The organism is Streptomyces albiaxialis (assembly GCF_039530985.1).
Lineage (GTDB): Bacteria > Actinomycetota > Actinomycetes > Streptomycetales > Streptomycetaceae > Streptomyces > Streptomyces albiaxialis.
Genome location: NZ_BAAAPE010000030.1, coordinates 30,528 through 88,198 on the forward strand (window position 1 = coordinate 30,528; position 57,671 = coordinate 88,198).

General features: G+C 72.2%; 44 protein-coding genes and 3 pseudogenes (1 of these 47 only partly in view). 18 read left to right on the forward strand and 29 right to left on the reverse strand.

The window, feature by feature from the left end:
• Positions 1 to 214 precede the first annotated feature (214 nt).
• Together ABD343_RS39785 and ABD343_RS39790 are read left to right on the forward strand one after the other, a co-directional pair.
• Positions 215 to 817 (forward strand): hypothetical protein, encoded by a 603-nt coding sequence (locus ABD343_RS39785; protein WP_344535671.1) that lies wholly within the window; start codon positions 215 to 217, stop codon positions 815 to 817.
• A 208-nt stretch (positions 818 to 1,025) separates the two neighbouring features.
• Positions 1,026 to 1,157: a hypothetical protein gene (locus tag ABD343_RS39790; RefSeq protein ID WP_344535672.1), complete on the forward strand. Its 132-nt coding sequence runs from the start codon at positions 1,026 to 1,028 to the stop codon at positions 1,155 to 1,157.
• Between the two features lie 237 nt (positions 1,158 to 1,394).
• On the opposite strand, the gene ABD343_RS39795 is transcribed toward ABD343_RS39790, so the two are convergent.
• Positions 1,395 to 2,369 carry a helix-turn-helix domain-containing protein gene (locus ABD343_RS39795; RefSeq protein WP_344535673.1) on the reverse strand — a complete coding sequence of 325 codons (975 nt, stop codon included), beginning with the start codon at positions 2,367 to 2,369 and terminating at the stop codon, positions 1,395 to 1,397.
• Between the two features lie 136 nt (positions 2,370 to 2,505).
• Here ABD343_RS39795 and ABD343_RS39800 point away from each other — a divergent pair, with 136 nt between their 5' ends.
• Both ABD343_RS39800 and ABD343_RS39805 read left to right on the forward strand, forming a co-directional pair.
• Positions 2,506 to 3,480, forward strand: coding sequence for an MBL fold metallo-hydrolase (locus ABD343_RS39800; RefSeq protein ID WP_344535674.1), 975 nt, complete (start codon positions 2,506 to 2,508; stop codon positions 3,478 to 3,480).
• An 11-nt stretch (positions 3,481 to 3,491) separates the two neighbouring features.
• Positions 3,492 to 3,929, forward strand: a pseudogene (locus ABD343_RS39805) (dienelactone hydrolase family protein); the annotation flags it as partial.
• A 118-nt stretch (positions 3,930 to 4,047) separates the two neighbouring features.
• Here the strand turns inward: ABD343_RS39805 and ABD343_RS39810 are convergent.
• From ABD343_RS39810 to ABD343_RS39860, 11 genes and pseudogenes are all read right to left on the reverse strand, one after another.
• Positions 4,048 to 5,007 (reverse strand): annotated as a pseudogene (locus ABD343_RS39810) (UDP-N-acetylglucosamine--N-acetylmuramyl-(pentapeptide) pyrophosphoryl-undecaprenol N-acetylglucosamine transferase); the annotation flags it as partial.
• 79 nt (positions 5,008 to 5,086) lie between these two features.
• A complete protein-coding gene (yicI, locus tag ABD343_RS39815; RefSeq protein WP_344535676.1) occupies positions 5,087 to 7,429 on the reverse strand; it encodes an alpha-xylosidase in 2,343 nt (780 codons plus the stop codon).
• Positions 7,426 to 8,883, reverse strand: coding sequence for a GH1 family beta-glucosidase (locus ABD343_RS39820; protein WP_344535677.1), 1,458 nt, complete (start codon positions 8,881 to 8,883; stop codon positions 7,426 to 7,428). Before ABD343_RS39820 ends, yicI begins: the two co-directional genes overlap by 4 nt.
• Positions 8,884 to 8,894: 11 nt before the next feature.
• Positions 8,895 to 9,623 (reverse strand): carbohydrate ABC transporter permease, encoded by a 729-nt coding sequence (locus tag ABD343_RS39825; RefSeq protein ID WP_344535748.1) that lies wholly within the window; start codon positions 9,621 to 9,623, stop codon positions 8,895 to 8,897.
• A 245-nt stretch (positions 9,624 to 9,868) separates the two neighbouring features.
• Entirely contained in the window at positions 9,869 to 10,789 is a 921-nt protein-coding gene (locus ABD343_RS39830) for a carbohydrate ABC transporter permease (RefSeq protein ID WP_344535678.1), read from the reverse strand.
• 44 nt (positions 10,790 to 10,833) lie between these two features.
• Positions 10,834 to 12,069, reverse strand: a complete 1,236-nt coding sequence (locus ABD343_RS39835; RefSeq protein WP_344535679.1) for a sugar ABC transporter substrate-binding protein — start codon at positions 12,067 to 12,069, stop codon at positions 10,834 to 10,836.
• Positions 12,070 to 12,126: 57 nt separating this feature from the next.
• On the reverse strand, positions 12,127 to 15,168 hold the full coding sequence (locus ABD343_RS39840; protein ID WP_344535680.1) for a glycoside hydrolase family 3 protein: 3,042 nt from the start codon (positions 15,166 to 15,168) through the stop codon (positions 12,127 to 12,129).
• Between the two features lie 116 nt (positions 15,169 to 15,284).
• Positions 15,285 to 16,319: a LacI family DNA-binding transcriptional regulator gene (locus tag ABD343_RS39845; RefSeq protein WP_344535682.1), complete on the reverse strand. Its 1,035-nt coding sequence runs from the start codon at positions 16,317 to 16,319 to the stop codon at positions 15,285 to 15,287.
• 198 nt (positions 16,320 to 16,517) lie between these two features.
• Positions 16,518 to 16,901 carry a hypothetical protein gene (locus ABD343_RS39850; protein WP_344535683.1) on the reverse strand — a complete coding sequence of 128 codons (384 nt, stop codon included), beginning with the start codon at positions 16,899 to 16,901 and terminating at the stop codon, positions 16,518 to 16,520.
• A 91-nt stretch (positions 16,902 to 16,992) separates the two neighbouring features.
• A pseudogene (locus ABD343_RS39855) lies at positions 16,993 to 17,286 on the reverse strand (carbonic anhydrase); the annotation flags it as partial.
• Between the two features lie 62 nt (positions 17,287 to 17,348).
• Entirely contained in the window at positions 17,349 to 18,317 is a 969-nt protein-coding gene (locus ABD343_RS39860; protein ID WP_344535685.1) for a helix-turn-helix transcriptional regulator, read from the reverse strand.
• A gap of 63 nt (positions 18,318 to 18,380) precedes the next feature.
• Between ABD343_RS39860 and ABD343_RS39865 the strand changes: the two genes are divergently transcribed.
• Positions 18,381 to 19,892, forward strand: a complete 1,512-nt coding sequence (locus ABD343_RS39865; protein ID WP_344535686.1) for an MFS transporter — start codon at positions 18,381 to 18,383, stop codon at positions 19,890 to 19,892.
• Between the two features lie 77 nt (positions 19,893 to 19,969).
• Positions 19,970 to 20,914 carry a Gfo/Idh/MocA family protein gene (locus ABD343_RS39870; RefSeq protein ID WP_344535688.1) on the forward strand — a complete coding sequence of 315 codons (945 nt, stop codon included), beginning with the start codon at positions 19,970 to 19,972 and terminating at the stop codon, positions 20,912 to 20,914.
• Positions 20,915 to 21,047: 133 nt separating this feature from the next.
• On the opposite strand, the gene ABD343_RS39875 is transcribed toward ABD343_RS39870, so the two are convergent.
• Positions 21,048 to 21,398, reverse strand: a complete 351-nt coding sequence (locus ABD343_RS39875) for an EF-hand domain-containing protein (RefSeq protein WP_344535689.1) — start codon at positions 21,396 to 21,398, stop codon at positions 21,048 to 21,050.
• The gene (locus ABD343_RS41105) at positions 21,364 to 21,570 is read right to left on the reverse strand and encodes an arginine deiminase family protein (RefSeq protein WP_425578385.1); all 207 of its coding nucleotides are present in this window, start codon (positions 21,568 to 21,570) and stop codon (positions 21,364 to 21,366) included. The genes ABD343_RS39875 and ABD343_RS41105 overlap by 35 nt, the downstream gene beginning before the upstream one ends.
• Between ABD343_RS41105 and ABD343_RS39880 the strand changes: the two genes are divergently transcribed.
• From ABD343_RS39880 to ABD343_RS39920, 9 genes are all read left to right on the forward strand, one after another.
• Entirely contained in the window at positions 21,503 to 21,664 is a 162-nt protein-coding gene (locus ABD343_RS39880; protein ID WP_344535691.1) for a hypothetical protein, read from the forward strand. The genes ABD343_RS41105 and ABD343_RS39880 overlap by 68 nt on opposite strands.
• 602 nt (positions 21,665 to 22,266) lie before the next feature.
• Positions 22,267 to 23,691: an extracellular solute-binding protein gene (locus tag ABD343_RS39885; protein ID WP_344535693.1), complete on the forward strand. Its 1,425-nt coding sequence runs from the start codon at positions 22,267 to 22,269 to the stop codon at positions 23,689 to 23,691.
• On the forward strand, positions 23,688 to 24,602 hold the full coding sequence (locus ABD343_RS39890; protein WP_344535694.1) for a carbohydrate ABC transporter permease: 915 nt from the start codon (positions 23,688 to 23,690) through the stop codon (positions 24,600 to 24,602). The genes ABD343_RS39885 and ABD343_RS39890 overlap by 4 nt, the downstream gene beginning before the upstream one ends.
• Positions 24,599 to 25,423 (forward strand): carbohydrate ABC transporter permease, encoded by an 825-nt coding sequence (locus tag ABD343_RS39895; protein ID WP_344535696.1) that lies wholly within the window; start codon positions 24,599 to 24,601, stop codon positions 25,421 to 25,423. Before ABD343_RS39890 ends, ABD343_RS39895 begins: the two co-directional genes overlap by 4 nt.
• 380 nt (positions 25,424 to 25,803) lie before the next feature.
• A complete protein-coding gene (locus ABD343_RS39900; protein ID WP_344535698.1) occupies positions 25,804 to 26,274 on the forward strand; it encodes a response regulator transcription factor in 471 nt (156 codons plus the stop codon).
• The gene (locus ABD343_RS39905; RefSeq protein ID WP_344535699.1) at positions 26,271 to 27,359 is read left to right on the forward strand and encodes a sensor histidine kinase; all 1,089 of its coding nucleotides are present in this window, start codon (positions 26,271 to 26,273) and stop codon (positions 27,357 to 27,359) included. The genes ABD343_RS39900 and ABD343_RS39905 overlap by 4 nt, the downstream gene beginning before the upstream one ends.
• 115 nt (positions 27,360 to 27,474) lie before the next feature.
• Positions 27,475 to 27,999 (forward strand): hypothetical protein, encoded by a 525-nt coding sequence (locus tag ABD343_RS39910; RefSeq protein ID WP_344535701.1) that lies wholly within the window; start codon positions 27,475 to 27,477, stop codon positions 27,997 to 27,999.
• A 151-nt stretch (positions 28,000 to 28,150) separates the two neighbouring features.
• A complete protein-coding gene (locus ABD343_RS39915) occupies positions 28,151 to 28,561 on the forward strand; it encodes a peptidase inhibitor family I36 protein (RefSeq protein ID WP_344535703.1) in 411 nt (136 codons plus the stop codon).
• A gap of 19 nt (positions 28,562 to 28,580) precedes the next feature.
• On the forward strand, positions 28,581 to 28,985 hold the full coding sequence (locus ABD343_RS39920; protein ID WP_344535704.1) for a hypothetical protein: 405 nt from the start codon (positions 28,581 to 28,583) through the stop codon (positions 28,983 to 28,985).
• A gap of 188 nt (positions 28,986 to 29,173) precedes the next feature.
• Here the strand turns inward: ABD343_RS39920 and ABD343_RS39925 are convergent, their stop codons facing one another.
• From ABD343_RS39925 to ABD343_RS39945, 5 genes are all read right to left on the reverse strand, one after another.
• A complete protein-coding gene (locus ABD343_RS39925; protein WP_425578386.1) occupies positions 29,174 to 30,868 on the reverse strand; it encodes a phytoene desaturase family protein in 1,695 nt (564 codons plus the stop codon).
• Positions 30,869 to 30,907: 39 nt separating this feature from the next.
• Complete coding sequence (locus tag ABD343_RS39930) at positions 30,908 to 31,585, reverse strand: response regulator (RefSeq protein ID WP_344535705.1); 678 nt, start codon at positions 31,583 to 31,585, stop codon at positions 30,908 to 30,910.
• The gene (locus tag ABD343_RS39935; protein ID WP_344535707.1) at positions 31,582 to 32,814 is read right to left on the reverse strand and encodes a sensor histidine kinase; all 1,233 of its coding nucleotides are present in this window, start codon (positions 32,812 to 32,814) and stop codon (positions 31,582 to 31,584) included. The genes ABD343_RS39930 and ABD343_RS39935 overlap by 4 nt, the downstream gene beginning before the upstream one ends.
• 101 nt (positions 32,815 to 32,915) lie before the next feature.
• Complete coding sequence (locus ABD343_RS39940; protein WP_344535708.1) at positions 32,916 to 34,580, reverse strand: MMPL family transporter; 1,665 nt, start codon at positions 34,578 to 34,580, stop codon at positions 32,916 to 32,918.
• 201 nt (positions 34,581 to 34,781) lie between these two features.
• Positions 34,782 to 36,059, reverse strand: coding sequence for an FAD-dependent monooxygenase (locus tag ABD343_RS39945; RefSeq protein WP_344535709.1), 1,278 nt, complete (start codon positions 36,057 to 36,059; stop codon positions 34,782 to 34,784).
• Between the two features lie 70 nt (positions 36,060 to 36,129).
• On the opposite strand from ABD343_RS39945, the gene ABD343_RS39950 reads away from it, so the two are divergent.
• The 3 genes from ABD343_RS39950 (at position 36,130) to ABD343_RS39960 (ending at position 37,929) form a co-directional block, all read left to right on the forward strand.
• The gene (locus tag ABD343_RS39950; RefSeq protein WP_344535711.1) at positions 36,130 to 36,729 is read left to right on the forward strand and encodes a TetR/AcrR family transcriptional regulator C-terminal domain-containing protein; all 600 of its coding nucleotides are present in this window, start codon (positions 36,130 to 36,132) and stop codon (positions 36,727 to 36,729) included.
• 58 nt (positions 36,730 to 36,787) lie between these two features.
• Complete coding sequence (locus ABD343_RS39955) at positions 36,788 to 37,354, forward strand: isochorismatase family protein (protein ID WP_344535712.1); 567 nt, start codon at positions 36,788 to 36,790, stop codon at positions 37,352 to 37,354.
• A gap of 164 nt (positions 37,355 to 37,518) precedes the next feature.
• A complete protein-coding gene (locus tag ABD343_RS39960; protein ID WP_344535713.1) occupies positions 37,519 to 37,929 on the forward strand; it encodes a four-helix bundle copper-binding protein in 411 nt (136 codons plus the stop codon).
• Between the two features lie 114 nt (positions 37,930 to 38,043).
• Here ABD343_RS39960 and ABD343_RS39965 read toward each other — a convergent pair whose 3' ends face one another.
• From ABD343_RS39965 to ABD343_RS40010, 10 genes are all read right to left on the reverse strand, one after another.
• Positions 38,044 to 39,375: a condensation domain-containing protein gene (locus tag ABD343_RS39965; RefSeq protein WP_344535715.1), complete on the reverse strand. Its 1,332-nt coding sequence runs from the start codon at positions 39,373 to 39,375 to the stop codon at positions 38,044 to 38,046.
• A 66-nt stretch (positions 39,376 to 39,441) separates the two neighbouring features.
• Complete coding sequence (locus ABD343_RS39970; protein ID WP_344535716.1) at positions 39,442 to 40,803, reverse strand: cytochrome P450; 1,362 nt, start codon at positions 40,801 to 40,803, stop codon at positions 39,442 to 39,444.
• Positions 40,804 to 40,833: 30 nt separating this feature from the next.
• The gene (locus tag ABD343_RS39975) at positions 40,834 to 41,586 is read right to left on the reverse strand and encodes a phytanoyl-CoA dioxygenase family protein (RefSeq protein ID WP_344535717.1); all 753 of its coding nucleotides are present in this window, start codon (positions 41,584 to 41,586) and stop codon (positions 40,834 to 40,836) included.
• A 77-nt stretch (positions 41,587 to 41,663) separates the two neighbouring features.
• Positions 41,664 to 42,491 (reverse strand): helix-turn-helix domain-containing protein, encoded by an 828-nt coding sequence (locus tag ABD343_RS39980; protein WP_344535719.1) that lies wholly within the window; start codon positions 42,489 to 42,491, stop codon positions 41,664 to 41,666.
• A gap of 10 nt (positions 42,492 to 42,501) precedes the next feature.
• The gene (locus tag ABD343_RS39985; protein ID WP_344535721.1) at positions 42,502 to 48,867 is read right to left on the reverse strand and encodes an amino acid adenylation domain-containing protein; all 6,366 of its coding nucleotides are present in this window, start codon (positions 48,865 to 48,867) and stop codon (positions 42,502 to 42,504) included.
• Positions 48,854 to 49,729 carry a 3-hydroxyacyl-CoA dehydrogenase family protein gene (locus ABD343_RS39990; RefSeq protein ID WP_344535722.1) on the reverse strand — a complete coding sequence of 292 codons (876 nt, stop codon included), beginning with the start codon at positions 49,727 to 49,729 and terminating at the stop codon, positions 48,854 to 48,856. The genes ABD343_RS39985 and ABD343_RS39990 overlap by 14 nt, the downstream gene beginning before the upstream one ends.
• Positions 49,726 to 53,709, reverse strand: a complete 3,984-nt coding sequence (locus ABD343_RS39995) for a condensation domain-containing protein (protein WP_344535723.1) — start codon at positions 53,707 to 53,709, stop codon at positions 49,726 to 49,728. The genes ABD343_RS39990 and ABD343_RS39995 overlap by 4 nt, the downstream gene beginning before the upstream one ends.
• A complete protein-coding gene (locus ABD343_RS40000; protein ID WP_344535724.1) occupies positions 53,706 to 56,633 on the reverse strand; it encodes an amino acid adenylation domain-containing protein in 2,928 nt (975 codons plus the stop codon). Before ABD343_RS40000 ends, ABD343_RS39995 begins: the two co-directional genes overlap by 4 nt.
• Positions 56,630 to 57,664, reverse strand: coding sequence for a 3-oxoacyl-ACP synthase (locus tag ABD343_RS40005; protein ID WP_344535725.1), 1,035 nt, complete (start codon positions 57,662 to 57,664; stop codon positions 56,630 to 56,632). The genes ABD343_RS40000 and ABD343_RS40005 overlap by 4 nt, the downstream gene beginning before the upstream one ends.
• Positions 57,661 to 57,671, reverse strand: partial view of an acyl-CoA dehydrogenase family protein gene (locus tag ABD343_RS40010; protein WP_344535727.1) — the final stretch only. 1,117 nt of this gene lie beyond the right edge of the window; 11 of the gene's 1,128 nt are visible here — the last part of the coding sequence; the start codon falls outside the window, past its right edge; it ends in the stop codon at positions 57,661 to 57,663. Before ABD343_RS40010 ends, ABD343_RS40005 begins: the two co-directional genes overlap by 4 nt.

Consider the following 57,671-nt stretch of genomic DNA (forward strand, 5'->3'; position numbering starts at 1 on the left):
CGCGAGGTAGCCGTGGCCGCCCGGGGCGGCCACGGCTACCTGCCGCAGGACCTCCAGACTGCGTGCTTGATACGTCAAGAGGTCTACGGCCGAGGTGCGTCGGCATATACGGCGTCGCACGAAGGCGCGGAACGTCGTCGGGCTGGAACCGGCTGTGTGCGTGTGGCGTCCCCGTGACAGACCTCTCAGTGTCGAGTGTGCAAGGGGACGGATCGTGGGGATTCGCAGGGCGCCGCGCGCAGCACTTATCGGGATAGCGACGGTCGGGGTGCTGGTAGCCGGGTATGGCAGCGCTGTGGGCGCGGGGGAATCGTCCGGTGACGAGCACCGGGCCCCGTTGGCCGGGCAGGGCACCGCGGCGAAGGCCGGTGCCTCGGACGAAGACGCCTACCAGTCGACGCTGAAGCTCAGTGACGGCCGCACGGTCCACGTACGTCTGGTGAAGGGCACCGGCGTTCAGGAGCGTCATCAGGCGGCGGGTGCCACGACATGGAGCAAGTGGCACACGCTCTACCGGACCACGACCGACCGCTGTCAGGGCGTTGATCTCGCCGAGGTCAACGGCACCGTCTCACTGATCGCCGACTTCGGCCGTTACTGTTCGGACGGCGAGCCCCCGACCGAATCCATCGCAGGCGTGGCCCAGGGCAAGCTGAGCGACTGGGACATCAACGTCACGAAGGATTTCGACGGCTGGGAGGACACCAGCATCAACGACGACGGCAGCCGTGTCCTGTTCCTCTACAACAGCGACGCCGGCCTGTACTACCTGCGCTGGGAGCAGAGCGAGGGCTTCGAGAAGGTTGTGACCCCGTGATGCCGACGGCATGATCGCCGGGAGGGGGCCTCGGGCTTCACCCGGCTGTTCGGCGATCCGGCCGCCCGCACGGCGGAGAATGCGGGCCTGTCCGGAACGCTCGACGCACACGACGGCCCCGACATCGCCGCGCTGCGCCATCGCCTCCTGCCATCTCATCCGGCAGACCACCGAGCGCGCCCAGCAGGCCGGCAGGCTCCGGGATGACGTGGACTGGCATGACATCCCGTTCCCGGCCCAGGCCACGGTCACGCCCGGCTGCTTCTTGGGCCTGCCCGCGGACCCCGCCCGGGGCTCCCGCACGCTCCGCGTCATCCTCGACGGGTTGCGCGGCGCCTGAGACAGTCCCGGTCTCCGCCAGTCGGGCGGCGGCCTGTGGAGTGTCCGGAGCGCGTGGTCGCCGTCCCCGCCCGGGTCCGTGTCCGTGTCCGCGTCCGCGTCCGTGTCCGCCTCCGCGTCCGCGTCCGCGTCCGCAGCGGCCCGTACACCTCGTCCGTGGAGGCGTGCACGAAACGTTCGAGGGCGTCGGGTACCGGGGAGGGGCGCTGCCGCCCGACGGGGACCCGGGGCGGGGACCTCACTCATGCGGGACTTCTCCGTCCGCGAGATCAGCAGGCCCAGCCTTGAGGGTAGGTTCGACCGCTTCGGCGGCTTCGACCACTTCGGCCGCTCCACGGATCCGGCGCCCCGGGCGAACGGGCGGTGACACCCGTGAGCCCGACCGGTCCCCGGCGAGCACCTCCCGCAGTCGTCCCGGCGGCAGTCCGGCCACCTCGCGGACCGTACGGGTCATGTGCGCCTGATCGCTGAAGCCCAGCTCGCTCGCGAGCAGCCGCAGATCGCGCTCGCCCTCGCACAGCCGATCCAGGACGCGGGCGAGCCGGAGCCGGTTGCGGTAGCGGGTGAGGGAGAGGCCGGTGGTTGCGGAGAAGACCCGGCTCAGATGGTGCGGTGAGCAGTTGACGGCACGTCCCAGTGCCTCCAGCCCGAGCGTCGGCTCGGCGTCGAGAGCCGCACGCGCGTCGTCCACCAGCCGGCGTCGCGCCGCAACCGTGCGCGGGCGCCCGCTCGCGGCGCGCGCGGGCGCGGTCCGCGCGAGGATCCGCCCCGCGAGCACAGCCGTCCGCTCACCGGTCTCGAACGGGTCGGCGGCACCCCCGCCCCTACGGGCCCGGGTGAGCAACAGCCTGTGTTCCAGGGCGAGTTCGCGGCTCACGAACACCAGGCCCTCCGCGACGTCCGGCACCGTCGGGTCGCCGCCCAGCATCGCGGCGACCCGGGGTTCGGACAGCACGATCTCGGTGTAGTCGTCACCGCCGCACGGGTGCGCGAAGCGCTGTTCGCTGCCGGGCCGTTCGACGTAGACGCTCGCCGCGTCCAGCAGCCGTTCCGTCCCGTCGATCCGCGCTCGCACCAGCCCGCGCCGGACGAGCACGAGCCCGAATACCGCCGCCGCACGCGGCTCGGTCCAGCCGGGCGGCGCATGTCGGCACCGTACGTCGGCGAGGTGGACGTCGTCCTCGCGCAGCAGCGCGCGCCGCTCCACGGCCATGCGGGCACCATAGCCCGCCCGCACGCCGTACGCCCGTACGCCCGTACGCCCGTACAAGTCTTCTCTTGTGCCGGGGGCGGCGAACCGGGCACATGGATTCAAGTGCCGGGCTCTGCCCACCCGCCAGCATCGCCCCATGAACCCGAACCCTCATACACCTGCGCACACCCGTCGGCACGCCCTGCTCGGCGCGGCGGCGCTGGGCGTCGTGGGCTGGTCCGCCGCGGCACGGAACGCGGTCGCCGCAGACCGACGCCCCGCCCCCGACCCCGGCCCCGACCTCGACCCCGACGCCGACGCCGTCGCGGACCGCGGCCGGATCACCGTGCGCCGCTCGGGCCGCTACGAGGTGCTGGCGCTGCTCGACGCGCACGGGCCCTTCCCCGGGCGGCGGCAGGACGAGTTCCCGGCAGCCGACGAACGGGACTGGGCACGGGCCCGGCGGCTGGACCCCGCGGCGTTCGGCCCCGGCGACACCTGGGAACTCGACTTCCGCTGCTACGCGATCCGCCGCCCCGGCGGCCGGGTCACCCTCGTCGACACCGGCGTGGGCCCGGCGGGCAGTCCCGCCTCCGACTGGGCCCCGGTCCCGGGGCACCTGCCGGAGGTGCTGCGCGCGGCGGGCATCGCGCGTACCGACGTCGAAGCCGTGGTCCTCACCCACCTCCACGAGGACCACTACGGCTGGGCCGTCACCCCCGACGGCACGCCCCTCTTCCCCGACGCGCGCTACGTCATCCAGCGCGCCGAGGTCGCCGCGCTGTCCGACGACGACAGCGCGACGACGTACGTCCTCGCGCCGCTGCGGCGCGCGGGCCTCCTCCACCAGATCGACGGCCGTACCCGCCTGCTGCGCGGCGTCACCGCCGTCCCGGCCCCCGGCCACACACCGGGTCACCAGTCCGTCCTGGTCGACGGCGGGCGCGAGATCCTCATCACCGGCGACGCCCTGGTCCACGCGGTCCAACTGGCAGACCCCGCCGTCCCCTACCGCCGCGAGAAGGACCAGACCACGGCCCGTACCACCCGCGAGAACCTGCTCGCCCGGGCCTCGGCCCACCGCGCCCTACTGGCCACAGCTCACCTCAACCACCCGTTCGTACGGGCCTGAAGCCCTGCCCCTTGCGTGCCGAGCCACGGGCAGACCCCGACCGGACCGCAGCCGTCGGCCACGGCACCGGTGGCGCGATCGCACTGGAACTCGGTCGTGAGGGCGTCGGCCTGCGCGCCATCGGGACAGTCAACGCGCTGACCACGGGCCGACCGGGTGAGGCGGCACGCATTCGCTGCCCGGTATGGGCAGGGGTCGGGTCGGAAGACCCGATCATGCCGCCCGCCCAACGGGACGCGTTCACCGCGGAGATGCAGGCCGCGGGCGTCGACTGGCGCCTCGTGGTCTACGGAGGGGCCCTTCACGCCTTCCACCACCCACCGGTCGGCCACACCGTGCGTCCCGGCGTCGGCTACCACCCACAGCACGCACAGCGAGCCTGGCGTGACATCGTCGCTCTGCTCGCGGAATGCCTGCCCGTCACGGACGGATCTCCGATCGGCTCCTGATACTCACTCCTGCCCGCCGTCCAGGCCGAGCGCGCCGAGCTGGCCCTCCATCCCGGCGCGGTACGCCTGGTGGATGGCCGGGTTGACCTGACCTGCCGGCCAGGTTCCTCCCCTGGGCTCAGCCGGACGCGGCGGACAGCAGCACCTCCACGAGGCTGTCCGCCGCGTCCGGCCTCCCGTGCGTACGCGCCGCCTTCCCCATCGCCTCACGCCGTGCCGGGTCCTCCAGCAGCGGCGCGAGGGCCGCTTGCAGGCATTCCGCGGTGACCTCGCCTTCCAGCGCCACGGCCGCGCCCGCCTGTTGCAGGTGGCGGGCGTTGTGCGCCTGCTCGTTCCCGGCCGAGGACGCCAAGGGCACGAAGACGGCGGGCTTCCCCAAGGCGGTGAGTTCGGCGAGCGTGCCCGCCCCGCTGCGCGAGAGCACCACATCGGCGAGCGCCAGGACGTCCGGCAGCTCCGGGCCGACGAAACCCGCCACGTAGTAGCGTCCCGCGTGCGCGGCCGGAAGCGGCGCCGCGTGCGCGCGCATCGCGGCCTCATGGTCCGGCCCGCACTGGTGCACGACGTTGGCGCGCTCCAGCAGCCACGGCAGCGCGGCACGGACCGCCGCGTTGATCTGCTCGGACCCCTGCGCGCCCCCGGTGACGTACAGCGTCGGGAGACGGCGGTCGAACCCCGTCAGACCGAGCGCGGCGACAGCCTTGTCCGCGTGTCCATCCAGCACCTGCGCCCGCACAGGATTCCCGGTCACCACCGCCACAGACCGTACGGCCTCCGGGAGCAGCGGCAGCGTCGACTCCGAGGAGACCGCGATCCGCGCCGCCGAGGACGCCAACTTGCGGTTGGCCAGGCCCAGCCGGACGGTCTGCTCGTGCAGGACCAGCGGGCGCTTGCACAGACGGGCCGCCAGCCCGGCCGGGACCGCGACGTACCCACCCGTGGCCAGGACCACGTCCGGCCGGAACCCGGCCACGAGCTTCCGCGCCTGCAACACCCCCAGCGGCACCCGGAGCATGTCGCGCACGTTCGCCGGGCTGAGCATCTTCAACGGATTCGAGGAACGGCGGATCTTGCCGGGCGGAGTTCGGCCGGCGGCGATTCCGGCTCCGGCGCCTCGCAGCCCGGTTCTTCGCGAAGCGGCCGTGGTTGATGTCTCCTCAGCTCGGGGAGTCGGCTTCCGGGAGTGCCCCGGTCACCCGTGTCTCCCCCGGCGACGCCGGCACCCGGATGTCGCCGTCCAAGTGGACGTGCCACGGCCCGGGGAGCGGTGCCGCCGTCTCGACCGTGATCCGGCGGCCCTGCCGCCTCGTGTGGAAGACCGCACCTGGGGTCGTCGGATCCGGCCCCGGAATCCGGGTCGTCACCGACTGGCCGTCGGCGAGACCGTGCACGCGGAGCGTGACCCCGTGTGCCCAGTCGTAGACGGCGGTGTCGTCCCGTGCTCCGAGAGGGAGGACCGCGCCGGGGCGGATCAGGAGGGGCAGGCTGTCGAAGCCGTACCGCTCGTGGCGCCAGCCGGGGCCACGGACCCGTTCGCCCGACAGCAGGTGGGTCCATTCGCCGTCCGGCACGTAGTACTCGACGGTGCCGTCAGCGCTGAAGACGGGGGCGACGAGGAGATCGTCGCCGAGCATGTACTGCCGGTCGAGGGTGTGGCAGGCGGGGTCGTCGGAGAAGTCGAGCAGCATCGCGCGCAGCACAGGTGTGCCGTGCTCGGCCGCCTGCTGGGCCGCGCGGTAGAGGTACGGCATCAGCCGGTGCTTGAGGCGGGTGAAGGCGCGGGTGACCGCCACCGCTTCCCCGTCCCGGTGCTCGTCCCCGCTCCCGTTCGCGTTGTCGTCGAACGCCCACGGCACCCGGTACGACGTACTCCCGTGCAGCCGGCTGTGCGAGGACAGCAGCCCGAAGGGAACCCAGCGCTTGAAGACCTCCGGGCTCGGCGTGCCCTCGAAGCCGCCGATGTCGTGGCTCCAGAAGCCGAAGCCGGACAGGCCGAGGGAGAGACCGCCGCGCAGCGACTCGGCCATCGCGCCGAACGTGGACTCGCAGTCGCCGCCCCAGTGCACGGGGAACTGCTGGCCCCCGGCCGTCGCCGAGCGGGCGAAGAGGACCGCCTCGCCCTCGCCCCGTTCTTCCGTGAGCGTCTCGAAGACGGTGCGGTTGTAGAGGTGGGTGTAGTAGTTGTGCATACGCTCCGGGTCGGAGCCGTCGTGCCAGACGACGTCGGTGGGGACGCGCTCGCCGAAGTCGGTCTTGAAGCAGTCCACGCCCTGGCCGAGCAGCCCGCGCAGCTTGTCCGCGTACCAGGCGCGCGCGGCCGGGCTGGTGAAGTCGACCAGGCCCATGCCGGCCTGCCACATGTCCCACTGCCACACGCTGCCGTCCGGCCTGCGCACCAGATGGCCCAGCGCGGCGGCCTCGGCGAACAGCGGGGACTTCTGGGCGATATAGGGGTTGATCCATACGCAGATCCGCAGCCCCTGCTCGTCCTTGAGACGGCGCAGCATGCCCTCCGGGTCGGGGAAGACCTCGGGGTCCCAGGTGAAGTCGCACCACTGGTAGGCGCGCATCCAGAAGCAGTCGAAGTGGAAGACGCCGAGCGGGATGCCCCGGTCGGCCATGCCGCGTACGAAGCGGGCGACGGTCTCCTCGTCGTAGGACGTGGTGAAGGAGGTGGAGAGCCACAGGCCGAACGACCAGGCGGGGGGCAGGGCCGGGCGGCCGGTGAGCGCGGTGTAGCGGTCGAGGATCGCCTTGGGGGTGGGGCCGTGGATGACGTAGTACTCCAGCGTCTGGTCCTCGACGCTGAACTGCACCTGGCCGACCGCCTCGGAGCCGACCTCGTAGGACACCTGCCCCGGGTGGTTGACGAAGACGCCGTAGCCGCGGTTGGTGAGGTGGAACGGGACGTTCTTGTATGCCTGTTCGCTCGCGGTGCCGCCGTCGGCCTGCCATATGTCGACGCTCTGCCCGTTGCGGGTGAACGGGGTGAAGCGCTCGCCCAGGCCGTAGACCAGCTCGCCGACGCCGAGGGAGAGCTGGGCGAGGGAGTGGTGGGCGCCGTCCGGTGTCCTCGCGTAGCCGGTGCCGCGCGCCTCGGCGGAGGTGAGGGTGCGGCCGTCGGCGGTGAAGTCCAGCCGGTACGGGGCGGCGGTGTCGACACGCACCGCGAGGGCGCCGCTGGCCAGTTCGAGCGCGGCGCCGTCGCGGGTCACCTTGCCGGCCGTCTCCTGACCTTCGCGGGCCCGCAGGGCGAAGTGGGGTCCTCGGTCCGTGGTTCCCGCGTGGTGGGTGGCGCGGACACCGATCACCCCCTCGGCGGGAGAGAAGCACTCGACGGTGAGCAGGGGGCCGTTGAGGGTGTCGCCCCGGTGCCGGAGGTGGCGCACGGGGGCGTAGAGGGTGAAGCGGTCGTCCTCGACGCGGCTGTCGGCGATCTCGGTGGCGTACGACGCCTCGACGCCGTCGCGCATCATCCAGTAGCCGTCGGTGAACTTCATCGGGCGGCCTTTCGGTGGGCGTTGATCAGGTCGCGGAACCAGTGGTAGCTGTCCTTCGGGATGCGCCGCTGGGTGGCGTAGTCGACGCGCACCAGGCCGAAGCGCTGTCCGTAGCCCCGCGCCCATTCGAAGTTGTCGAGCAGCGACCACACGTAGTAGCCGCGTACGTCCACGCCCGCGCGGACCGCCTCGGCCACCGCGGCCAGGTGATCGCGCAGATAGCCGATCCGGTCGGCGTCGTGCACCCGTCCGCGCGGTCCGTCCTCGGTGACGGTGTCGGCCTCGGCGGAGCCGTTCTCGGTGATCAGCAGCGGTGGCAGCGCCGGGTAGCGCGCCGACAGGTCGACCAGGAGGTCGGTGAAGGCGTGCGGGACCACGGGCCAGCCCATGGTGGTGTGGCGGACATCGTCGCGGGGGCGCTCGGCGACGCGGATGTCGGTGGCCGTACGGGTCACGGGATCCGGGTCCCGGTAGGGCGCGTCGGCGAGGGTGAGCGGGCGGTAGTAATTGATGCCGAGGAAGTCCAGCGGGGCGCCGATCAGGGCGAGGTCGTCCGGCCGGCGGTGCGTGGCGCCCTCGGCCGCCGGGCCCCAGGTCTCCGCCTCGCCGCGCGGATAGCGCCCGGCGAACAGCGGGTCGAACCAGGTCTCGTTGTGCAGGGTCTCGGCGCGGCGCACGGCCGCCTGGTCGGCCGGTGAGCCGGTGGCGGGCAGCAGCCGGTCGGGGTTGAGGGTGATGCCGATCTCCCCTGCGACGTCCGCCGCGCGCAGGGCCCGGACGGCGAGGCCGTGCCCGACGAGCAGATGGTGCGCGGCGGCCAGCGCGCCGCGTCCCTCGCGCGCTCCGGGGGCGTGCCGTCCGGTGGCGTAGCCGAGGAAGGCGCTGCAGAAGGGCTCGTTGAGGGTGATCCAGCGGTGCACCCGGTCCCCGAGCCGCTCGGCGACCAGGGCCGTGTACGCCGCGAACCGCTCCGCCGTCTCCCGGACCCGCCAGCCGCCCCGGTCCTCCAGGGCCTGCGGCAGGTCCCAGTGGTAGAGGGTGACCGCGGGGCGGATGCCCGCGGCGAGCAGTTCGTCGGTGAGCCTGTCGTAGAAGTCCAGCCCAGGTGCGTTGGCGGGTCCTGTTCCGGTGGGCTGGACGCGGGGCCAGGAGACGGAGAAGCGGTAGCTGTCCACGCCCAGCTCGCGCAGCAGGGCGACGTCCTCGCGGTACCGGTGGTAGTGGTCGCAGGCGACGTCGCCGGTGGCGGCGCCCTCGATACGGCCGGGCTCGCGGCAGTAGGTGTCCCAGATGGAGGGGCCCCGGCCGTCCTCGTCGTGGGCGCCCTCGATCTGGTAGGCGGCGGTGGCCGTCCCGAAGGTGAAGTCCGGCGGGAGGCCGGTGAGCGCGGGAAAGCGGCCGGCGGAATCGGCGGAGTCAGCGGAGTCGCCGGAGGCGGAATTCGACGAATGCAACAAGGTGAGCCTTACTTGAGGGAGCCGCCGGTGATCCCGGCGGCGATGTACTTCTGCGCGACGACCAGCAGCACCGCCGCCGGTACGGCGGACAGCACGGCGGTGGCCATGACGGCGCCCCAGTCGCTGACATGGGCGCCCACGAACTGGTAGATGCCGAGGGTGACCGGCTTGACGTCGTCGGTGGTGTTGAGCGTGAGCGCGAACATGAAGTCGGACCAGGCGAAGAGGAACGTGAACAGGCCCGCCGTGATCAGGGCGTTCCTGCTCATCGGCAGCACGATGCGCACGAAAGCGGTGAACCGGTTCGCGCCGTCCACCAGCGCCGCCTCCACCACCTCGCCCGGGATGGACACCATGAACGCGCGCAGCAGCACGATGGAGAACGGCAGGCCGAGGGAGGCGTCGGCGAGGATCAGCCCGAGGTAGGAGTTGACCAGCCGCAGCTCCGCGTAGGCGCTGTAGAGGGCGTTGGCGATGACGATGCCCGGCACCATCTGGGTGATCAGGGTGGTGAAGACGACGGCCCTGCTGCCGCGCAGCCCGAACCTCGCCAGCCCGTATGCGGCGGGCGCGGCCAGCGCCAGACAGACGGCGACGGCACCCAGCGCGACGGTGAGGCTGGTCAACAGCGAGCGCCCCTGGGTGTCGAAGGCGGAGCGGAAGCTGTCGAGGCCGGGGTCCGTGGGGAACCAGTCCACGTCGATGCCGGAGGACGGCTGGAGGGCCGTGACCAGCATCCAGTAGAGCGGGAAGAGCAGCACCGCGAGGATGAGGAGCGCGGCGGCGGTGTTCCGGGTGCTTCCGGTCCAGGCTCTTCTGGTCCGGGCGTTTCCGGTCCGGGCGCTTCCGGTCCGGGCGCTTCCGGTCCGGGCGCTTCCGGTCCGGGCGCTTCCGGTCCGGGCGCTTCCGGTCCGGGCGCTTCCGGTCCGGGCGCTTCCGGTCCGGGCGTTTCTGGTCCGGGCGTTTCTGGCGGGCATCGTGATCACTTCCCGTTCGCGGTGCCGAAGTCGGCGCGGTTGGCGCGCAGATAGAGCACGGCGAAGACCGCGCTGATCAGGATGAGGACGTTGCCGACGACGGCGCCCTGCCCGAAGTCGAGGTTCAGGAACGACAGTTGATAGGTGACGGTGCCCAGCGTCTGGGTGGAGTCGGCGGGGCCGCCCGAGGTGAGCGCGAGGATCAGGTCGAGGATCTTCACCGTCGACATGAAGCCGAGGACGAGCACGACGGTGATCACCGGGCGCAGCATCGGCAGCGTGATCGAGCGGAACGTCCGCCAGGGCCCGGCGCCGTCCAGCGACGCCGCCTCGTACAGCTCGCGGGGAATCTCCTGGAGACCGCCGTAGAGGATGACCATGTTGAACGGGATGCCGATCCAGATGTTGACCAGCACCGCCGACAGCAGGGCCACGCTGGGGCTGGACAGCCAGGGCACACCACCGTCGGACAGCCCGACGGCTTCCAGCGCCGCGTTGAGCACACCGTGCTCCTGGTCGAGAATGCGCCGCCACACCACGGCAGCCACCACCATCGGCACCAGCCAGGGCAGCAGCAGCACGGCGCGGACGAAGGCGGAGAGCCGGAAGCGGCGGGAGAAGAACACGGCCAGTGCGAGGCCGAGGGTGAACTGGCCCAGCAGCGAGCCCGCCGTGAACAGCGCCGTGTGCCACAGCGCGTCGGTGAACAGCGGGTCGCCGAAGACCGCCCGCCAGTTCTCCAGGCCGTTGAAGGGCGCCTCGCCGGTGAAGTAGGTGGTGGGCGTGTAGCGCTGGAAACTCATCAGCAGATTGCGCACCAGCGGATAGCCGAAGAACGCGGCCATGTACAGCAGTGCGGGCGCGATGAACGCCCAGCGCAGCAGCCTCGCCGAACTCGCCGAACTCGCCGAACTCGTCGGTCTCATCGATCTCACCGGTCTCATCGAACTCACTCTGCTCATCCGGCCGTTCACTCCCCTGACTCCGCTCTCTCCGCCCGCTGCTGGGCGCGGCGCAGCGCGGCCTCGGGGCTGCTGCCGCCGGTCAGTACGGACTGGAAGGCGCCGGCCAGCGCGTCGCTCACGGCGGGCCAGTGGGTGCCGACCTTGCCGGTACGCGACCGCGCGGTGGTCACCAGTTCGGCGAAGGGCAGGAGCTTGGGGTTCTGCTTCGCATAGCCGCGGGCCACCGCGGTGCGGGTGGGTACGTTGTTCGATGCCTCGCCCCAGTCGAGCTGGTTGCGAGGGGTGTTGAGGCAGTTGAGGATCCGGGCCGCGTCCCGCTCCCGCGCCTCGTCCTCGTTCTTGGGTACGGTCATCACGGTGCCGCCGATCGGCGAGACGGCCTTGCCGCCCGCGCGCGGTACGGGGATGCCGGAGACGGACCAGTCCACCTTCTTCTGGGCGGCGAGGACCGGCACCTGCCACGGCCCGTTGATCATCATGGCGGCGCGGCCCGCGAGGAACTGGTCGTTGACGTCCTGCTGGTTCCAGTTCACGACGGCCTTGGAGACGGAGCCGTCCGTCACCAGGTCCTTCCACAGCCGCAGCGCGTCGGCGCCCTTGCCGCCGTCCAGCCGCGACTCGTCACCCCCGCCCGACCAGAAGAACGGCAGGAACTGATAGACCCCGTCCGCGTTCGGGCTGGCACTGAAGGCCAGCCCGTAGGTGCCGCCGCGCGTCAGCTTCCGGGCGGCGGCGCGCAGCTCGTCCCAGGTACGGGGCGGCTCGACGCCCGCCTTCCGCAGCAGGTCCGGGTTGTAGTAGAGGGCGAGGGAGTTGGCGGAGCGGGCGATGCCGTACGGGGTGCCGTCGTACGAGCCCAGCTTGACGGCGCTGCGGGAGAAGCCCGAGGTGCGCACGCCCAGGTGCTCGAGGCTCCGCAGGCCGCTGGTCTCGGCGAACTGGGGCAGTTCGGATCCGTCCAGCTCCAGGATGTCGGGCAGCGACTTCGAGGAGGCCATCCGCAGCGCCTTGGAGGCCACTTGGTCGGCGGGCACGCTGAGCTGCTCCACGCGCAGCCCGAGCTTTCGCGCGCAGCGGTCGAAGAACTTCTGGTTCCTCGTGTGCTCGGCGGTGTCGGTCGCCGAGTTCAGCACGGTCACGGTGCCGGGCTCCGGCGCCGGGGCGCACCCGGCGAGCCCGAGCGCGACGAGAGCGCCGGCCGTGACGGCGGCGAGCACCGCGGGTGCGGGGCGGGATGGCATGAGGATCTCCGTTCGAGCGAGGGGGGCCGGGCGGGACGGCGGCGTTCCGCCGAGCGGCTACCGCAGCGAAAAGGAACTCAGCCGCAGCTCACCGGAGAAGACGAGGTGGACGTCCTGCCGCCCGCGCGCGCCGCGCACCCGCGCGGAGACGTTCCGGTACGCGTACCGGTCGCCGGTGCTCGGTACCTCCGCGGTCGCGACGACCGCCCCCTTCGGCGACCCGAGCCGCACCGTGAGCGTCCCGCTCCCGCGTGCCTCGCGGGCAACGCGAGCCGTGAACTCCCGTACACCGTCCCCCAGCTCCACGTCGCGGAAGACGATCCAGGAACGGTCCGCGTCCGACCCGACCGCGTCACCGCGGACCTTGCTCTCGTCGACGAGCCGGACGCCCCGGTAGCCGTCGAACGAGGCGGCCCGTGTCGTGGCGGACAGGTCGCGCGGCGGGATCGTCTCGCCGCGTACCCGCAGCCTCGTACGCCCCCGGATATCGCTCGCGGAGGCCCCCACCCGCACCTCGTACTCGCCGCTCTCGACCACCCACCGTCCCCGGGTCACATCCCAGTGCGCGAGATCGGCCGCGCGCAGCGTCAGCCGTACGGTGCGGCTGCGGCCCGCCTTCACCGGGACCCGCTGGAAGCCGCGCAGTTGCTGGAGCGGCTGCTTGTCACGCGAGGTGAGCTGCCGCGTATAGAGCTGGACGACCTCCTCGCCGTCGCGCTCGCCGGTGTTGGTGACCCGCACCGAGACGGTGACGGAGCCCTCGCGCCCGAGCGTGTCCTCGGGCAGCTTCGGGGCGCCGTAGCGGAACGCGGTGTAGGACAGGCCGTGGCCGAACGCGTAGAGGGGGTCGCCGCGGAAGTAGAGGTAGGTGCGCCCGGAGGTGATGATGTCGTAGTCGAGGAGGCCCGGCAGGTCGTCCTCGGAGCGGTACCAGGTCTGGGTGAGCCGCCCGGCGGGGTTGCGGTCGCCGAACAGCACGTCGGCGAGGGCGTTGCCGGTCTCCTGGCCCGCGTGTGTGGTCCAGACGAGCGCGGGGACGTGCCGCTGCTCCCAGGTGACGGTGTCGGGGTAGCTGGTCACCAGGACGACGACCGTGCGCGGGTTCGCCCGGTGGACGGCCCTGACCAGCGCGGCCTGCTCCTCGGCGAGGGCCATGGACGTGCGGTCGTGGTCCTCGCGGCCGTTGATGTGCGGCATGCTGCCGACCACGACGACCGCGGCGTCGGCGTCCCGCGCCGCCTCGACCGCCTCGGCCAGGCCGTCCCGGACGGTCGTGACGCGGTAGCGGGTGGCGTCGGCCTTGGTGGTCAGGACCGCGGTGCGGCCGTCGTCGCCGCCGGTGCCGAGGTAGCGCTCGGGGCCGTAGTCGTCCCTGAGGGTCTCGTACCCGGCGTAACGGACCAGCCGCGTACCGTCGTCGTCCTGCTGCTCCGGCCGCTCCGGCCGCCCCGGCTTCTCCAGCACGAACTGCTGCTGCGCGAACCAGCCGTCCGGCTGCTTCTTGTCGTTGCGGAAGACCTTGCCGTCGAGGCCGACGTACCGGCGGTTGGCGGCGCTGCGCAGGGTGACGACGCCCTGGCCCCAGCCGAAGACGTCGAACTGCCCGGTGCGGCCCGGGTCCTCGGCGGTGACGCTGAGCACGGCGCCGTCCTCGCCGCGCCCCGCGGTCAGGTACCTCCCCGAGTCCGCGTCCCGGAGCACGATCCGGTCCACGCCCTCGCCCCCGGTGACCTCCCCGGCCGCGCCGAGCCGCTCGGCGATGCCCTTGCGCGGGGTGACCTCGTACGGCAGTGAGCCGGAGTACCAGTCGGTGTAGAGGGTGTCGGCGAGCGGGCCGAGCACGGCGAGCTTCGTCAGCTTCTCGGCGTCGAGCGGCAGCGTCCCGCGCTCGTTCTTCAGCAGGACGATCGCCTCGCCGGCCGTCTCGCGGGCCAGGGAGCGGTGGGCGGGGCTGTCGATGACGGACTTGTCGATCTTGCCGTACGGACCGCCGCCGGGGTCGAACTCGCCGAGCCGGACGCGGATGCCGAGGAGGTGCCCGACCGCGGTATCGAGGTCGGACTCGTCGATCAGCCCCTTGTCGAAGGCCGTGGTGAGCGCCTTGACGGTCTTGCTGGAGTCCTCGCTGTCGTTGGTGAAGCTGTCGATGCCCGCCTTGAGCGCCGCGGCGCCCGCCTCGGCGAGCGTGGGGTAGTAGTCCTGGAGACCGACGAGGTTGTTGGGCCCGTCCGCGTCGGTGACGTTGAGCAGCTCCTTGCGCGCCCACTCGCGCACGCGTGCGCCCAGGTCCGGATCGACGGTCGCGGGGCGCCCGTTGACCAGGTTGTACGCGGACATCACGCCCGTGACGGCGTCGGCGGTCAGGGCCGGGCGGAACGCCGCCTCGTAGTACTCCCTGCGCACCCGCTCGGGCAGCACCGAGTCGGAGGTGACGCGGTCCTTCTCGGTGTTGTTGGCGAGGTAGTGCTTGAGGGTGGGCGCGGTCCTGAGACGGCGGGGGTCCTCGCCCTGGAGTCCGGTGCCGTAGGCGGTGGAGATGACGCCGGTCAGATACGGGTCCTCCGCGTACCCCTCCTCGTTCCGTCCCCAGCGCGGGTCGCGCAGCAGATTCACCACGGGCGCCCACAGGTTGAAGCTCCAGCCCTCGGGCCGCTCGTGCTGAAAGCCGCGCGCCTCGTCGCCGACGGCCGCGCCGACACGCCGGATCAGCTCCGGGTTCCAGGTGCTGGCCAGGCCGACCGCCTGCGGGAAGACGGTGGCCTCGCCGAGCCAGGCGACGCCGTGCAGGCCCTCGCCACCGGTGCGGAAGGACCGGATGCCGAGGCGGGGTATCGCGGGCTGGTACTGATGGAGGAGCGAGATCTTCTCCTCCCGCGTCAGCCTGCCGAGCAGATCCGCGACGCGGTCCTCGACGGAGAGCAACGGGTCGCGGAAGGGGTGCCCGGCGCGGGCGGCGCGGGCGGCCGCTGCGGCAGGCCCGGTGCCGGGCCCGGCCAGGGCCGCCGCGCCCGCCGAGAGCGGCACGGCGAGGCCGAGGGCGAGGGCGTGACGTCGTGAGGTGGCCAGTCTCTGGCTCTCGGATGCTGCCTGTCTCTTCACGTGACTCTCCCCGAGTCGAAGCGCTTCGACGATCTGCGCAAGGCTGGGTAGGGCGGGGGCGGTGCGGGGTTCAGCAGAGTGGTGGGTTCGGGTTGAGCAGAGTGGTGGGTTCGGGTTCAGGAGGCGGTCGGCAGCGAGTCGGGGCGGCGTGGCGCGGTGCTCGCACGCGGGGTCAGCCGTGGCGGCAGCAGGGTGGCGTCCGGCACGGATTCCGGCCCTCGCGCCAGCTTGGACATGAGCAGTTCCACGGACCGCTCCCCCACCTCGGCGGCCGGGATGGCGATGGACGAGACGGGCACCACGGCGTTCTCCGCCAGCTCGTCCGGGCACAGCGCGACGACGGACAGGTCCTCGGGCACCCGCATCCCGGCCCGCTGGAACGCCTCCAGCAGGGGGCCCAGCGCGGGCTCGTTGTGCACCACCACCGCGCTCAGCCCCGGGTACCTGTGCAGCAGCCGTTCCACCGTCTCCTGGGCCGCGGCCCTGCCGGGGGCGACGGGGACCACCGTCGCGTTGATGCCGTGCCGCCGGGCGGCGGAGGTGAAGCCCGCCGCCGTACGCCGCGCGAAGCCGGTGCCCCGCGCGTACACCTCCGGCGGCGAGCCCAGCAGCGCGACGCACCGGTGGCCGAGCTGCGCGAGATGGTCGACACAGGCCTCGCCCGTCGCCGTGAAGTCGAGGTCGATGCAGGTGAGTCCGGCCGCTTCGGCGGGGAACCCGATGAGCACCGAGGGCAGATGGAGCGAGCGGAGCAGCGGGATCCGGGCGTCCTGCATCTGGATGTCCATGACGACGAGCCCGTCCACCAGCGCACTGTCCGTCACCCGCCGCAGTCCGTCTTCGCCCTCCTCCTGGGTGACGAGCAGCACGTCGTGGTCGTAGGTGCGCGCCGCCGTCACCACCGAGGCGGCGAACTGCATCTGCACGGGCAGATGGATACCACTGCGCAGCGGCATCACCAGCGCGAGCACGTTGGACCGGCTGCTGGCCAGCGCACGGGCGCCGGCGTGCGGGCGGTAGCCCAGCGTGCGGATGCTCTGCTCGACCCGCTGCCGGGTCTCCGCGGAGATGGACCGCTTGCCGCTCAGCACGTACGACACGGTGCTGGGCGAGACTCCGGCGTGTCGCGCCACATCGGTGATCTTGACCAACGCAGACTCCTCCATCCCGTGCCCCGTCCGGTCCGTCCGTCCGGACGTGCTGTCGAATCGATTCGACAGCGCCCGCGGTAGCGAGTGCGCGGAGACCGTAAGGAGGGGGGTCCGGCATGTCAACGGTTCGGACGCCCTCGTCATCGTCGGTCAGCGATGGGGCAGCCCGGCACACCTCACCAGCCGTGCACGCCGGGCTCACCGAGCGCGGCACCGGCGCAGCCTCCCCGGCGGCCTGGAAGATCCGTACTGGTCGGGCAGGGGCCGGATCTCCGTCTGTTCCACGGACAGCAGTGGTTCCGGGTCGGCCTCGACGACCTGCGCGAGGGCTACCGCAGCTATGACTTCCTCGCCAAGTGCCCCCACCGGCCGGCCTGCGCACGCTGCCCGTTCTACGTCCCTAAACAGTCCGCTCAAGGTCAGCTCCTGGCCGTCAGGGACGGCATCAACCAGATGCTCGAACAGGTCGACCTGACCGACGACGAACGCGAAGCCCTTGAAGGAGACCGCGAGGCGGTCACCGCTCTCGCCGAGCGCCTCACGGACACACCCACTCCCGCCGGCCCCCAGGGAGCTCGCCAACGCTCTTGTTGAGCAGATCGAACACCGCGCAAGTCGCTCGCGGCGCTGGCGCTCCCATTCTCCAAGGCCACACCGAGTATCGGTCAGCGCATCAATTCCTCGGCCCAGGCTTCTCGGCCCTTACCCACAGGCCCACCACGGCCGCCTGGCCCGCGGCGACCTTGTCCGCGAGTCCCCAGGAGCGGTCCAGCAGCAGGTCGACGGTGTGCCGTACGTGCTCGGCGAGGATCTCCTGCGGCTCGACCCGTCCGGCGGCCCGTGCTGCCAGCACGCTGGGGGTCACCCGCTCGACGACGTCCCGTACGTAGCCGCCCGGCGCTATGCCGTCCTCCAGCGCCGCGCACGCCGCGCCCACAGCGCCGCACGAGTCGTGACCGAGCACTACGGGACCGCCAGGCCCGCCCGAACCGGTCCGGTAGGTACGGCATCGGAGTCGCGGGGTCGGCTTCACGACTGGGTGGCGGTCGCGTGGTGGAGCCGTTCGGCTGTGCGTCGGAGGTGGGCGGTGACTTCGGGGTCGGCGTCGAGGTCGTAGTCGGTGTCGAGGGCGGCGAGGGTCTGGACGATGGCGGGCAGGTGGTTGCCGGAGCAGTCGACCGTGCAGGTGCGCTCGTCGAGGGGCTTGATACGGGCGGGCAGGGCCCAGGAGCGGCAGCGGAGGGTGTCGGCGGGGGCGTGGACGGTGGCGACGGCGCGGTAGCGGGTGGGGGCGGTGGCGATCTTCTCCGCGACGTAGGCGGCGGGGTCGCCGCCGGGGACCGGGCGGGGCGTGAAGTGGTGACGGGTGGGCGCGGGACCGGCGATGCGGTCGAGGCGGTAGACGCGCCAGTCGTCTCTGCCGGTGTCGTGGGCGAGGAGGTACCACAGGCCGCCGGAGGAGATGAGGTGGTGGGGCTCGACTCGGCGCGGGGCGGCGGTTCCGTGGCGGGTGGTGTAGTCGAAGGTGAGGGTCTCGTGGTCGCGGCAGGCGGCGGCGAGCGTGGCGAGCAGCTCGGGGGCGAGACGCGGGCCGCCGGTCTCCCAGCCGATGGCGGCGGTGGTCTGCTGGAGGGCGGCGACCTGGGTGCGCAGCCGTGCGGGGAGGACCTGTTCGAGCTTGGCCAGGGCGCGTAGCGAGGTCTCCTCCATCCCGGTGAGGTGACCGGCGGCGGTGCGCAGCGCGACGGCTGTGGCGGTGGCCTCGTCGTCGTCCAGGAGGAGGGGCGGCATGGCGGTGCCGGAGGCGAGGCGGTATCCGCCGGCGTGGCCGGTGGTGCCCTCGACGGGGTAGTCCAGCTCGCGCAGGCGGTCGATGTCGCGACGGACGGTGCGGGTGGTCACGCCGAGGCGGTCGGCGAGCTCGGTGCCGGACCACTCGCGGCGGGTCTGGAGCAGGGAGAGCAGGCGGAGCATCCGGGCGGGGAGGTCGCTGGTCATGCCTTCCAGATTGCCCTGCTCTACGGACGTGAGGTGTCCTAAAGGGCTTCTAGCGTGAAGGGCATGTCCGAGAACAAACCCCTTCAAAACCCTATGAACGCGGTGAACCCTCGTCGGTGGGCGGCGCTCGCCGTGGTGCTGGTCGCCTCGTTCATGGACGCGGTCGATGTGACCGTCGTGAACATGGCCCTGCCCAGCATCGAGCGGGAGGTCGGCGCGTCGACGTCCGAGTTGCAGTGGATCACGGGCGGGTACGCGCTGGCGTTCGCGCTCGGTCTGATCACCGGCGGGCGGCTGGGCGATCTGTTCGGCCGCAGGCGGATCTTCCTGCTGGGGATGGCGGGCTTCACGCTCACCTCGCTGATCTGCGGCGTCTCCCACAGCCCCGAACTGCTGCTCGGCGGCCGCGTCGCGCAGGGCGCCATGGCCGCGCTGATGGTGCCGCAGGTGCTCTCCCTCATCCACGTCACCTTCCCCGAGCGGGAGCGCGGCAAGGTCTTCGGGATCTACGGCGCGGTCATGGCCCTGGGCACGGTCACCGGACCGCTGATCGGCGCGCTGATCGTGGAAGGCGACCTGATGGGCTGGGGCTGGCGGCCGATCTTCCTGGTCAACATCCCGCTGGGCGTCGCCGGGCTTCTCGCGGGCGCGCTGGTGATCAGCGAGTCGAAGGCCGAGCGCGCCGCCCGGCTCGACATCGTGGGCGTGGTGCTGGCCGCCGCCGGTCTGCTGGCGCTGGTCCTGCCGCTGACGCAGGGCCGTGAGCTGGGCTGGCCCGCCTGGACGTACGTCTCGATGGCCGCCTCGGCGCCGCTGCTGGCCCTCTTCGTCGCCTGGGAGCGGCGGCTGACGCGGCGGGGCGGTTCGCCGCTGGTGGTGCTCTCGCTCTTCTCGCGGCGCAGCTTCGCGGGCGGCCAGGGCGTGCAGTTGATGTTCGGCCTGGCCTCGGGGGTGTTCTTCCTGGCCTGGACCCTGTACCTCCAACTCGGCCTGGGCTGGTCGCCGTTGCGGGCCGGGCTGTCGGGGCTGCCGCTGTCGGCGGCGATGATGGCGGGGGCCGGGGTGTCGATGCAGGTGCTGGTGCCCCGCTTCGGACGCGTGGTGCTGCAGGCGGGAGCGCTGCTGGCCACAGCGGGCATGCTGCTGTACTTGTACCTCGCCCAGCACTACGGCGCCGGGATCGCGCCGTGGCAGGCGATCGTGCCGCTGATCCCCGTGGGCCTGGGCATGGGACTGATCGTCGCGCCGCTGACCGACCTGATCCTCTCCGAGGTCCCTCATGAGCACGCCGGTTCCGCCTCCGGGCTGACGAACACCACCATCCAGCTCGGCCAGGCCGTCGGCGTGGCCCTGTCCTCGGTCGCCTTCTTCGGCCGCCTCGGCCACGGCGGCCCGGCCGAGCAGGCGCAGCGGATGCCGCACGCCTTCGCGGACTCCCTCTGGTACGTGGCCGGGGTGTTCGCCGCGGCCTTCGTGCTGCTGTTCGCCGTGCCGCGTCTCGCGGGGCGGAAGCCGGGCGGCGCCGGTGAGCAGCGGCGGCCCGAGGAGCATCAGGAACGGGTCCCGGTGTCCTGAGGCGACGCCCGCCCCTTCCCCCCTTCCCCTCTCGCTTTATCCCGAGATACGACCGCACACCTCATGAGGAGAGAGCAATGAAGATCGCACTGCTGGGCACCGGCTTCGGGCAGGCACACGCCGCCGTCTACGCCGCCCGCGGCGACGTCGAGGTGGTGATGTTCGGCCGCGACGCGGAGAAGGCCGCCACGGTGGCCGACCGGTTCGGCTTCGCCTCGTCCACCGACATGGACGCGGCGTTCGAGGACGACTCCTTCGATCTGGTGGACCTCTGCCTGCCGATCCCCCTGCACGCCCCGTACGTGCTGCGCGCCCTTGAGGCGGACAAGCACGTGCTGGTCGAACTGCCGCTGGCCGACAGCATGGTGGACGCCCACCGGGTCGCCGAGGCCGCGGCGCGCAGCGACAAGCAGGTGTTCGTGGACATGTTCGAGCGGTTCATCCCGGCCGACCAGGTCCTGCTCGACGCCGTACGCGAGGGCGCCCACGGGCGGCTGGAACAGCTCACCCTGTGGAACCTGACCGCGCACCTGTGGCCGGGCGCCTCGCTCGGGCTGAAGGCGCTGCCGCTGGAGGCGATGCACAGCGACATGGACCTCGTCACCCGCACCCTCGGCCTGCCCCAGGACCTCGCCGTGACCACCGTGGCGCGCGGCGCGGACTCGGGCGCGATCGACGCCACCTTCGCGTTCGACGGCGCGGCGGCCCGCAGCTCGGTCTCCTCCCTGATGCCGAAGGCGTGGGGAGCGCGCGGCGGCTACACCGCCACCTTCGAGCACGGAGTGCTGGACGCCTCCTCCACGATGGGCTTCGACGGCAAGCCGACCGGCACCGTCACCGCGTACACCGCCGACGGCGCCCGCGAACTCGACCTGCCGCCCGCCGACCAGTACGCCGCCATGATCGGCCACGTCATGGACGTCCTGCGGGGTGACGCCGAGAACGAGATCGCCCCGGACAGCGTGCTGGACGCCCTGAAGCTCACGCTCGACCTCGACGGCAAGGTCAACAAGCCCCGCTGACGTCGTGACACCAGGGCCGTCTCACACCGCCCGTGGGCGGGTCTGGGCCGGATCACGCGGCCGGCCCGCCCTTCCTGGTCGGCTCCCCTTCGAGAGTCCTGACCTGCGGAATCGTGGAAGTGCGGCTGTGGTGCTAGAAGGGGCCGAAGAGCCAGTTGCCCGGAGCCTGCGGGTCCTCGCTGGTGTGGTACTCCTCGGTCGCCCGGCGGATCTCGCCTGCGTCGAGCGAGCCGTCACCGTTGAGGTCGAGCTTGGTGAAGGCGGCTGCGAGGTCTTCGGGGGAGGCGCCCAGCGTGCGGGTGTACATGGTGGTGAACTCCTGCTGGTCGATCAGGCCGTTGTCGTCGGCGTCGCAGACACTCATCCACGCCTCGACCATCGCGCCCAGCCGCTTGAGGTAGCTCCCCTCGTCCTCGGCCGCCGAGCGACGCATCCCGGCGATGAACTCCTCACGGTCCACCGCTCCGTTGCCGTCGGCGTCCATGTGCCGTACGTCCGTCTCCCGCAGCGCCGCCCATATGGGCAGAGCCCGGCCTCAAAGATCCCGTAGTCCGCTGCGTGGACATGCAGCGCGGTCCGCCGCGTCCCTTGACCAGTTCGTCGCCGACGATCTCGATGACGTGGCTGCCGGTGTGCGGCAGATGCGGCGAGGACACGGGCCTCTTCACCGCCGTCCCGCTCGCGCCCACGGCCGGTCATCACCGCCGACTCGCCGCCGAGGACCTCACCACCGCGCCCTCAGCGCGGTGACTTCTGGCTCGGTGTCATCTCCAACACCGGACACGGCAGCTTTCGCGCGGGCTCGCTCCCCGGCCGTACCCGCCAGGGCACGGTCTCCGCCCAACTGCGCCTGGGGACAACGCCGCCACCGACATCCCGGTCTGGCGCCCGAGGACCGAAGGGGCCTGCTCGGCAAGCTCAAGAGCATGTCCGGGCGCGACGGAGGCGGCACCCCCGCCCCGCAGACCTGCACGGCCCATTCCACCGGCTAGGAGGGAGAGATGTCCGAGGACAGCATCCTGCGCACGGGCTTTGATTAAGCCTGCCGCGCCTGAACCCCCACAGCCCGCTGCCGTCGGGAGCGTGCGGACGGCGGCTCCGTCCTGAGCCGTGCGGCGCCCGAACCGGACATCCTGCGGGCAGCACGCTGCTTCCGGGTCCTGGAGGCGCACGCCCAGGACTTCAGGCGCCTCCAGGACCGGTCCAGGACCCGGAAGGCACCCGTGCCGTACCTGTCGTCGCTGAAGGCTCCGTACCCAAGGGGAGCCCGGCCGACTACATTCCCTGTGTCCTGACTGCCTTCGACACCATGGGGCGGACGCGTGCTGTTGCGGCAAGGAGGGTGCACGACGATGAACGAGCACCGGCATCACAGGAGAGCGCGGCCGCGCCGTCCCCTCACCGCCCTCGGCGTGCTGGGCGTCCTGCTGCTGGGCGCCGCCTGCGTGCCCGGCACGGACGGCTCGGGCGCGGAGGGGGCGGGCGGCGGCGCGGCGACCGCGACGCCCGACCCGGGAAAGGCGGGCAAGGTCGCCCTGACGGTGTGGGACCAGCAGACACGTGGCGGCACCAACGCCGAGATCGAGCGCCTCAACGAGGAGTTCGAGGAGAAGTACCCCAACGTCACCATCAAGCGCGTGGCGCGCAGCTTCAACGACCTGAGGAAGACCCTCAAGCTCGCCCTCAGCGGCGACGACCCGCCCGACGTCGTCCAGGCCAACCAGGGCTACTCCGACATGGTTGCCTTCGCCCGCGCCGGGATGCTCACCCCGCTGGACAACTACGCGGGGCTGTACGGGTGGAACACCCGCTTCCCGAAGACCCTGCTCGACCTCAACCGCGTCTCCGCCGACGGCAGCCGTTTCGGCACCGGCCGGTTGTACGGCATCTCCCAGGAGGGCGAGTACATCGGCGTCTACTACAACAAGGCGGTGCTGCGGAAGGCGGGCGTCGAGCCGCCGAGGACCTGGCAGGACCTCACCGGAGCCCTGCCGGAGCTCAAGGAGGCCGGGCAGTTGCCCGTCCAGTTCGGCAATCTCGACAAGTATCCCGCCATCCACACCTTCGGCGTGCTCCAGAGCCAGGCGGCCCGGAGCCCCGAGCCGGTCCGCGAGACGGTCTTCGGCCGTGGCGGGGGCTTCGACACGGATGCCACGCGCTCGGCGGCCCGTACCCTCGCCGAGTGGGCCCGGAAGGGCTATCTCCCCAAGGGCGCCAACGGCAAGGGGTACGACGACGCCGCCAAGCAGTTCGCCGACGGCAAGGGCGCGTTCCTGATCACCGGCACCTGGCAACTCGCCGATCTGGTGGAGCCCATGGGCGACGATCTCGGCTTCATGCCGCCTCCCCCGGCCGCCGGGCGGCGTCCGCTGACCACGGGCGGCGAGGGCCTGCCCTGGTCCATCACCTCCAAGTCCGACCACCCCGAAGTCGCCGCCGCCTACCTGGACTTCCTCACCGACGCGCACGCCTCGACGGTGATGACCGAGGAGGGGGTGCTGCCGGTCGTCCCCGGCAAGGCCGCGGAGAAGCTCGACCCGGACACCGCGAGCGGCCAGATGTTCGCCGGCTGGGAGAAACTGAACGCCGCCGACGGGCTGGTGCCCTACCTCGACTACACCACCCCCACCTTCTACGACACGCTCTCCGCCGACCTTCAGGGCGTCCTCAGCGGCAAACTCGCCCCCGACGAGTTCGCCGCGCGTATGCAGAAGGAGTACGCGGAGTTCCGCGCCCGGCAAGGTGCCGACGACGGTGAGGACGGGGGCGGGGAATGAGCGCCACGCCGCGCCGATTCGCGGCCCGCTACCGGCGACGGGCACCCGGCGAACCCCGTGCCGTGGGCTATCTGTACGTTCTGCCGGCGCTGGCCGTCTTCGGCGTGTTCCTGCTGTGGCCGCTGGCCCAGACCGGGTGGCTCTCCCTGCTGCACTGGGACGGGCTGACCCGCGCGAGCTGGGCCGGTCTCGACAACTACCGGGACCTGCTCACCGACCCCGAGCTGCGCGCCCCCTTCGTGCACGCCGGGGTGCTGCTCCTCTTCTATGCCGTACTCCCGGTAGCCGTCGGGCTGCTGCTCACCGCGGCGCTGACCCGCTTCCGGATCCGCGGCATGACCCTCTTCCGCACCGTGCTGTTCCTGCCGCAGGTGCTGGCCCTGGTCGTCGTCGGCGTCGCCTGGCGTGCGGTGCTGGCGCCCGACGGGCTGCTGAACGACACGCTCGGAGCGCTGGGTCTGGACGGCCTGACCCGGTCCTGGCTGGGCGACGACACCTGGGCGCTGCCCGCCGTGGGCGCGGTCGGCACCTGGGTGGAGACGGGGCTGTGCCTGGTGCTCTTCCTCGCCGGAGCGCAGCGCGTCCCTCGCGAGCTGTACGAGGCGGCGCGTATCGACGGCGCGGGCCCGGTGCGGGAGTTCCTCACCGTCACTCTGCCGGGCCTGCGCGCGGAGATCGCCGTCGCGCTCACGCTGACCATGGTGGCGGCGCTGCGCAACTTCGACCTGATCTACATCACGACCAGCGGCGGACCGGGCAACGCGACCTCCGTGCCCGCGTACGAGGTCTACCGGCGGGCCTTCGAGACCGGTGAGGTCGGCTCGGCGTCGGCCATGGGCATCACCCTCACCGCCGTGATCTTCGCGTTGACCGTGGTGGTCACCAGGCTCGTGGAGGGCCGGAGACGATGAACATCTCCCGCGCCGAACGCGCCGTCACCTACGGCATCCTCGGCCTGTTCGCGCTGATCGCCCTCACCCCCGTCGCGGGAATCCTCTCCACGGCGCTGTCCAGTCAGGCCTCGCTGGACACCGGTTTCGCCCTGCCGGACGGCTTCAACTGGGGCAACTTCGCCGATGCCTGGACCCGGGGCCGCTTCGGCGGCTATCTGCTCAACTCGGTCGTGGTGGCCGTCGCCGTGGTGGCGGCCACCACGGTGCTGGCCACGCCGGCCGCCTACGCCTTCGGCACCATGCGCTTCCCCGGCTCCAACTGGCTGTTCTACCTCTTCGTCATGGGGCTCACCCTGCCGCAGGAAGCCGTGATCGTCCCGCTCTACTTCGACCTGCGGCACTGGGGCCTCACCAACACCTACTGGGGGCTGATCCTGCCGCAGACCGCGCAGTCCCTCGCCTTCGGCGTCTTCTGGATGCGCACCTACTTCCGCAACACCCCACGCTCCCTCCTGGAGGCGGCCCGTATCGACGGGGCCACGTCCTGGTCGACGCTGACGCGCATCCTGGTGCCCATGGGCCGGCCCGCCTTCTCCACGCTGACCGTCATCGTCTTCATGTGGACCTGGAACGAGTTCCTGATGGCGCTGGTGATGGTGAGCGACGAGGCCCACCGCACGGTCCCGCTGGGGCTCGCCTTCTTCCAGGGGCAGCACTCCTCGGACACGGCGCTGCTGGCCGCCGCGGCGACGCTGATCGCGCTGCCCGTCGTCGTGGTCTATCTCCTGCTGCAGCGCCGCTTCATCCAGGGCATGCTCACCGGCTCCGCGAAGGAGTGACCTGCCGGGGGCCTTGTCGGTGCCGTCGATGGCGGAGCGGGCCCCGGGGCCGCCGGCACCGCGAGCACCAGCGCCTCGGACGCGTCGGCCCCGAGGTCGCCGCGTTCTCCTGCGAGAGAAGTGGCTTCTCGAACAGCGCCGCTTGGACGCCTGCCGATCCGACGGTGGCGAGAGCGCCGTAGGCAATCCCGCCGCGGGCCGCCTTCCGGATGACTCTGTTCGTCCACCCTGGCGACAACGGCGCGAGTGTCCTTGAGGGCGAGCCGGTGTCCCTCGCCCCGACCTGCGGTCGCGCCCCATCCGACCGGTGGGGAGGCGGGGTGAGGCCAGAGATAAGCGCCCTATAGGTTGTCTGGGGTGATTGAGAGGGTTCCGGGGACGTGATTCGAGTACTGATCGTCGATGACGAGGCGCTGCTGCGCTCTGCCCTCCAGCGGATCCTGGATGCCGAGCCGGACATCGAGGTGCCCCACACCTGCGACGGCGCGGCAGCGGCACAAGCGATACGCCTGCACCGTCCCGATGTCGTGCTGCTCGACCTGCGCATGCCCGAGGTCGACGGCCTGTCCGCGCTCTCGCCCCGGACGGCGAACACCGTGGTCAACGGCTACCTCACCGCGCCCTGCCACCAGGAGCCCGACCCGCGCATCGCCGCCCTCACCGCACGCGAACGCGACGTACTCGTCCTGCTCGCGGAAGGGCTCTCCAACGCCGAGATCGGCCGGCGGCTGCTGATGAGCACCGCGACCGCCAAGGACCACGTCAGCGCCATCCTCGCCAAGCTCCAGGTGGCCAACCGGATCCAGGCCGCCGTGCCCGCGCACACCAGCGGACTCACCCTGTCCGCATGACGCGCACGCTCTCCCCACGCGCCGAGAACGCGCTGCTCCTCATCCTCTCGGCAGCCGAACTCCTGACCATCCTCACCCTCGCCTCCCCCATCGAGCTCGGCTGGCACACGGCGACGGTCGCCGCACTGTTGCTGCGCCGCCGATGGCCGGTGCCGGTACTGCTGGCGACGCTCCCCACGGCATTCACCGGCTACCTCCTGATCGCACCGATGGTGGCCCTCTACCAGGTGGCCAGGGACATCCGCAGTCCGCGGACCGTCGGCGCGTGCGCGCTGCTGATCTTCCTGTCCGGGCTCACGCCCTGGTGGCCCGGCCCGGATGAGCCCCTCTCCTACCAGGACGGACTGTTCGGCGTGCTCTCAGCCGCACTCCTCAGCGGCGGCCCGATGGCAGTAGGGCGGCTGGTACGCACCCGCGCCGAACTGTCCGCACACCTCATCGAACTGGCCCGCACCCGGGGCCGCGAACGGCAACTCCTCACCGAGCAGGCAGCGGCACGCGAACGGGCACGGCTGGCCCGGGAGATGCACGACAGCGTCTCGCACCACGTCAGCCTGATCTCCGTACAAGCCGGCGCATGGGAGGCGACCGCACCCGACCCCCACACCCGCGAAGCCGCCGCCACGATCCGCGAGCTGGGCGTCCGCACGCTGGAGGAGCTGCGAAGCCTGGTGGGCGTCCTGCGGTCGGCCCCCGAGCGCCCCGGCCTCGCGGACCTCGCCGCGCTGGTCGAGACCAGCGGGCTCGCCGTCCGTTACGACCGCTCGGCGCTCCCCGACCGGGCCTGGCCGGAGCCCCTGGAGCAGGCCGCCTTCCGCATCGTGCAGGAGGCCCTCACGAACGTACGCAAGTACGCCCCCGGCGCCGAGACCGAGGTACGACTGACGGCACAGGACGAGACCCTGGTCGTCGAGATCCGCAACGGCCGCCCCGCCTCCCCCACGACAGCCCCCGGCCCCGGCCTGCCCACCGGCGGCCATGGCCTCCTCGGCCTCCAAGAACGCGTCGAACTGCTCGGCGGCCAAGCGCAGGCGGGACCGACCCCGGAAGGCGGCTTCCGCGTACACGCCACCCTGCCCGGATGACCCTCCAGCGTGCCGGTGACTTACGACCACGCTCTGCGGCGTTGCCACGAGCCGCGCTGAGCAGGCCGGTACGTGACGCGCCTTCGGACCGGCGGGTTCTGTGTCCTGTGCCCATGTGGCACCATCCGTCGACGCGGAGTGGGCGACTCTGGTCGGAACGGCGCTCGGGGCCGTCATGGGGGTGGGCGCCACCCTGGTCGGCGAGCAGGTGCGCTGGCGGCGCACCACCAGGGACAACAAGCTGCAAGACCGCCGGAACTTGTACGCGGACTGCCTCGTCTCCTTCCGCAGGGCACACGAGGGCATGCGCCTGGCCGCCGACGAGGACCACGCGAGCCCGGAGGCGAGAGCCGCCAGGATCCGGCAGGTATACCGGGAATCGGGATGCGACGAGGCCCGCGAACGGCTGCTCCTCACCGCGACCGACGAGGCGGCATCAGCGATCAACGCGTCGTACCTCAGCCTTCGGGAGATCCGCGAGATATTCGCCGCCGGATCCACCGTGCCGTCCCCGGACTACGCCGCAGCCCGGCAGGCCCATCGCGAGACCGCCCCCCGGGGTGACCGGCGCCCCCGCGAAGGCCACCTCGAACGGAACGGCCGAGCGAGCCGAGAGAGGACGACCGCGTACGTGCTTTGACGCAGCGCTCCTGCGCCGTGTGCCCCCTGGCCGACGTCAGCGGAAGCCGCAGTTTTCTCGCCGAGAGTCACATTCGGCCGTGCTGCTCCGTCGAGGGGGTGAGAACGCACGCACGGGAACGCACCTCACGACGACGCCCCAGGGAGAACCCATGCGTCTCAAACCTCTCAAACCTCACTACCGGCGGCTCCGCAACCGGCTCGCCTTGCCCGGCCTGGCCACCACCGCCGTGCTCGCCACCCTGCCGCTCGCCGCGCCGTCGGCCGCCTCCGCCGCGCCCGTACCGGAGAGCGCGAGATCGGCTTCTGCTCCTCTCGCGGCCCGCTGTGCGAACGGCGCGGTCTGCACCTGGACGAAGGCCCACTTCCAGGGGAACAAGAGCACCTATCGCAGGCCGCACGGCTGCTACCCGTGGAACGGGCGGACCGTCTCCAACCAGCGCAACAAGCGCATCACGCTCTACAAGGACCACGGATGCTGGGGCAGCAACTTCGACCTCAGGCCCCACACCTACTCCGAGAAGACCCCGTGGAAGGTCAGAAGCATCGCTGTCTGGGGATGAACTCACGAAAGGCTCTTCGATGCGCAACGTGACGCGGCATCTCGTGAGGTCGGCGCTCGCTCTCGCGGCGGCCACGGTGCTCGGCGTGTCCACCGCCACCGGCGCCGCCGCGGGAACGAACGGGCCGACGATCTACGACACCACCAACTACAAGGCGTGGGCCGTCTTCCTCTCCTGGGGCGAGCACCTCAGAGTCGGCGACACCTACGCGGACGGCCGCTCGGCCGTCGCTGTCTGGATCGTCGAAGGAGGGAGCCGGTTCAGGCACTGCTGGGACAACAACGGGGCCAACAACGGTTACAAGGACTGCGACTACGCCATCCCCGACGGGAAGAAGGTGCACTACCACGTGTGCCTCGGCAACTACGGGACTGAACGCATCCTGACCCGTACCTGCGGGACCTGGGGAACCATGGTCTCCTGACCGCGGTCCGGCCACCGTGTCCCGTCGCCACGGGCGGTGCCGCTCACCACAGACAGGCGTCGGCACGACGGACAGCGTGCCGACGCCGCCCCGTACGAGCGACCGGTTACGTCCTTCTTCGGGAGATGCCCAGCCGCCGTTCCGGGCCTCATCCACCCTTCTTCCAGGCCCGGTTGGTCTGGCCCTGCTCAGCGTTCCAGCACGGCCATGGCCGCGTTGTGTCCGGGGATTCCGCTCACGCCTCCGCCTCGCAGCGCTCCGGCACCGCACAGCAGCACGTTCCGGTGGGCGGTCTCGACTCCCCAACGGCCGGTGCCGTCCGCCTCGTCGGCGAAAGGATCCGCGAAGGGGAAGGCCAGCGGCCGGTGGAAGATGTTCCCGCCAGGCAGCCGCAGCGCGTGCTCCAGGTCGAGCGGGGTCTTGGCCTCGATGCACGGCCGTCCGTCCCCGTCGCGCGCGAGGCAGTCCTCGATCGGCTCGTCCAGCACCGCGTCGAGCTGGTCGAGGGTGACCCGGAGCAGGGCCTCCCGCTGCGCGTCGTTGTCCCGGGCGAACAGCCGCGCGGGGGCGTGGAGCCCGAACAACGTCAGCGTCTGACAGCCCCGGGCCACCAGTTCGGGGGCGAGGATCGAGGGGTCGGTCAGCGAATGGCAGTAGATCTCCGAGGGCGGCGACGACGGCAGCGCGCCCCCGGCGGCCTGCCGGTAGGCCCGGGCCAACTGCTCGTACCCCTCGGCGACGTGGAACGTTCCGGAGAACGCCTCGCGCGGGTCGACCGAGGTGTCGCGCAGCCGTGGCAGCCGGTTCAGCAGCATGTTGACCTTGAGCTGCGCGCCCTCGGCGCGCTCGGCCGGTGGCTCGTCGCCGAGGAGTGCCGCGAGCGCCTCCGGGGAGGCGTTCACCAGCACGTCGCGCGCGGCGACGGTGCCCTCCTCCCCCGTACGCGCGCGCCAGACGACGTCCGCGTGGGGCTCGTCGGGGTCGATGCGCAGGACCTCGTGGCCGGTGGCGATGTGGGCCCCCGCGGCCCGCGCCGCGTCGGCCAGCGCGTCGGTGAGCGCGCCCATACCGCCGACCGGGACGTCCCAGTCCCCCGTGCCCCCGCCGATCACGTGGTAGAGGAAGCAGGCGTTCTGGGCGAGGGAGGCGTCGTGGGCGTCGGCGAAGGTGCCGATGAGCGCGTCCGTGAGGACGACCCCGCGCACCAGATCGTCGCGGAAGCGCTCCTCGACGGCGACGCCCAGCGGCTCCTCGAAGAGCATGCGCCACGCCGCGTCGTCGCCGATGCGCGCACGCAGCGCCTCACGGGAGGGCAACGGCTCGGTGAGCGTGGGGAAGACCCTCTCGGCGACACGTCCCGTCATGGCGTAGAAGTCCCGCCACGCCTCGTACTCGGCATCGGACCCGGTCAGGGCCCGGAATGAGGCCCGGGTGCGCTCCTCCCCGCCCGCGACGAGCAGTCCCGTGGCGCGGCCGTCGCGCACGGTGGGGGTGTAGGAGGAGACGGAGCGCTTCTTGACGCGGAAGCGCAGCCCGAGATCGTCGACGATCTTCGACGGCAGCAGCGAGACGAGGTACGAGTAGCGGGACAGCCGCGCGTCCACCCCGGCGAAGGTCCGCGTGGAGACGGCGGCGCCGCCCGTGCTGTCGAGACGTTCGAGGACGAGCACGGAGCGGCCCGCCCGCGCGAGATACGCGGCGGCGACGAGGCCGTTGTGACCGCCGCCGACGATGACGGCGTCGTAGACGTCCCCTGGGAATTCCGCCGACCCCGCCGTACGGGACGCACGGTGGCGGGGCCCGGCGGGTGGCCCGGCCGCTTCCGGAGGGGCCTCGGCGCCCGGCGGGGTGAGGGACTCGCGGTTCTCTTCACGGTTGTCCACCCCCCGACGGTACGCCCCGGACCCGGCCGAAGGGACGCATCAGTGATCGGGCGGCTGGTGTACGCGTACGAATCCGGTCTGGTAGGCGAGGGCGACGACCTGGGCGCGGTGGCGGGCGTCGAGTTTGGTCATGATGCGCTGGATGAAGGTACGCACGGTCAGCGGGCTGAGGTGCAGGAGTTCGGCGATCTCGTCGTTGGTGAGCCCTTTGGCGGCCAGTGCCAGGACCTCGCGTTCGCGGGAAGTGAGCGTCTCCAGTTCTTGTGGCACCGCGGTCGGCGGGCCGGGCGTGGCGAGGTAGCGGGCGACCACCGCGCGGGTGGCGAGCGGGGACAGGACCATGTCCCCGGCGGCGACGGTGCGGATCGCGCTGAGGAGTTCGGTGGGGGCGACGCCCTTGCCCAGGAATCCGCTCACACCGGCACGCAGGGCCCGGGCCACGTACTCGTCGGTCTCGAAGGTGGTGAGGATGAGGACGCGGACCTTGTCGAGAGCTTCGCTCCGGGTGATCTCTTCGGCGGCGATCAGCCCGTCCTTGCCGGGCATCCGGATGTCCATGGCCACGACGTCCGGTGCCGTGGCGCGGGTCAGCTCGACGGCCTGGGTGCCGTGCTCGGCCAGGCCGACGACCTCCATGTCGTCACAGGCGTCGATGAGGATCTTGAAGGTGCCGGCCAGGAGGGCCTGGTCGTCGGCGAGCAGAACCCGGATGGTCATGGGCGGTCCTCGTGGTCGATGAGCGGAAGGCCCGTGGGGTGCGGGTGTGAGGCGTCGAGGGGGAGCTCCGCGACCACCTCGAATCCGTGGCGTTCCTTCGGCTGTGCCCGAAGGCGTCCTCCCGCGGCCTGGACGCGCTCCCGCATGCCGATCAGTCCATAGCCCGCGACGGCGTTCGTACTGGTGCGCCGGGGCCCGTTGTCGCTGACCGTGAGGGTCAGGAGGCGGTCGGCGTAGGCGAGGTGCACCGAGACGGTGGAGGTCCCGGCGTGCTTGGTGACGTTGGTCAGGGCCTCTTGGACGATCCGGTAGGCGGTGAGGTCGAGGCCGGGTGGCAGCGGCTGCGCAACGCCGTCGCTCGTGAGGTGCACCGAGAGGCCCGCGCGCTCGAAGGAGGCGAGCAGGGCGGGGAGCCGGGCCAGGCCGGGCGCGGGCTCCGGGGAGTCGTCGTGGCCGCTGTGGCGCAGCAGCCCCACGGTTGCGCGCAGCTCGTTCAAGGCGGAGACCAGGGTGGGGGTGAGCTGGCGCATGGCGTCGTGCGCCTGGTCGGGGTGGGTGGACAGCAGGTGGTCGGCGGTGGCGGCCTGGGCGTGGGCGAGGGTGATGTGGTGGGCGACGACATCGTGCAGCTCGCGGGCTATGCGCATCCGTTCGGCGCCGACCCGGTGGCGTGCCTCGTCCTCGCGGGTACGTTCGGCGAGTTCGGCGCGGGCCTCGACGGCGGCGAGGTGGTCGCGGCGGCTGCGTGTGGAGTCGGCGACGGCGGCGGCCAGGAGTACGAAGCCGACGAGCCCCACCTGTTCGGACTGGAAGCGCGTGCCGTCCGGGGCCCAGACGGCGGAGGCGGTGAGGAGGGTGAGTGCGCCGGCGGCGGTGTAGCGGCCGGTGGTGCGCTGGTCGGTCCGCCAGGCGAGCGAGGCCAGGGCCGCCATGGTGGTGCCGACGAGGGTGGAGCCGAACTGGTAACCCAGCGTGGGGCCCATGGCCCCGAGCGCCGCGCCGCACGCGGTGGTGGCGATCGCCGTCAGGCGCGGACGGCGGCGACGGGCGAGGAGAACGCCCGAGGAGAGCACGGCGACGGTCACGGCGGGCAGCGGCGGCCACTGATGGATGTGCGGCGGCCGTTCCATGGTGGTGGACACCAGGGTGACGGCGCACAGTACGACGGCGAGAACGGTGTCGACCGTGCGGGGATGGCTGCGGATCCACAGCCGCAATTCGTCGATCACGAGGCTCCTTGACCGGTCGCTGCCGCGCCGTCGTCCTGGCGGTGGGCACGCCGGGCCGCCGGTGACGGCGGGGGCAGCCCGGCGTGCCATGGCTCATGCCCTCACCGAGTCCTCGGGGTCCGGGTAGTGCGGGGAGTGCGGGGCCTGGTCTCGGCCTCGAACGCGTCGGCTTCGGCCCGGAGGGTCTTGACCAGGTCCTTGGTCGCGGTGGCACTGGGGCCTGTGCCGGGCACGGCGGTGAGGACGGCGGTGTCCTCGGCCTTGTTGAACATGGCCGGTGACACCTCCACGACGCCGTCGGTGCCCTGCAGCGTCTTGCGGGCCCGGTCGGCGACGGCCTTCGCGCCGTCGGCCTGCCGGGCGTCGACGACGACCGTCAGGGGCCCGTTGAACCCGGGGCCGAATCCCTCGGCGAGCGCGTCGTAGGCGCGGCGCTGGGTGGTCGAGGTGGGCTGGGCCTCGTCGCCGGGCAGGGTGAGCTGGAGGTCCAGGGCCGGGACGGCGATGACGCCCAGGCCCACGACGCCGAGCAGCAGCGCCGCCAGCGGCCTGCGTACGACGAAGCGGGCCCAGCGGCTGCCCGCCAGTTCCTTCGCCCGGCCGACGGCCGACTGCCGTGCGGCGTGCTCGGCACGGTCGGCGTGCTCGGCACGGTCGGCGTGCTCGGCACGGTCGGCGTGCTCGACGCGCCCGTCACGCCCGGCACCGTCAGCCCGCCCCGCGCGCCCGTCACGCCCGGCGCCGTCAGCCCGCCCCGCGCGCTCAGCACGAGGCAGGACAGCCCGGGGGAAGAAGCCGAGCAGCGCGGGCAGCAGCGTCAGGGCGACCAGCACGGCGATCACGACGGTCCCGGCCGCGGCCAGGCCCATGTCGGTCAGCATCGGCACGCCCGCGACGGACAGTCCGGCCAGGGCGATGACGACGGTGGCTCCGGCGAAGACGACGGCGGAACCGGCCGTGCCCACCGCCCGCCCGACGGCCTCTTCGGCGGTGTTTCCCTCGGCCCGCTCCGTGCGGTACCGGGAGAGGATGAACAGCGCGTAGTCGATCCCCACGGCCAGTCCCAGCATGAGCGCCAGAGTGATCGTCGTGGTGGTCATGCCTGCGGCGATGATCACGCAGATGCCGGCGCCGAGCCCGACGAGCGCGGTGAGCAGCGGCAGTCCGGCGGCGACCAGGGCGCGGAAGGTGACGAACAGCACCAGGGCCGCGACACCGATGCCGATCAGTTCGGTGATGCCCCCGAGCTCCGGCCCCCCGTCCACCGCCGACCCGCCGACCTCGACCGTCAGCCCCGCGTCCCGGCCGTCCTGCACGGCGGCCAGCAGCGCCTTGCTCGTGGCTTCGGACAGATCCTCGCTCGACGCGTCGTAGGTGACGGTCGCGTACGCGGTGGTGCCGTCCTTGCTGACGGCGTCCTCCTCGAAGGGGCTCTGCGCCTCCTTCACCTGGGAACCGGCGGCGACTTCATCGACGACCTCGTCCACGACCGCCCTGTTGCTGCTCGCCGTCATCTTCTGCCCGTCAGGGGCCACGAACACGATGCGGGCGTCGGCGCCCTCCGAATTCCCGCCCGGGAAACGCTCGTCGAGCAGGTCGAAGGCCTTCTGCGACTCGGTGCCCGGCACCGAGAACCCGGAGTCCTCCGCCTCCGGCGCGGTGGCGGCCACAACGGCGCACACCGCCAGGAGCACCACCCACACGAAGGCGAAGTAGCGGCGTTGCCGGAAGGACAATCGGCCGAGCCGGTAGAGCAATGAAGCCATGACGAGGCGCTCCAGTCAGGGGTCAGGAGAGTGGAAAAGCGGCGGCGGCTCTGGACCGCGCTCCGGGCGGTCGGGCTGCGCGGATGCGGCGAGCCGGAGCCATGACTCCATCGTTGGCGGCGCGGCACGTCCTCGTCGTCCGGCGCCTGCTGACACTGCGGCGTACTGCGACGGCAGTACGGCCGTGCCGGTGATGCCTCGTCAGCGGGGCCGCCGGGCCGCTCGCGCCTCCGGGTAGTCCGGGAGCCGCCAGTCACCGCCGCGGTCGGCCTTGGAGAAGCGGGCCGCAAGTTCGGGAACGCGCAGTGCGGTGGCCAGGCCGGTGACCGCGAGGAAGGCGTCGATCGCGCGCTGGGTCATCGGCAGGCCCAGGCGCAGGAGGCGCGGGTTGACCTCGCTCTGGATCTCGTCGGCGAAGGGCCGCAGCGTGGTGTCGTAGCGGGCCAGCGCGGTCGGCAGATCATGCGGGCACCGGTTGATCTCGCCGGCCAGGACGTAGGCGCCGACCAGGCCACCGGAGACGCCCATGCCGCTGTACGGCGAGGCGCAGTGCGCGGCGTCCCCGGCCAGGACGACGCGGCCCTCGGACCAGGTGCCGGTGCGCACCTGGACGATCTCCTGGGAGTGGAAGAACGGGCTCGTCCCCATGCCGTCGATGAAGCGCTCGCTCTGCCAGCCGGCGTCGCGGAACCTGCCCGCCCAGAACTCCCGCTGCTTCTCGACCGGTTCGCGGTGGATCGCGGAGGCCTCCGCGGAGTCCTCCCGCAGGACGAAGTAGACCTGGGTCTCGGTCGGGTTGTGGCTGCGGCGCATGATCTGGCGTCCGCCCGGGACCATGCAGGTGTCGCGGATGTTGCTGTCGGAGGCGATGCGCGGGACGAACCAATACGCCATGTGGATGCCGACCCGCCAGTACGGGTCGAAGCCCTCGGGGAGCAGCGCCCTCCGCAGGCGCGAGCCCTGGCCGTCCGCGGCGACCAGGAGGTCGAACGCGCCGGACGACCCGTCGGAGAAGCGCGCGACGACCTCGTTCTCGTCCTCGTCCTCGTCCTGCTCGAAGCCGTCCACGCTCTTGCCGAAGACGTACTCCACCTCGTCCTCGGTCGCGTCATGGAGGATGCGCACCAGGTCCCCGCGCATGATCTCGTACTCCGATGTCAGGCTCTGCCTGCCCTGGCCCGAGGTATTGGCCATGATCGTCGCCCTGGGCCTGCCACGGGCGTCGACGAAGGCGACGCCCGCCTCGTCCACGAGTGCGCCGCGGACGGTGTCGATCAGGCCCATCCGCTCGACGGCCTCGATGCCCTGCCCCCGCAGATCGACCTGGGCGCCGCTGGCCCGCAGCGTGGGGAAGCGCTCGACGACGGTCACCCGGTGCCCTCCCCTGACCAGCCAGAAGGCCAGCGCCTGCCCCGCGATACCGCCCCCGGCGATGAGGACGCGCAGGGACTTCCCTTCCGGTTCCGGCTGCCGTGGCATCCCTCTCACCTCAGAACCTATCGGTGAATGATTTCTTTTCAGAGTCATCTATCGGCGATAGATTGTCAACGTGACGAAGATCAGCCGTGAAGCCGTGATCACCGAGGCGCTCGACCTGCTCGACGAGGTCGGGCTCGACGCCGTCAGCACGAGACGCCTGGCGAAGCGCCTGGGCGTCGAGCAGCCCTCGCTGTACTGGTACTTCCGCACGAAGAAGGACCTCCTCGCCGCCATGGCGCAGGCCGCGATGGCGCCCCACGCGGCCGAGCCCTTGCCCGCCCCCGGCGACGACTGGCGCACCTGGTTCCTGGAGAACGCGCGCAGCGTCCGGCGCACCCTGCTGATGCGCCGGGACGGCGCACGCCTCCACGCCGGCTCCGCGCCCACCTCGGACCTCGACCGGATCCGCCGCAAGGTGTCCTTCCTCGTCGCCTCCGGCGTGCCCGAGCACGACGCACAGATGGCGATGCTCGCCGTGGGCCGCTTCACGGTCGGCAGCGTCCTGGAGGAGCAGGCGGATCAGGCGGAGCAGGCGGACACCGGCTCCGGCGACAGCATGGATCTGCCGGACGATGTGCCGCGCATCGATCACGAATCGGCGTTCGAGGCAGGGCTGGCCCTCCTCGTGGACGGCTTGGCCCTACGCCGCGATGCCGGTGGTCGGGACTGATGTCAGTGGCCGGGACTAACGTGCGTGGCCCCGAGTCCGGTGCGAGCGGAGGAAGACCATGACCACCTTGGAGAACCGGCCGAGCACCGCGCTTCTCGTCGTCGACGTGCAGAACGGCGTCGTCGCGGGAGCCCACCGGCGCGACGTGGTCGTCGCGAACATCGCCGGTCTGGTCGAGCGGGCGCGGCGGGAAGAGGTCCCGGTGGTCTGGGTCCAGCACTCCGACGAGGACCTCGCGCAGGAGAGCGACGACTGGCGGATCGTCCCGGAGCTGGCTCCGCGCGACGGCGAGCCGCTCGTCGGCAAGAGCTACGGGGACTCCTTCGAGGACACCACGCTGGAGACCGTGCTGTCGGGGCTCGGCGTCGGCCGCCTCGTCGTCGTCGGCGCGGAGACCGACGCGTGCGTCCGCTCCACGCTCCACGGCGCGTTCACCAGGGGTTACGACGCGATCCTGGTCGGCGACGCCCACACGACGGGCGACAAGACGGACCGGGGCGCGCCGTCGCCGGACCAGGTCATCGCGCATACGAACCTGTACTGGACCTATCAGGCGGCGCCGGGCCGTACGGCCGGGACCGTCGAGACCAGCGAGGTGTCCTTCACCGGCACCCCCGCCCCCTGACGACCCGCCCGAGCCGCCGGGCCGGGCCTCCTCCTCAACATCGGATACGCCCGGGTCCCGGCGGGGCCGCGGACGGCAAAAGGTTTCCCGCGTCCTCGACGGTGTTACGCGTACAAGTCGGCAGCCGCCGCGTGAGACCGAACCGAACCCCACTGGAGACACCCATGGCCACCACGGTCAAGGACATGCTCGACACCTACCCCGCCGACCTGGGCGGCGTGGACCGCGAGAAACTCGCCCGCTGCATCGAGGAGTGCGTGGCCTGCGCGCAGGCGTGCACCGCCTGCGCGGACGCCTGCATGTCGGAAGACATGGTCAGCGAGCTGACCACATGCATCCGCACCAATGCCGACTGCGCCGACATCTGCGGCGCCACCGCCGCGGTGCTCTCCCGCCGCACCGGCTACGACGCGAACGTCACCCGCGCGGTCCTCCAGGCATGCGCCACCGTCTGCAGGGCATGCGGCGACGAGTGCGAACGCCACGCCGGCCGGCACGGCCACTGCCGTGTCTGCGCCGAGGCCTGCCGCCGCTGCGCACAGGCCTGCGACGACCTGATCGGCTCCCTGGGCTGACACGAGACACACTGCGAGCCCCGGCGGGCGGGCACCTGCTCGGCTCTCCCCCGCAAGGAGAGCCGAGGGGCTGCCGGTGATCGGCCGCCGCATCCCGCACTGACCCGGCCCGGCCTACGTGGGCCGGCCGGGTCCCCCTGTGTCCGCGCCCCAGGCGGACACGCCGGTCGTCTCGCCGTCCACGATGTCCCGCACCAGGGCCTCGTACATACGCACGTACCCCGTGGCGTTCTCGATGCCGAAGCGCTCCGGGTCGAAGTGCAGCCCGCCCTGCAGGGCACCCTCCACCTCGCCGATCTGCATCCACAGCGGGAACTGGCCGATCTGCTGGCGGATCGGCACGAATTCGGCCTCCTCGCCGAACAGACGGACCGTCCCGAGGCCGCCCACGTGCATACGGGCGCCGTAGGAGAGCCGTTCGGGCTCGAACTGAAAACTCACCTGGTGAATGGCACGGGTGACCGCAGGGGATATGTCGCTCAGTACGGCGGGAATCGGGATCGCCTGGTGGCGGACGGCGCCGACGAGTGCCGAGTGGGTGGCGGACAGCACCGCCGGAAATCCGTCCTCCGGTGCGACACCGACACGCAGCGGCAGCGAGTTGACGAAGTATCCGACTGTCCTCTTGAAGGGCTTCTTGCGGCCCTCGACGGGGAACCCCACCACGATGTCGCTGGAGCCGGTGAGTCTGTGCAGCAGCACATTGAACGCGGCGAGCAGGACCGTGGCGGTGGATGTGCCGCTGGCCTCGGCCACCCGCCGTACTCCGTCCGCCGGCCCGCGCGGCAGCGTGAACCGGGCCAGTGCGGGGGAATCCGCGGCCGACGTGGACGCGGCGGCGCCCGGAATGTCGAGCGCGAAGGCGCAGCCGTCGAGCCGGTCCGCCCAATAGCGGCGCATGGGCTCCGATCGAGCGCTGTCGAGAAAGGTGCGCTCGTGTGCCACGTAGCGGGCGTACGAGCTGTCGGGCTCGGGCAACTCCCCGGTCACGCCCGTGCGATAGCCGGTCAGCAGGTCCTCGCACACGGCCGCCATCGAGGTCAGGTCTCCCACCATGTGGTGGACCATCAGGAGGAGGGTGCTGGCACCGGTATGCCGGTAGAGGAAGAGTCGTGCGGGCGCTTCCTTCTTCAGGGCGAACGGAGACTCGTAGTCCTGATGCAGCATCCGCGACAGGGCGTCGGCGTCCACGCCGGGAGCCTCACGCGTCGTCAAGGGCGGCTCGGCGGAGTACCAGTGCTGCACGTATCCGTCTGTGCCGGGGCGTACGACTCCCGTGAGCACCGAATGGCGGGAGCACACCGCCGCCCATGAATCCCGGAGGCGGTCGGGGTCGAACTCTTCACGGATGGTGAACGCGACGGCCATGTTGTACGTGGTCGAACCTGGGTCGAGTTCATGGATGAAGAAGAGCGAACTCTGCCCGACCGTGAGGGGAACCTCCACGGTTTCCCGTACGGGCCCAGCCTGAGGACGGTGAATTTCTTGCGTCAATGCCGTGCACCCCCTGTCTCATTCTGCTTCTGTGACGAACTGCCGTGCCGGACTCTTCGGGACCGTCACCGGCAGCCGCGCGAATCCACGCAGCGCTCTTGTCCTCCGCCGCCGCGACGGCCCGGACACCCGTAGTCCGGGAAAGCGTTCGTAGAGCATCCGCAGCGCGACCCTGCCCTCCAGCCGCGCCAGACCCGCGCCGAGGCAGTAATGGATGCCGGAGGAGAACGCGATGTGGTCGGCCGCGTTGGGGCGGGTCACGTCGAAGGTGTGCGGATCGTCGAATACCGCCGGGTCGCGGTTCGCAGCCGCCAGCATCATGACCAGGAACTGGCCTTCGCCGATCTCGACGCCCTCGATGACGCTGTCCTCGTACGCCACGCGCATGGTGAACTGCACGGGGGAATCGAGGCGAAGCACCTCGTCGACGGTGCCGGCCCACAGACCGGGATCGCCCTGGACCTTGCTCAGTTGCTCAGGATGCCGGTCGAGCAGCGCGACCGCGTTGGATATCAGGCTCACCGTCGTCTCGAAGCCCGCACCGAGCACCAGCATGCCTACGGACAGCAGTTCGCGCTCGTCGAGCGCGTCGTCCCCCTCCAGCACCGTGAGCCGGCTCAGCAGGTCGTCGCCCGGGTCGCGGCGGAGCCGCCGCAGGTGACCCAGGAACCAGTCCGCGAAGGCCGCCAGCGCCCGGTCCGCCTCGCGGTACTGGCGCCAGGTCAGGCCCGGGTCTATCAGCAGGGCGGCCGAGTCGCCCCAGCGCAGCAGGCGCTGCCGTTCCTCCGGCGGCACGCCGAGCAGGTCGCCTATCACCGCCACCGGCAACCGCGAGGCGTACCGGTCCACGAGGTCGAAGCGCGACGCCGTCCCCAGTTCGTCCAGCAACCGGGCCGCGGTCGCGGTCATCCGCTCCTCCAGCACCGCGACGTGCCGGGGCGTGAACGCCTTCGACACCGATTTGCGGTAGCGCGTGTGCAGCGGCGGGTCGGTCACGAGCATGGACGGCGGCTCCGTCGGCCCGGGCACCCTCCCCCGCGTCGCGCGGGCGTACAACCGGCGTACGGCGGTGGGCAGTTCGCTGTTGCCGACCCCGAAGCTGTCACTGCGCAGCACCGCGTTCGCGGCGGCGTGGCCGAGCACGGCTCCGAACGCCCCCGGAAGGGCCACCGGCCCGCGGCGGCGGAGCCCGTCGTACAGCGCCCTCGCGTCGGGGCGGGCCGGATCGAGCAGCAGCTTGGCGACCTCGTCACCGCGCAGGGCCGCGAAGCGGACCGCCGCACGCGGCAGGCCCTGCGAGATCCCCCAGCGCACGACCGCGGCCGCTTCCTCGCGCGCCGCGCTCCGCTGTCCCTGACGCGCCGCTTGCCGCGGACTCATCGGTCCTCCTTCGTCCTCGTCCATCGGGTGTCAGGCCGGTGGCTCGGTCATCCGGTTGAGGCCCTGGGTGTCGCTGCCGCTGACCAGGACGCAGGCGTGGCCCGGAAAGCAGGGGGCGGAGTCCTGGTCGCGGATGTTGACCGACGGGGTCGTGTAGCGGGCGGACAGTCCGAGCCGGCGCCGGTTCGAGTCGTTCTTGTTCGAGTGGTGCATCAACTGCTCGCTGAACAGGAAGAACTCGCCGGGGGCCAGCTCCATGTCGATCGCCCCGCTGGTGTCGACGAGTCCCGGTTCGATCTCCTTCGAGAAGACCATTCCGGGGCGCGACGGTACGTGGTGGAGCAGCTCGCGATGCGAGCCGGGAATGATCTGTACGCACGAGTTCTCCGCCGTCACCTCGTCGATCGCCATCCAGATCGAGAGGTTCACCGGCGGGTCGAGAGGCCACTCGTCGATGTCCTGGTGCCACGGCACCTCCGGGGTGCCCGGCTCCTTGTTGAACAGGAACGTGGACCACAGCACGATGTCGTCGCCGAGCAGGCCCCGCACCCGGCCGAGCACCCCGGGCAGGGTGACGAGGTCGTGGACCGGACGGTGGTCGAGGTGGCGGGAGTGCAGGGGGCTCGCCGGATTGGGGCCCGTCGAGGTGAGCACCTCGGCGTCGATGCGCAGCCGTACGGCGGCCATGTCCTCGGGGGTGCAAGCGGTGTACGGACCCAGGTAGCCCTGCTGGTGGAAACGGGCGATCTCGTCGCGGGTCAGGGCGGCAGTGGTGGTATCCATGCAGATCACGGTCGCATCCGGTGATTCGGGACGACCATGACCGAGGCCGGGTAAAGTTTGCACTCAATCGCACCCCCTCACCGCGCTCGATACGCCCGCGGGGACAGCCCCGTCACGGACTTGAACTGGCGGCTGAACAGGTAGACGTCGCAGTAGCCGAGGCTTCGGGCGATGTAGGTGATCGTGTCCTGCGTCTCGTCGAGCAGCCGTGCCGCGTACTGGATCCGCCGCCGGACCAGCCATACCTTCGGCGGGCAGCCGTAGGTCCGGCGGAAACAGCGGGTGAAATGCTCCGGTGAGAACCGCAGGAGCCGGGCCAGCTCGGCCGGATGCACCCGCTCGGCGACCCGCGCGTCGGCGTGGTCCTCCAGGAGCCGCCGCTGAGAGGGATCCAGCGCCGGACGTACGGTCCGCTGGTGCTCCGCGATGCGGAGCGTCGAGCTGAACAGCAGCTCCAGCGCGGCCCGCGTCCGCACCTCGCGGAACGGCTGCTCCGCCTCCCGTTCGCTGATCAACAGGTCCAGGGGCGCCCGCAGCTCCCACGCCCCGGGCAGCACCACGACCGGCCCCAGCGGAGGGTCCTCCGCCGGGGCCGGCGGCAGTTGGAGGCGGTAGAGGGTGAGCGGCCGGGAGTCGGCCGCACGCAGCGTGAATGTCTCCCCCGGCTTGAGCCACATCAGCGTGCCCGGGCCGACCCGGATCCGCTGCCGGCCGGCCACGCCCTCGTAGCGGCCGGCCACCACGAGATGGAGCAGGTGGTCGGGAATGCCCCGGTCGAACGACACCCGCCAGTTCGCGGGCACTGTGCCGTACGCGAGAGTCCCGACCTCCGGATACCGGTCGAGGCGGCGTAACCACCCGTCCTCCTCCTGTCCCCGCTCCCGGGCTTCCAGCAGACCCCGCATCGAGGGCTCCTCAGGCCGGGATGTCGAATTCGCTGACCGGCCGCTCCGGGGCGTCGGCCGCGGCGGCCAGGACGTCGGTGAACCGCCGGGCCATGGCTTCGGCGGTGCCCCGGTCGAAGAGGTCGGTGGCGAAGATGAGGTTTCCGTCCAGTCCGGCGGGGAGGCCCGCGGCGTCGAACCGCTCGTACAGGTGCATGTTGATGTCGTACGCGATGAACTTGTGCTCCATGGGCACGGGCTCCGCCGTCAGACCGGGCAGATCCAGGGAAGCTCCCGGGGTGTTGTGCAGGACGAGTTTGACCTGGAAGAGGGGCGGGCAGGCCGCCGGCCGGTCCGGGGCCAGCTCTTCGACGAGCCGCTCGAAGGGCAGGTCCTGGTTGTCGTAGGCGGCCAGGGTGTGTGCACGCGCCCGCTCCAGCACTTCGGTGAAGCGTGGATCGCCGGACAGGTCGTGCCGGATGACGAGCGTGTTGATGAAGATGCCGACCAGGTCCTCCAGCGCGTCGGCGGTACGCCCGGCGACGGCCGTGCCGACAGGGATGTCCTTGCCCGCCCCCATCCGGCTGAGCAGCAGCGCCAGAGCCGCCTGCAGCACCATGAAGACACTGGCCGAGTGCTCACGGGCCAGCGCCACGAGGCGTCGGTGCACGTGGGCGGGAAGGTGTACGGGCACATCGCCGCCCCGGCGGGTGGCGACCTCCGGGCGCGGCCTGTCCCTGGGCAGCGGCAGTTCCGCCGGGGCCCCCGCCAGCCTGTCGCGCCAGTACGCCATCTGGCGGCACAGCGGGCTGTCCGGGTCGTTCTCGTCACCCAGGAAGTCGCGCTGCCACATGGTGTAGTCGGGGTACCGCACGGGCAGGGGGTCCCACTGCGGCGTGCCTCCCTCGGCCCGGACCGCGTAGGCGGCCGAGAGATCCCGGCCCAGCACATGCTCGGACCAGCCGTCCGCCGCGATGTGGTGAACCACCATCAACAGCACGTGCTCGTCCTCGCGCACCGCCAGCAAGTGGGCCCGCAGGGGCATTTCGGTGCGCAGGTCGAAGGCGTGACCGGCCTCCCGCTCCAGGACCCGGTTCAGCGCGTCGTGATCCGTCACGTCGAGCATCGGCAGGCTCAAGGAGAAGGCTTCCGCGGCGATGACGTGCTGGCAGGGCTCTCCGTCCACGAACGGGAACACCGTCCGCAGCGGTTCGTGCCGGGCCACGACGTCCAGCAGGCCCGCTTCGAGCGCCTTGCGGTCCAGTCGTCCTGTCAGGCGCAGGGCCATCGTGATGTTGTGGCGAGTGGGCCCTGCCAACTCGTCCCGTAGCCACTCCTGGGCGAACGAGAGGGGGATCGTCTCCGGACGGGCGCGGGCGACCGGCGCCGGGCGGTTGCGACGGGACGGGTCCAGGGCCGCGGCGAGCGAGGCCACCGTGCGCTTCTCGAACAGATCGCTGATGCTCACCTCGGCGCCCAGCTCGGAACGGATCCGCGAGACCAGCCGGGTCGCGAGCAGCGAGTGCCCTCCGGCGGCGAAGAAGTCGGCGTGCACACCGAGCCGCTCGTCGCCGAGCAGCTCGGCCCAGAGCGCCAGGAGACGGGATTCGCGCGCGTCGCGGGGCGGGGTGGTGTCACGCTCGCTGCCCGCCGGCCGGGTGCCCACGGCCGACAGGGCCCTGCGGTCGACCTTCCCGCTGCCGGTGAGGGGCATCGCGTCGAGCCGGGACCACATCGCCGGGACCATGTGCGCCGGGAGCCTGCGCGCGGCATGGGCGGCGATCTCCGCGGCGTCCGGGCAGGCGTCCCCGGCCGCGACCAGGTGGGCGACGAGCCGTCCGTCCTGGAGGGTCACGGCGCACTCCCGCACCTCGGGATGGCTCCGGAGCACGGCCTCGATCTCGCCCGGCTCGATCCGATGGCCCCGCAGCTTGATCTGCGCGTCGGTACGGCCGAGGAACTCCAGGGCGCCGTCCGGCCGGTGCCGGACGAGGTCGCCGGTGCGGTACAGCCTCCGGGTCGCTCCGGCGTGGTCGGTGTGCTCCACGAAGCTTTCCCCGGTCAGCTCGGGCGCACGGTGATAGCACGTGGCGAGCCCGGCGCCGGAGAGGTACAGCTCGCCGGGTACGCCTTCGGGAACGTACTGCCCGTGGCGGTCGAGGACATGGACTCCCGCGTTCGCGATCGGCCGTCCGATGGGCACGGTGCCTTCGCCGTCCCCGGAGCACCTCCAGTGCGTCAGGTCGGCCTCCGTGGGGCCGTAGATGTTGTGCAGCTCCGCCGGGAGCACGGACCGGAACCGCCGTTGGAGCGCGTACGGGAGTGCTTCACCGGCGCAGATGACACGGGTCAGCCCGGTGCACCGGGAGGCTGCCGGGTCCTCCAGGAACGCCTGGAGCATGGACGGCACGAAGTTCACGGTCGTGACGGACTCGGCGACGATCAGCTCGGCGAGGTAGGCGGGATCACGGTGGCCGCCGGGCCGGGCGACGACCATGACGCCCCCGGCGAGCAGCGGCCAGAAGAACTCCCAGACGGAGACGTCGAAGGTGGCGGGGGTCTTCTGCAGCACCGGCTCCCCGGGCCGCAGTCCGAATTCCCGCTGCATCCACAGCAGTCGGTTGGCGATCGCGCCGTGGGAGACGAGCACGCCCTTCGGCTTGCCGGTCGAGCCGGAGGTGAAGATCATGTAGGCGCCGTCCTCCGGCGCCACGTCGCCCTCCGGCGCGCCCGGCGGGCAGGTGAAGCCGGGCTCCTCGGCGTCGTCCGGGCCGATGACCGTGATCCCGGACGCGGCCACGTCCTCGCTCCACGGCGCGCGGGAGACCACCCAGGCCACGGCGGAGTCGGCGAGGATCTCCCGCAGCCTCCGCACGGGGTGCCCCGGATCGAGCGGGGCGTACGTGGCGCCGGCCTTCAGCACCGCGAGCAGGCAGACCGGCAGGTCCGGCGAACGGTCGAGGGCGACCGCGACGATGTCGCCGCGCCGGACTCCCCGGGCCCGCAGCAGGTGCGCCAGCCGGTCGGCCCGCCGGTCCAGTTCGCGGTACGTCAGCCGCTCCCCCGCACAGCGCACCGCCGTGGCGTCGGGGGTCCGGCGCACCTGTTCCGCCACCAGGGCGTGCAGGACATGGGGGCGGTCGTACCGCTCGGCGGTGTCGTTCCACTTCTCGAACCTGCGGTGCTCGGGCACCGACAGCAGGTCAGTGGCCCGGAACGGCTGTCCGGCGTCGGTGGCCAGGGCCGCCAGCGCGGTGGCGTAGTAGCCGTGTATCCGGTCGATCTGCCCCTCGTCGAAGCGGGCCGCGTCGAATCGCAGCCCCAGTCCCATCGCGTCCTCGGTGCCGTGCTGGACGAACTCGGCGCCGAACGGGAAGTGCGTGTCCGCGACGGTCCGCTGGTCCTGGACCTCGACCGGTGTCCGCTCCGTCAGCGAGCGCTCGATGTGGAAGTGCGTGTAGTTGAAGTACGTTTCGAAGAGCGTGGGCGAACCCGTCTGCCGCACGATCTCCGCCAGCGGATACCGGCGGTGGTGCTGGATCCGCCGGTCGAGTTCCGCGGTCCGGGTGACGAGGTCCCGCCAGCTCCCGTCGTCCAGCCTGCCGCGCACGGGCAGCGTGTTGAGGTACAGGCCGAGGACCCGGTCGCCGTCCTCCCCCTCGATCCGGCCGTTGTAGACGACGCCGGTCACGACGTCGTCCGCTCCGCTCAGCAGGCTCATCACCCGCAGGTGTGCCGCCAGCAGCACGGTTCGCAGGGGCACGCCGCACGCACGCGACAGCTCCCGGAGCCCCTGGCCGACCTCCTGGGGTATCCGGCGTCCCACGGTCCGCATCACCGGATCCGCATCCGTCTCGGCGCCGCCGTTCGCCCCGCCCTTGGGCAGCGCGGCGAACGTCGCGCCCTCCAGTTGCTCCGCCCAGAAGCGGCGGTCGGCTTCGCTCCGCAGCGACTCCTGCTCCAGCCGTACGTACTCGGCGAAGCGCGGCGTGGGAGGAGGCGAAGCCTCCAGGGGGTCGCCCGCGGCTCTCCGGCCGTACCCGCGGAGGAGTTCGACGAAGAGGGAGCGCTCGCTCCATCCGTCGAGGACGGCGTGGTGCTCGGTGACGAAGAGCTGCACCGTGTCCTCGGTACGGCGCTGCACATGGAACCTGATCAGCGGCGGCGACTGCCAGTCGAACCGGGCGGTGCGCTCCTGGCCGAACCTGTGCTCCGCGGACCGGTCGAGTGCGGCGTCGGGGAGCCCGCGCAGGTCCTCGAAGGTGATCGGCGGCCGCACCTCCCGGTGCACTAGCTGCAGGGGCTGCCCGTACCCGTGCGGCCGGAACGAGGTGCGCAGGATGTCGTGCCGCTCCAGCAGCGCGGCCACGGCATCGCGCCACGCTTCCTCGCTGTACGGCGCTCGCAGCCGGTACGTGGAGACGTTGTGGTAGGCCGCGCCCGGTTGTGAGGGGTCGCTGTGGAAGCACATCCCCTCCTGCATCCTGGTCATCGGGTAGGCGTCGTCCAGGCCGCTCGGCAGGGCGGCCCGGTCGGCCGGGGCGACCAGGGAGAACGGCGCGCAGGCCGCTGCTTCCCGCGGAGCGTTCCCGCCGGCGGACGCGACGAGCGAGCGGACCGTCTGGTGCTCCAGCAGGTCCTGGAACTCGGCTTCGAGCCCGGCCTTGCGGGCCTGCGCCAGCATCCGGATGGCGAGGATCGAGTCGCCGCCCAGGGCGAAGTAGTTGTCGTCGATGCCCACCTCGGCCACGCCCAGGACGCGGGACCACACCTCGGCGAGCGCCTTCTCCCGGTCGTCGCGCGGGGCGGCGAACGCCGGGGCGGCGGCGTCCCGTCCGACGCTCGGCTCGGGCAGTCGCGCGCGGTCCAGCTTGCCGTTGGCGGTCAGCGGAAGCTCGGGCAGCAGGGTGAAGGTGGACGGCACCATGTGCGCGGGAAGGCTGCGTGCCGCGTGGGCCCGCAGGGCCTCGGAGCCGGTCTCGTCCGCGGCACCCGCGCGGGCCGTGACATAGGCCGCGAGCCGCGGGTCACCCTCGGGGCCCGGTCGCAGCACCACCACGGCCTCGTGGACCCCCGGATGGGCGCCGATGACCGCCTCGATCTCCCCCGGCTCCACCCGGAAACCGTGGAGCTGCACCTGCGAGTCGGCCCGTCCGCGGTACTCCAGGTCCCCGTCGAGCCGTACCCGGACCAGGTCACCGGTGCGGTAGAGCCGCTCCCCGGCGGCCGCGGCGCCGGGGCCGGGGTGCGGGACGAAGCGTTCGGCTGTGAGCCCGGGGCGGTGGAGGTACCCGGGGGCCAGGCCCGCGCCGCCGACGTACAGTTCGCCCGTATCGCCCCTCTCGACCGGGCGGCCGCGCGCGTCCATGACGTACGTCCGCAGACCGGGAAGGGGCTCGCCGATGACGCTGTTGCCCGCGCGGACGTCGGTGAGCGTGATCCGCCGGTAGGTGGCGTGCACCGTCGTCTCGGTGATGCCGTACATGTTCACCAGCCGCGGTGCGGCGTCCCCGTGCCGTGCGCACCAGTCGGCCAGCCTTCCCGGGTCGAGCGCTTCGCCGCCGAAGATCACATACCGCAGGGCGAGGTCGTGCGCCTCCCCGGCTGCTTCGCTCCGCGCGAGCTGGTAGAAGGCGGACGGCGTCTGGTTGAGCACCGTCACGTGCTGCTCGCGCAGCAGCCGCAGGAACGCCTCGGGCGCGCGGCTGGTCGCGTAGGGCACCACGACGAGCCTGCCGCCGTGGGCGAGCGCCCCCCACATCTCCCACACCGAGAAGTCGAACGCGTACGAGTGAAAGAGGGTCCACACGTCCTCGGCCCCGAAGCCGAACCAGTGGTCGGTGGCGGCGAAGAGCCGGCTGATGTTCCGGTGCGGCACGGGAACGCCCTTGGGGCGGCCGGTCGAGCCGGACGTGTAGATCACGTACGCGGGGTCGTCGGGCCCCGCGCCGCCGGGCACCGGCCCCTGCGCACGCCGCCCCCGCTCCCCCGTCTCCTCCAGGTCCACGACGGTGCCGTCGAACGCGCCCCACCACCGGGGGACTTGGCCCCCGACCAGGAGGGTGGCCGTCCCGGAGTCCTCGGCCATGTACCGCAGCCGCTCCACGGGGTACGCCGGGTCGAGCGGGACGTAGCACCCGCCGGCCTTCAGGACACCGGCGAGCGCGACCACCAGGTCGGCGGACCGCTCCAGGCTGACGCCGACGAGCACGCCGGGCCCGACTCCCCGCTCCCGGAGGCGGTGCGCGAGGCGGTCGGCGCGGGCGTTCAGCTCGCCGTACCCGAGGTGGACGCCGCGGTCGGTCACGGCGACGGCGTCCGGAGTACGCGCCGCCCAGTCGGCGAGCCGCTCGTGCACCGGGCGCGGTCCGGCGCCGGAGGTCTCAGGCGTACTCATGGAACCCCCTCCCGGTCTTGCGGCCGAAGTGGCCCGCCGCCACCAGGTCGCGCAGCGCGGGCGGGGGTGTGTAGCGGTCGTCGCCCGTGTGCTCACGCAGCACGGTCAGGGTGTCGTCGACGTTGTCCAGGCCGATGAGGTCCGCCGTGCGCAGCGGGCCCATCGACTGGCCCAGACACCGCTCGAACAGCGCGTCGGTCGTCGCCGCGTCGGCCTTGCCCTCGCTCACCGCCGCTGCGGCTTCGACGATCGTCAGCATCATGACCCGGTTGATGACGAAGCCCGGCCCGTCCCGCACGACCAGTTGCCGCTTGCCGATGCTCTCCAGCAGGCGTGCCGTCAGGTCGAGCGTCTCGTCGCTGGTTCCGGGCGCACGCACCACCTCGACGGTGTCCTTGAGCGGCGCGGGGTTCATCACGTGCAGCCCGATCACCTGGCCGGGACGGCCGGTACGGGCGGCGAGCCCGGCGATCGGGATCGCGGAGGTGCAGGACGCGAGGACGGCGTCCCGCGGGGTGCGGCGGTCGAGTTCGGCGAAGATCTCCTCCTTGAGCGGCTGCCGCTCCGTCGCGCACTCGACGACGAACCCGGCGTCGTCCAGCGCGTCCAGGCGCTCCGCCCATCGCACCCGGTCCGGCGCCTCCGCGCCGGTGGTCCGGCTTCCGCGGCCGAGGAGGGCGGCGAGGCGGATACCGTCCTTGATCACGCCACGTGCCCGCCGGGCCGCGGCGGCGTCCGGTTCCACCACCGTCACCCGGTACCCGGCCTGTGCGAAGGTCTGCGCCACGCCGCTGCCCATCGTCCCGGCGCCGACGACGCCGACGCGTTCCGGGAGGGGTCGGAACCTGCGCACCTCGGTCATCGCATTCCTTCCGTGGCCGCGCGCGGTGCCGGGGACTCCAGCAGCGGGGATATCGGCCGGTCGGTGTCGTCTGTGTCCGCCAGGGCCCGCAGGATCTCCTGGTAGGCGCTGATGAACGCGGCCGCGGTGTCGGCCGTGAAGAGTTCCGTGCTGTATTCCAGTCCCGCGGTCACGTCCGGCCGGTACTCGCGGACGCTGGTGACCAGCGTCAGGTCGAGCTTGGCGGTGCGGCCGGGCATGCCCTCGAAGCGGTTGATCGTGCTCTGCTCCTCGTCGAAGAAGGCGCGGTGGGTGCTGTCGGGCAGCTCGTACCGGGGCAGTTCCTGGTGGACGAACGAGACGTCGATGAGGGGGTCCCGCCCGGCCTCACGTTCGACTCCCAGCGCGCTGACCACCCGGTCGAAGGGGATCTCCTGGTGGTCCATCGCCTCCAGCACGGTCGCCCGGGTCCGGCGGAGGAAGTCGCCGAGGCCCGTCCGCGGCGGCACGGCACAGCGCAGCGCCACCGTGCTGTTGAAGTAGCCGAGCAGATGCTGGAGCGCGGGATGGTTGCGCCCCGAGGTGGGGGTGCCGACGATCAGGTCCCGCTGCCCGGAGAGGCGGGCGAGCAGCAGGGTGAACGCGGACAGCAGGACCACGAAGAGCGTCACCGACTCCCTGTCCGCCAGGGCCCGCAACCGCGCCACGACGGGTTCCTCGACGGTGAACGGCATCATGTCGCCCGTGTACGACTTGCGGGCGGGCCGCGGGTAGTCGGTGGGCAGTTCGAGCCGGGGGGCGTCGTGCAGGATCTTCCGCCAGTAGGCCAGCTCGTGGTCGAGGGCGGAGCCTGCCAGCAGGCGACGCTGCCAGAGCGCGTAGTCCCGGTACTGGACGGGCAGGGCGGGCAGCCGGGCGGCCCGCCCCTCGCGCCGGGCCGCGTACAGCTCGGGCAGTTCGCGCCGCAGGATGCGCGGAGCGCCACCGTCGTTGACGGCGTGGTGCGTGGTGAGCTGCAGTACGTGCCGCTCGGGCGCGACCCGGATCAGCAGAACCCGCAGCAGCGGTTCGGCGGCCACGTCGAAGCAGTGCTGCGCGGCCCGCGTCACCAGCTCTCTGGCGGCCGCGTGCGGGTCAGGGGTGTCCGAGACATCGGCGAAGGTGAAGAAGTCGCCGGGGTCCGGACGGATGTGCAACTCGGGAACGCCGTCGACGGACACGAAGTTGGCCCGGAGCGTCTCGTGCCGCATGGCCAGGTCGTGCCACATTCCGCGGACGGCCGCGACGTCCAGCGGGCCGTCGAGCCGACTGACCGTCGGCTGGTTGTAGAGCGTGGTCCGCGGGTCGATCTGGTGGTGGAACCACATGCGCTCCTGGCCGAACGACATCACGTGCTCGTCGACGGGCACCAGTTCCGGCCGGGCCGGCGGGGCGGCGGGCCGCGGCGCCGGGGCGGCGGACGGGGCGGTGGACGGGGCGGTGGGCGGTCCGGACGAGGACAGGACGAACCGGGCGAAGTCCTCGATCGCCGGGTACTCGTAGAGGTCGATGAGCCGGTGCCGGACCCCGAAGCGTTCCTCGACCCGGTTGATCACCTGGAGGGCGATCAGCGAGTTGCCGCCCAGCTCGAAGAAGTCGCTGTCCGGCGCGGGTGCCGGGACGTCCAGCAACTCGCTGAGCATGTCGCAGAGCCAGCCGGTCGTCGTCTCGGCGTCGGTGGGCGCCGACCGGGCCTCGTGCCCGTCGGCCGTTCCTGCGGAGCCGCCCGGCGGGCTCCTGTCCGGCGCGGCGGTCTCCGGCACCCGCTGGGCGGTGCGCGCCGAGGAGGGCCGGGGTATCCAGCAGGTCGTGGTCTCCATGGGGTGCCCGGGCAGCCGTACGCGGCTGAGCCGGGGGGCGGCGGGCCCGAGCGCCGCCCAGTCCAGGTCCGCTCCGGCCTCGTACAGCGCCCCGGTCACCCCCAGCAGGTCGCCGTCGCCGGGGGCGATGGTGTGGCCGCGCACGCGCGAGTCGGATCCGAACCTCTCGTGCAGCATGACGCCCAGGCTCCCGCCCGGGGTGAGGTCGACGAAGACGGCCGGGCCCGCGTCCAGCAGTTCGCCGATCACCTCGGCGAGCCGGTCGGGGTCCGCGGGGCCGGGGTCCTTCCCGGCCTTCAGGTCCGCGGTGTCCGACGGCGTGAGTTCCCCGCGCAGGTACCTGGCGAGATACCGGGAGACTCCCGCACCGATGACGGCGTCGGGGCGGATGCCCCGGCGGCGCAGTTCCGTGACGGCGGACAACTGGGCGGACAGCGCTCCGGCGGCGGCTCCCGTGGCGGGCAGCTCGGGCGGGAGGCCCGCCGGCCCGGTCACGGGCCCCGGCGCTCCGGGGGACAGCAGGAGGACCACCCGCGGCGGGCGCTTCCGTGCCGGGGCGCCCCGGCCGGGCCCTTCCCCGTCGCGCGCGCCCGCGAGCCAGGTGGCCTGGGCCGCGAGCTGGAGGGCGAGCGAGTCCGTCGACTCCGCGGTCACGCTGGTCCGGTGCTCGTAGTGCGCCCGGCCGTTGTTGAGGGTCCAGACCACGTCGTCGAAGGGCTGGGCGCCGTCGCGCAGGGCGACCGCGAGGTCGGCGCAGAGCCGCGCCAGCGCGGTGCGGGTGCGGGCCGAGATCCCCACGAGCCGGGGCTCCCTGTGCGGCCCGGACCGGTCCGCGGGGCCGGACCGGTCCGCGGCCTCGGGGCGTACCACCGGCTCCGGCGTCTGCTGCACCACGCAGTGCGCGTTGGCACCGCCGAGGCTGAAGGAGCTGACCCCGGCCAGCCGCTCCTCCACGTCCCACGGCCGGGCCTCGGTGAGCATCTCCAGTCCGGCGGCCCGCAGATCCACGCCCGGGGCGGGGCCGGTGAAGTGCAGCGACGGGTACAGCTCGGCGTTCCGCACGCTCAGCACGGCCTTGACGAGGCTCGCCACCCCCGCCGCGTTGTCGAGGTGGCCGACCGCGGACTTCACCGCGCCGACGGGCAGCGCCCGCGAGCGGCCCCGGAAGACCTCGGCCAGCCCTTCCAGTTCCACGGCGTCGCCCAGGGTGGTGCCGGAGCCGTGCGCCTCCACGAACCCGGCGTTCTCGGGGGCCGTTCCGGCCGCGCGCCATGCCTGCCGGATGACCTCGGCGTGGGCGGCGGCGCTGGGGGCGCTGATGGTGGCGGCGGCCGCTCCGTTGTGCCGGGCGGCGATCCCGCGGATCACCGCGTGCACGGGGAGGTGCTCGGCGCGGGCCCGCGCCAGCGTGGTCAGCAGCAGGGCGGCGCCGCCCTCGCCCCCGACGGTGCCGTCGGCCGCCGCGTCGAAGGAGCGGCAACGGTCGCTGCTGGACGCCAGCTCGGCGAACCCGCCGACCTGCTCCCGCAGTACGCCGTCGGGACGCACGCTGGCCCCGCCGGCCAAGGCGAAGGCGGCGTCTCCGGCCGCCAGTTCGCGGCACGCGAGCCGTACGGCGAGCAGGGATCCGTTGCACCCGCTGTCCACCGAGTAGCACGGACCGTCCAGGTCCAGCGTGTGCGCGATCCGGGCCGGCAGGCCGAACGGCGCGTTGCCCAGGGCGCTGATCACGTCGGACATGTCCAGGCGGTCGCCGTAGCCCGAGGCGGTGGCGCTGAAGACGACGGCCGTGGACTGCCCGCTGAGGGCCGCCGGGCTCATCCCCGCGTCCTCGACGGCCTGGTGGGCCAGGGTCAGGGCGAGCCGGTGCTGCGGGTCGATCAGCGCGGCCTCCCTGTGCGTCAGGCCGAAGAATCCGTGGTCGAAGCCGTGGACGTCGGCCAGGTACCCCATGGGCAGATAGTCCGCCGTCGGATCCAGCCCCGTGGCCACCGCGCGTGCCTCGGGCATGCCGCGGACCGCGTCGTGCCCCTTCCAGAGGTTGTTCCGGAAGGCGTCCAGGTCGTCCGCGTCCGGGAACCGCGCGGCGATCCCGACGATCGCGATGTGCGAGTCCTCGTTCGGACCGGTCCCCTCGTTCATACGTCCCTCCCCGCGGGCACGGCCACGCCGGAACCGGGCTCGGCGGCCCCGCCGTCCGTGGCCTCGGCGAGCAGCGTCACGTGCGCCGCCACCGTTTCGTGGTCGAAGAGCCACCCGAGCTGTACGGCCCCGGGCCAGCGCCGCTCGTACGCCGCGTGCAGCGCGAGCAGCCGGTGCGAGGTGCCGCCCAGGGCGAAGAAGCTGTCCTGTTCGTCGAAGTCGGCATGGCCCAGGACGGCGGCCCAGAGCCCCGCCACCTCCCGGTGGCGCTCGGTCGTCCACCGGTCCGGATCGGGGTCCGGGACGGTGGCCGCCGCCGGGTGCCGCGCCCGCAGCGCGCCTTCGTCCGTCTTGCCGTTGGCGGTCAGCGGAACGGCCTCCAGCTCGACGAACCTGCCGGGCACCGCCTGCGGGATGAGCCGCTCGGCGCAGTACGTGCGCAGTTCCCGCACCGTGGGGCGGGGCGCGTCGCCCGACGGCGTCCAGTAGGCGATCAGCACCGTGGCCTCCGAGTCCGCCGCCCCCGCGCCCTCCCGGGAGGCCAGCACGACGGCCTGTCCGACGGCCGGGTGGCTCTCCAGCACGGCGGCGGCCCCGTGCCGCTCGACCCGGACGCCGCCGACCTTGACCTGGCCGTCCGTACGTCCCCGGAACTCCAGCAGGCCGTCGGCCGTACGGCGGGCCAGGTCGCCGGTGCGGTACATGCGCGTCCCGGTCGCGAACGGGTCGGGGACGAAGCGCAGCGCGGTCTCCGCGGGGCGCCCGGCGTATCCGGTCGCGAGCTGGTCGCCGCCCAGGTACAGCTCGCCGACCGCGCCGGCGGGCACCGGATCGAGCGCGTCGTCCAGGACGTACGCGACGCTTCCGGCCGTCGTGGTTCCCATCGGGACCGACTCGGCGGGCGTCCCGGTCACCTCGTGGGCGGTGACCGCGACGGTCGCCTCCGTGGGGCCGTACTCGTTGCCCAGGCGGGTGCCGGGCAGTGCGGCGCGGTGCCGCTCCACCAGCGAGGCGGGGGTCGGCTCTCCGGCCAGGATCATCAGCCGCAGATGGCTGTCGGCGCCTTCGAGGTGGGGCAGCATCTGCCGGTAGAAGGACGGCGTGGTCAGGCACTGCTGTGCCGCGTGGGCACGGAGCAGTGCCGCCACGCGCTCCGCCGAGGGAAGTTCACCGGCGTCGGGCAGCACGGCGGTGCCTCCCGTGCACAGGGCCAGGAAGGTGAGCATCAGCGAGCCGTCGAAGGACAGCCGCAGGGCGGAAAAGGCCGTGAGGCCGGGTTCGTACGGCCGGGAGGCGATGAGCGAGGCGAGCCCCCGGCGACTGATCATCACGTTCTTGGGCGGGCCGGTCGTGCCCGAGGTGGAGATGAGATACGCCGTGGCCCCTGGTGGCGGAGGCAGCGGGAGCCCCTCTCCCGGCCCGTCGTCGCCGGGCTCCGGCGGTGTCCCGGACGTGTCGTCCAGGTCCACGAGAAGCGGACGGCCCGGGGTGTCCGGGGAAACCGCGCGCACGGCGTCAGGTGGGGTCTTCGCGTCGCAGCCGTGGAAGACGAGCGCCGCGCACCCGGTGTCCTCGATCACCGCACGCAGATGTGCGGCGGGGTGCGCGGGGTCGGCCACGCACCAGGCGGCACCGGCCCTGAGAGCCGCGATCATGCCGACGACCAGCGACAGTCGCTGCCGTTCGTGGAGCACCACGACGTGACCGGCGCGGACTCCGGCCCGCCGCAGGCGTCGGGCCAGCTCGGCGCTGCGCCGGTCGAGTTCGCGGTAGGTGAGGCTCTCGGCGCCGACGGCCGCCGCCGTCCGCCCGGGCACGCACCGGAACTGGCGTTCGATGAGTTCCATCACGTCAGTCGGCTCGCCCGGTGCCGGGGGCGCGTACGGTGCCTGCCCCGCGGCATCGTCGACGAGCTTGACGTGCCCGGTGTGCGGCGCCTCCTCCTCCGTCGCGAGGAGGAGCATGGGCTCCGATTCCGGCTCCAGCGCCCGGAATCCGGAGAAGCGCAGCGTGACGAGCATGACGCGGTTGACGTCGGTGACGGCGAACTCGGCGAGGGGGCGCAGCCCGGCCGTCCGGGCGCGCCCGTTGATGAGCTGGATGAACGCGGCACCGACGCCCCGGGACATCACCCGGCACGACATGAGCAGCAGCCGCAGCACGCTGTCCTGGCCGCGCCGTTCGGAGACGGAGAGCCCGATGGTGCCGTAGTCCCCGAAGCGGTCGCGGAGACCGGCGACCAGTACCTCGTGATCGGGCGAGGCGATCAGTTCCCGCAGCTCGGCCATGCTGTACACGAGGCCGGTGGTGTTCAGTTGGTGCGTTCTCACGGTCAGTTCGTGGGCGCGCGCCAGATCCTCCGCGGTGGCCCGCCATACGCGCATCTCCAGGCCGAGCGAGGCCAGGAACTCCTCGCGGGATCCCGCGTAGGCGGACTCGCTCTCCTTCCGGGCGCGTTCCGTGCGGTACAGCTCGGCGCGGTCCGCGGACTCCGCGGTGTCCACGGACGGCGTGAACTCGGCACGGTCGTGCAGCCCGGCGAGGTCCTCGGGCTCGTAGACCCGGACCTCCGGCAGCGCGTGCCGGACCTCTGCCCGCTCCAGGGGGTCGTTGTCGACGAAGGCGATCGAGTCGGTGCCGATGTTCAGCTCGCGCGCTACGCGCCGCACCGATTCGGACTTGTCGCCCCAGCCCACGCACACGACCGAGAACCGGTCGTACAGGCCGTGGGCGCGCAGCTTCGCGGTGGCCAGCTCGTGGTCGCCCCGGCTGGCCACGGCGTGCAGGATGCCGCGCCGGCCCAGTTCGGCCAGGGCGCTCAAGGCCTCGGGGCGAGGGACAACAGTGTCGTTCTCCAGGATCACGCCGTCCCAGACGGTGTCGTCCAGGTCCCAGACCAGGCACTTCACCACCGAGGTCATCATCGTCCCTCCATTCGTGGCGGCTTGCTCATGGCTTCCGTCGTGCGGCGCACCAGCCAGCTACTCCACGCGGCCACGGGGCTGCTGTTCATCACCAGTGCGTGGGTGCCCGGCGCGAGCGACTCCGCCGCGTCGGTCATGTTGATCAGGACGTCCACCGGGCCCAGGTGCCCGTAGCGGGCCAGGTTCCGCCGGCAGACCGGGTCGATGGTCACGCCCAGGGCCTCCTCCCAGAAGCTGAAGGCGCTCCCGGAGAGGTTCTGCATGAGGTGGGACGCGATGTCGGCGGGCGCCAGGGCGTGGGAGCGGAGCAGCTCCGCGTTGAGCGCGGCGAACTCCTTCCGGCTCCGCACCGCGAGGCGGAACGTGTAGTCCGGCTCGCTGGCGCACTCCTCCACCCAGTCGCCCGACGGGAGGTCGCGGTAGTCGATCCGGAACAGGTCGGCGAACGCCCCGTCCGTACGCAGGGTCTGGTCGACCAGTTCGAACGGGCCCGCCTCTCCCGTACCCGAGGTGAGGAGCACGGCGGCGGCGCCGTCCCCGATGACGGTCATCGGCGGGCGGTACCGGGACTGCGCGGCGGCCTTGGAGGTGGCGACGACCAGGACCCGCCGGAAGCCCGGCATGCCCCGCAGCAGTCCGGTCGCCAGGCTGAAGGCCGCGGACACGGAGACGCAGCCCAGCTCGCCTACGCCGGACACGAGCGCCCGGTGGGCGCCGATGCGGTGCTGCACCCGGGTCGCCTCCGAGGCCATCAGGTACTGCGGAGCCCGGCCCTGGACGAGCAGCAGCGCGTCCAGGGAGGCGGCGTCGGTGCCGGTCTCGCTCAGCACCGCCTCGGCGGCGCGCACCGCCAGGTCGGACTCCGTGAGGCCGTCCGCGCTGCGGACCGAGTCGATGCCGAGGGCCCGGGCGTGCCGCTGCCGGGACTCGGGCAACTGCTCGCGGTCCACCAGCTTCTCCAGCGGCCGGACCGTGTCGGGGTACCAGGCCCCCGCACGGCTCACGGTCACGGGTGCGGTCGCGGCGGTCACCGGGGAG

What these genes read in the sequence shown, in the direction of transcription:
- ABD343_RS39825 (WP_344535748.1), bottom strand. Translation starts at nt 9,623, where the DNA reads ATGCTGGTCACGGCCCTCCAGCCGTCCTCCGGCATCGACGTGGACTGG.
- ABD343_RS39970 (WP_344535716.1), bottom strand. Translation starts at nt 40,803, where the DNA reads ATGAGTCCGCGGCAAGCGGCGCGTCAGGGACAGCGGAGCGCGGCGCGC.
- ABD343_RS39800 (WP_344535674.1), top strand. Translation starts at nt 2,506, where the DNA reads ATGAACCCGAACCCTCATACACCTGCGCACACCCGTCGGCACGCCCTG.
- ABD343_RS39945 (WP_344535709.1), bottom strand. Translation starts at nt 36,059, where the DNA reads ATGCCACGGCAGCCGGAACCGGAAGGGAAGTCCCTGCGCGTCCTCATC.
- ABD343_RS39985 (WP_344535721.1), bottom strand. Translation starts at nt 48,867, where the DNA reads ATGAGTACGCCTGAGACCTCCGGCGCCGGACCGCGCCCGGTGCACGAG.
- ABD343_RS39895 (WP_344535696.1), top strand. Translation starts at nt 24,599, where the DNA reads ATGAACATCTCCCGCGCCGAACGCGCCGTCACCTACGGCATCCTCGGC.
- ABD343_RS39980 (WP_344535719.1), bottom strand. Translation starts at nt 42,491, where the DNA reads ATGCGGGGTCTGCTGGAAGCCCGGGAGCGGGGACAGGAGGAGGACGGG.
- ABD343_RS39915 (WP_344535703.1), top strand. Translation starts at nt 28,151, where the DNA reads ATGCGTCTCAAACCTCTCAAACCTCACTACCGGCGGCTCCGCAACCGG.
- ABD343_RS39930 (WP_344535705.1), bottom strand. Translation starts at nt 31,585, where the DNA reads ATGACCATCCGGGTTCTGCTCGCCGACGACCAGGCCCTCCTGGCCGGC.
- yicI (WP_344535676.1), bottom strand. Translation starts at nt 7,429, where the DNA reads ATGAAGTTCACCGACGGCTACTGGATGATGCGCGACGGCGTCGAGGCG.
- ABD343_RS39975 (WP_344535717.1), bottom strand. Translation starts at nt 41,586, where the DNA reads ATGGATACCACCACTGCCGCCCTGACCCGCGACGAGATCGCCCGTTTC.
- ABD343_RS39860 (WP_344535685.1), bottom strand. Translation starts at nt 18,317, where the DNA reads ATGACCAGCGACCTCCCCGCCCGGATGCTCCGCCTGCTCTCCCTGCTC.
- ABD343_RS39870 (WP_344535688.1), top strand. Translation starts at nt 19,970, where the DNA reads ATGAAGATCGCACTGCTGGGCACCGGCTTCGGGCAGGCACACGCCGCC.
- ABD343_RS39960 (WP_344535713.1), top strand. Translation starts at nt 37,519, where the DNA reads ATGGCCACCACGGTCAAGGACATGCTCGACACCTACCCCGCCGACCTG.
- ABD343_RS39795 (WP_344535673.1), bottom strand. Translation starts at nt 2,369, where the DNA reads ATGGCCGTGGAGCGGCGCGCGCTGCTGCGCGAGGACGACGTCCACCTC.
- ABD343_RS39830 (WP_344535678.1), bottom strand. Translation starts at nt 10,789, where the DNA reads ATGAGACCGACGAGTTCGGCGAGTTCGGCGAGTTCGGCGAGGCTGCTG.
- ABD343_RS40000 (WP_344535724.1), bottom strand. Translation starts at nt 56,633, where the DNA reads ATGATGACCTCGGTGGTGAAGTGCCTGGTCTGGGACCTGGACGACACC.
- ABD343_RS39875 (WP_344535689.1), bottom strand. Translation starts at nt 21,398, where the DNA reads ATGGACGCCGACGGCAACGGAGCGGTGGACCGTGAGGAGTTCATCGCC.
- ABD343_RS39940 (WP_344535708.1), bottom strand. Translation starts at nt 34,580, where the DNA reads ATGGCTTCATTGCTCTACCGGCTCGGCCGATTGTCCTTCCGGCAACGC.
- ABD343_RS39995 (WP_344535723.1), bottom strand. Translation starts at nt 53,709, where the DNA reads ATGAACGAGGGGACCGGTCCGAACGAGGACTCGCACATCGCGATCGTC.
- ABD343_RS39905 (WP_344535699.1), top strand. Translation starts at nt 26,271, where the DNA reads ATGACGCGCACGCTCTCCCCACGCGCCGAGAACGCGCTGCTCCTCATC.
- ABD343_RS39865 (WP_344535686.1), top strand. Translation starts at nt 18,381, where the DNA reads ATGTCCGAGAACAAACCCCTTCAAAACCCTATGAACGCGGTGAACCCT.
- ABD343_RS39990 (WP_344535722.1), bottom strand. Translation starts at nt 49,729, where the DNA reads ATGACCGAGGTGCGCAGGTTCCGACCCCTCCCGGAACGCGTCGGCGTC.
- ABD343_RS39920 (WP_344535704.1), top strand. Translation starts at nt 28,581, where the DNA reads ATGCGCAACGTGACGCGGCATCTCGTGAGGTCGGCGCTCGCTCTCGCG.
- ABD343_RS39955 (WP_344535712.1), top strand. Translation starts at nt 36,788, where the DNA reads ATGACCACCTTGGAGAACCGGCCGAGCACCGCGCTTCTCGTCGTCGAC.
- ABD343_RS39885 (WP_344535693.1), top strand. Translation starts at nt 22,267, where the DNA reads ATGAACGAGCACCGGCATCACAGGAGAGCGCGGCCGCGCCGTCCCCTC.
- ABD343_RS39835 (WP_344535679.1), bottom strand. Translation starts at nt 12,069, where the DNA reads ATGCCATCCCGCCCCGCACCCGCGGTGCTCGCCGCCGTCACGGCCGGC.
- ABD343_RS39890 (WP_344535694.1), top strand. Translation starts at nt 23,688, where the DNA reads ATGAGCGCCACGCCGCGCCGATTCGCGGCCCGCTACCGGCGACGGGCA.